The 56,078-nt window shown below is 62.3% G+C and carries 49 protein-coding genes (2 of these 49 running past the window's edge); 24 read left to right on the top strand and 25 right to left on the bottom strand.

Annotated features, from left to right (window positions below):
• From ACYVRZ_RS04445 to ACYVRZ_RS04470, 6 genes are all read left to right on the top strand, one after another.
• Positions 1-908 carry the 3' portion of an enolase C-terminal domain-like protein gene (locus ACYVRZ_RS04445; protein ID WP_461225171.1) on the top strand. Its footprint begins 433 nt before the window's first position, so 908 of the gene's 1,341 nt are visible here — the last part of the coding sequence; the start codon falls outside the window, past its left edge; its stop codon occupies positions 906-908.
• Positions 909-1,146: 238 nt separating this feature from the next.
• Positions 1,147-2,109 carry an NAD(P)-dependent oxidoreductase gene (locus ACYVRZ_RS04450; RefSeq protein WP_461225172.1) on the top strand — a complete coding sequence of 321 codons (963 nt, stop codon included), beginning with the start codon at positions 1,147-1,149 and terminating at the stop codon, positions 2,107-2,109.
• Between the two features lie 95 nt (positions 2,110-2,204).
• Entirely contained in the window at positions 2,205-3,152 is a 948-nt protein-coding gene (locus ACYVRZ_RS04455; RefSeq protein ID WP_461225174.1) for an NAD(P)-dependent oxidoreductase, read from the top strand.
• Positions 3,153-3,165: 13 nt separating this feature from the next.
• On the top strand, positions 3,166-4,452 hold the full coding sequence (locus ACYVRZ_RS04460; RefSeq protein ID WP_461225175.1) for an Nramp family divalent metal transporter: 1,287 nt from the start codon (positions 3,166-3,168) through the stop codon (positions 4,450-4,452).
• A 99-nt stretch (positions 4,453-4,551) separates the two neighbouring features.
• Positions 4,552-5,454, top strand: a complete 903-nt coding sequence (locus ACYVRZ_RS04465) for a dihydrodipicolinate synthase family protein (protein ID WP_461225177.1) — start codon at positions 4,552-4,554, stop codon at positions 5,452-5,454.
• 27 nt (positions 5,455-5,481) lie between these two features.
• Complete coding sequence (locus ACYVRZ_RS04470) at positions 5,482-6,672, top strand: glycerate kinase (RefSeq protein WP_461225179.1); 1,191 nt, start codon at positions 5,482-5,484, stop codon at positions 6,670-6,672.
• A gap of 70 nt (positions 6,673-6,742) precedes the next feature.
• Here the strand turns inward: ACYVRZ_RS04470 and ACYVRZ_RS04475 are convergent, their stop codons facing one another.
• Complete coding sequence (locus tag ACYVRZ_RS04475; protein WP_461225181.1) at positions 6,743-9,070, bottom strand: HAD-IC family P-type ATPase; 2,328 nt, start codon at positions 9,068-9,070, stop codon at positions 6,743-6,745.
• Between the two features lie 127 nt (positions 9,071-9,197).
• On the opposite strand from ACYVRZ_RS04475, the gene ACYVRZ_RS04480 reads away from it, so the two are divergent.
• The 8 genes from ACYVRZ_RS04480 to ACYVRZ_RS04515 all read left to right on the top strand — a co-directional run bounded on the left by ACYVRZ_RS04480 (position 9,198) and on the right by ACYVRZ_RS04515 (position 14,953).
• On the top strand, positions 9,198-10,100 hold the full coding sequence (locus ACYVRZ_RS04480) for a proline iminopeptidase-family hydrolase (RefSeq protein ID WP_461225183.1): 903 nt from the start codon (positions 9,198-9,200) through the stop codon (positions 10,098-10,100).
• 135 nt (positions 10,101-10,235) lie between these two features.
• Complete coding sequence (locus ACYVRZ_RS04485) at positions 10,236-10,595, top strand: hypothetical protein (protein ID WP_461225185.1); 360 nt, start codon at positions 10,236-10,238, stop codon at positions 10,593-10,595.
• A 138-nt stretch (positions 10,596-10,733) separates the two neighbouring features.
• Positions 10,734-11,252, top strand: a complete 519-nt coding sequence (locus tag ACYVRZ_RS04490) for a GNAT family N-acetyltransferase (protein WP_461225187.1) — start codon at positions 10,734-10,736, stop codon at positions 11,250-11,252.
• A 50-nt stretch (positions 11,253-11,302) separates the two neighbouring features.
• A complete protein-coding gene (locus tag ACYVRZ_RS04495) occupies positions 11,303-11,731 on the top strand; it encodes a GNAT family N-acetyltransferase (RefSeq protein WP_461225278.1) in 429 nt (142 codons plus the stop codon).
• A gap of 10 nt (positions 11,732-11,741) precedes the next feature.
• Positions 11,742-12,911 (top strand): cation:proton antiporter, encoded by a 1,170-nt coding sequence (locus ACYVRZ_RS04500; protein ID WP_461225189.1) that lies wholly within the window; start codon positions 11,742-11,744, stop codon positions 12,909-12,911.
• On the top strand, positions 12,908-13,564 hold the full coding sequence (locus tag ACYVRZ_RS04505) for an HAD hydrolase-like protein (protein ID WP_461225191.1): 657 nt from the start codon (positions 12,908-12,910) through the stop codon (positions 13,562-13,564). Before ACYVRZ_RS04500 ends, ACYVRZ_RS04505 begins: the two co-directional genes overlap by 4 nt.
• A gap of 107 nt (positions 13,565-13,671) precedes the next feature.
• Positions 13,672-14,127 (top strand): NUDIX hydrolase, encoded by a 456-nt coding sequence (locus ACYVRZ_RS04510; RefSeq protein WP_461225193.1) that lies wholly within the window; start codon positions 13,672-13,674, stop codon positions 14,125-14,127.
• The gene (locus ACYVRZ_RS04515) at positions 14,114-14,953 is read left to right on the top strand and encodes an aminoglycoside adenylyltransferase domain-containing protein (RefSeq protein ID WP_461225195.1); all 840 of its coding nucleotides are present in this window, start codon (positions 14,114-14,116) and stop codon (positions 14,951-14,953) included. The genes ACYVRZ_RS04510 and ACYVRZ_RS04515 overlap by 14 nt, the downstream gene beginning before the upstream one ends.
• A 135-nt stretch (positions 14,954-15,088) precedes the next feature.
• Here the strand turns inward: ACYVRZ_RS04515 and ACYVRZ_RS04520 are convergent, their stop codons facing one another.
• From ACYVRZ_RS04520 to ACYVRZ_RS04530, 3 genes are all read right to left on the bottom strand, one after another.
• Positions 15,089-17,836, bottom strand: coding sequence for a MucBP domain-containing protein (locus ACYVRZ_RS04520; RefSeq protein WP_461225197.1), 2,748 nt, complete (start codon positions 17,834-17,836; stop codon positions 15,089-15,091).
• 302 nt (positions 17,837-18,138) lie between these two features.
• Positions 18,139-22,497 carry an LPXTG cell wall anchor domain-containing protein gene (locus tag ACYVRZ_RS04525; RefSeq protein WP_461225198.1) on the bottom strand — a complete coding sequence of 1,453 codons (4,359 nt, stop codon included), beginning with the start codon at positions 22,495-22,497 and terminating at the stop codon, positions 18,139-18,141.
• Positions 22,498-22,813: 316 nt separating this feature from the next.
• The gene (locus ACYVRZ_RS04530; protein WP_262316327.1) at positions 22,814-23,248 is read right to left on the bottom strand and encodes a MarR family winged helix-turn-helix transcriptional regulator; all 435 of its coding nucleotides are present in this window, start codon (positions 23,246-23,248) and stop codon (positions 22,814-22,816) included.
• Between the two features lie 149 nt (positions 23,249-23,397).
• On the opposite strand from ACYVRZ_RS04530, the gene ACYVRZ_RS04535 reads away from it, so the two are divergent.
• Together ACYVRZ_RS04535 and ACYVRZ_RS04540 are read left to right on the top strand one after the other, a co-directional pair.
• Entirely contained in the window at positions 23,398-24,321 is a 924-nt protein-coding gene (locus ACYVRZ_RS04535) for an alpha/beta hydrolase (protein WP_461225201.1), read from the top strand.
• Between the two features lie 114 nt (positions 24,322-24,435).
• Positions 24,436-25,578 (top strand): hypothetical protein, encoded by a 1,143-nt coding sequence (locus ACYVRZ_RS04540; RefSeq protein ID WP_461225203.1) that lies wholly within the window; start codon positions 24,436-24,438, stop codon positions 25,576-25,578.
• 76 nt (positions 25,579-25,654) lie between these two features.
• On the opposite strand, the gene ACYVRZ_RS04545 is transcribed toward ACYVRZ_RS04540, so the two are convergent.
• Positions 25,655-25,957 carry a hypothetical protein gene (locus ACYVRZ_RS04545; protein WP_461225205.1) on the bottom strand — a complete coding sequence of 101 codons (303 nt, stop codon included), beginning with the start codon at positions 25,955-25,957 and terminating at the stop codon, positions 25,655-25,657.
• Positions 25,954-26,463: an NUDIX domain-containing protein gene (locus ACYVRZ_RS04550; protein ID WP_461225207.1), complete on the bottom strand. Its 510-nt coding sequence runs from the start codon at positions 26,461-26,463 to the stop codon at positions 25,954-25,956. Before ACYVRZ_RS04550 ends, ACYVRZ_RS04545 begins: the two co-directional genes overlap by 4 nt.
• Positions 26,464-26,907: 444 nt before the next feature.
• Here ACYVRZ_RS04550 and ACYVRZ_RS04555 point away from each other — a divergent pair, with 444 nt between their 5' ends.
• Both ACYVRZ_RS04555 and ACYVRZ_RS04560 read left to right on the top strand, forming a co-directional pair.
• Entirely contained in the window at positions 26,908-28,032 is a 1,125-nt protein-coding gene (locus ACYVRZ_RS04555; RefSeq protein WP_461225208.1) for a vitamin B12 independent methionine synthase, read from the top strand.
• 216 nt (positions 28,033-28,248) lie between these two features.
• Positions 28,249-28,725 carry an S-ribosylhomocysteine lyase gene (locus ACYVRZ_RS04560; protein WP_262316333.1) on the top strand — a complete coding sequence of 159 codons (477 nt, stop codon included), beginning with the start codon at positions 28,249-28,251 and terminating at the stop codon, positions 28,723-28,725.
• Between the two features lie 100 nt (positions 28,726-28,825).
• On the opposite strand, the gene ACYVRZ_RS04565 is transcribed toward ACYVRZ_RS04560, so the two are convergent.
• From ACYVRZ_RS04565 to ACYVRZ_RS04595, 7 genes are all read right to left on the bottom strand, one after another.
• A complete protein-coding gene (locus ACYVRZ_RS04565; RefSeq protein ID WP_461225211.1) occupies positions 28,826-29,203 on the bottom strand; it encodes a hypothetical protein in 378 nt (125 codons plus the stop codon).
• A gap of 47 nt (positions 29,204-29,250) precedes the next feature.
• Positions 29,251-29,937 (bottom strand): Tim44 domain-containing protein, encoded by a 687-nt coding sequence (locus ACYVRZ_RS04570; protein WP_461225213.1) that lies wholly within the window; start codon positions 29,935-29,937, stop codon positions 29,251-29,253.
• A gap of 326 nt (positions 29,938-30,263) precedes the next feature.
• Positions 30,264-31,394 (bottom strand): hypothetical protein, encoded by a 1,131-nt coding sequence (locus ACYVRZ_RS04575; RefSeq protein WP_461225215.1) that lies wholly within the window; start codon positions 31,392-31,394, stop codon positions 30,264-30,266.
• Positions 31,395-32,134: 740 nt separating this feature from the next.
• On the bottom strand, positions 32,135-32,722 hold the full coding sequence (locus ACYVRZ_RS04580) for a hypothetical protein (protein WP_461225216.1): 588 nt from the start codon (positions 32,720-32,722) through the stop codon (positions 32,135-32,137).
• 67 nt (positions 32,723-32,789) lie between these two features.
• On the bottom strand, positions 32,790-33,596 hold the full coding sequence (locus ACYVRZ_RS04585) for a Cof-type HAD-IIB family hydrolase (protein WP_461225218.1): 807 nt from the start codon (positions 33,594-33,596) through the stop codon (positions 32,790-32,792).
• Positions 33,597-33,716: 120 nt separating this feature from the next.
• Positions 33,717-35,126: a DHA2 family efflux MFS transporter permease subunit gene (locus ACYVRZ_RS04590; protein ID WP_461225220.1), complete on the bottom strand. Its 1,410-nt coding sequence runs from the start codon at positions 35,124-35,126 to the stop codon at positions 33,717-33,719.
• A gap of 297 nt (positions 35,127-35,423) precedes the next feature.
• Positions 35,424-35,765, bottom strand: coding sequence for a nucleotide pyrophosphohydrolase (locus ACYVRZ_RS04595; protein ID WP_461225222.1), 342 nt, complete (start codon positions 35,763-35,765; stop codon positions 35,424-35,426).
• Positions 35,766-36,021: 256 nt separating this feature from the next.
• Between ACYVRZ_RS04595 and ACYVRZ_RS04600 the strand changes: the two genes are divergently transcribed.
• The gene (locus ACYVRZ_RS04600; RefSeq protein ID WP_461225224.1) at positions 36,022-37,041 is read left to right on the top strand and encodes an aldose epimerase family protein; all 1,020 of its coding nucleotides are present in this window, start codon (positions 36,022-36,024) and stop codon (positions 37,039-37,041) included.
• A 325-nt stretch (positions 37,042-37,366) separates the two neighbouring features.
• Here ACYVRZ_RS04600 and ACYVRZ_RS04605 read toward each other — a convergent pair whose 3' ends face one another.
• From ACYVRZ_RS04605 to ACYVRZ_RS04635, 7 genes are all read right to left on the bottom strand, one after another.
• Positions 37,367-39,076, bottom strand: a complete 1,710-nt coding sequence (locus ACYVRZ_RS04605) for an oleate hydratase (RefSeq protein WP_461225280.1) — start codon at positions 39,074-39,076, stop codon at positions 37,367-37,369.
• A 376-nt stretch (positions 39,077-39,452) separates the two neighbouring features.
• The gene (locus ACYVRZ_RS04610; protein WP_262316344.1) at positions 39,453-39,578 is read right to left on the bottom strand and encodes a hypothetical protein; all 126 of its coding nucleotides are present in this window, start codon (positions 39,576-39,578) and stop codon (positions 39,453-39,455) included.
• A gap of 152 nt (positions 39,579-39,730) precedes the next feature.
• Entirely contained in the window at positions 39,731-40,288 is a 558-nt protein-coding gene (locus tag ACYVRZ_RS04615; RefSeq protein ID WP_262316345.1) for a TetR/AcrR family transcriptional regulator C-terminal domain-containing protein, read from the bottom strand.
• The gene (locus ACYVRZ_RS04620; protein ID WP_461225227.1) at positions 40,288-40,950 is read right to left on the bottom strand and encodes a histidine phosphatase family protein; all 663 of its coding nucleotides are present in this window, start codon (positions 40,948-40,950) and stop codon (positions 40,288-40,290) included. The genes ACYVRZ_RS04615 and ACYVRZ_RS04620 overlap by 1 nt, the downstream gene beginning before the upstream one ends.
• A 46-nt stretch (positions 40,951-40,996) precedes the next feature.
• The gene (locus tag ACYVRZ_RS04625; RefSeq protein WP_461225229.1) at positions 40,997-41,830 is read right to left on the bottom strand and encodes an aminoglycoside 6-adenylyltransferase; all 834 of its coding nucleotides are present in this window, start codon (positions 41,828-41,830) and stop codon (positions 40,997-40,999) included.
• 90 nt (positions 41,831-41,920) lie between these two features.
• Positions 41,921-42,826, bottom strand: a complete 906-nt coding sequence (locus ACYVRZ_RS04630) for a proline-specific peptidase family protein (RefSeq protein ID WP_461225230.1) — start codon at positions 42,824-42,826, stop codon at positions 41,921-41,923.
• 440 nt (positions 42,827-43,266) lie between these two features.
• The gene (locus ACYVRZ_RS04635; RefSeq protein ID WP_461225232.1) at positions 43,267-43,407 is read right to left on the bottom strand and encodes a type I toxin-antitoxin system Fst family toxin; all 141 of its coding nucleotides are present in this window, start codon (positions 43,405-43,407) and stop codon (positions 43,267-43,269) included.
• Positions 43,408-43,854: 447 nt separating this feature from the next.
• Between ACYVRZ_RS04635 and ACYVRZ_RS04640 the strand changes: the two genes are divergently transcribed.
• Together ACYVRZ_RS04640 and ACYVRZ_RS04645 are read left to right on the top strand one after the other, a co-directional pair.
• Positions 43,855-45,027 carry a DNA cytosine methyltransferase gene (locus ACYVRZ_RS04640; protein ID WP_461225234.1) on the top strand — a complete coding sequence of 391 codons (1,173 nt, stop codon included), beginning with the start codon at positions 43,855-43,857 and terminating at the stop codon, positions 45,025-45,027.
• Between the two features lie 13 nt (positions 45,028-45,040).
• Positions 45,041-46,084, top strand: a complete 1,044-nt coding sequence (locus ACYVRZ_RS04645) for a hypothetical protein (RefSeq protein WP_461225236.1) — start codon at positions 45,041-45,043, stop codon at positions 46,082-46,084.
• Positions 46,085-46,132: 48 nt separating this feature from the next.
• Here ACYVRZ_RS04645 and ACYVRZ_RS04650 read toward each other — a convergent pair whose 3' ends face one another.
• The 4 genes from ACYVRZ_RS04650 to ACYVRZ_RS04665 form a co-directional block, all read right to left on the bottom strand.
• Entirely contained in the window at positions 46,133-46,846 is a 714-nt protein-coding gene (locus tag ACYVRZ_RS04650) for a class I SAM-dependent methyltransferase (protein ID WP_461225238.1), read from the bottom strand.
• A 19-nt stretch (positions 46,847-46,865) separates the two neighbouring features.
• Positions 46,866-47,732, bottom strand: a complete 867-nt coding sequence (locus ACYVRZ_RS04655) for an AAA family ATPase (RefSeq protein WP_461225240.1) — start codon at positions 47,730-47,732, stop codon at positions 46,866-46,868.
• Between the two features lie 1,223 nt (positions 47,733-48,955).
• Positions 48,956-49,858, bottom strand: coding sequence for a sigma factor regulator N-terminal domain-containing protein (locus tag ACYVRZ_RS04660; RefSeq protein ID WP_461225242.1), 903 nt, complete (start codon positions 49,856-49,858; stop codon positions 48,956-48,958).
• The gene (locus tag ACYVRZ_RS04665) at positions 49,848-50,312 is read right to left on the bottom strand and encodes an RNA polymerase sigma factor (RefSeq protein WP_461225244.1); all 465 of its coding nucleotides are present in this window, start codon (positions 50,310-50,312) and stop codon (positions 49,848-49,850) included. The genes ACYVRZ_RS04660 and ACYVRZ_RS04665 overlap by 11 nt, the downstream gene beginning before the upstream one ends.
• A gap of 252 nt (positions 50,313-50,564) precedes the next feature.
• Here ACYVRZ_RS04665 and ACYVRZ_RS04670 point away from each other — a divergent pair, with 252 nt between their 5' ends.
• On the top strand, positions 50,565-51,392 hold the full coding sequence (locus ACYVRZ_RS04670) for a nucleoside/nucleotide kinase family protein (RefSeq protein WP_461225246.1): 828 nt from the start codon (positions 50,565-50,567) through the stop codon (positions 51,390-51,392).
• Between the two features lie 286 nt (positions 51,393-51,678).
• Here ACYVRZ_RS04670 and ACYVRZ_RS04675 read toward each other — a convergent pair whose 3' ends face one another.
• Positions 51,679-53,499, bottom strand: coding sequence for a monovalent cation:proton antiporter family protein (locus ACYVRZ_RS04675; protein ID WP_461225247.1), 1,821 nt, complete (start codon positions 53,497-53,499; stop codon positions 51,679-51,681).
• A 77-nt stretch (positions 53,500-53,576) separates the two neighbouring features.
• Between ACYVRZ_RS04675 and ACYVRZ_RS04680 the strand changes: the two genes are divergently transcribed.
• Both ACYVRZ_RS04680 and helD read left to right on the top strand, forming a co-directional pair.
• Positions 53,577-53,729, top strand: coding sequence for a Tat pathway signal protein (locus tag ACYVRZ_RS04680; RefSeq protein WP_461225249.1), 153 nt, complete (start codon positions 53,577-53,579; stop codon positions 53,727-53,729).
• A 170-nt stretch (positions 53,730-53,899) separates the two neighbouring features.
• Positions 53,900-56,078, top strand: partial view of an RNA polymerase recycling motor HelD gene (helD, locus tag ACYVRZ_RS04685; protein WP_461225251.1) — the 5' portion only. 113 nt of this gene lie beyond the right edge of the window; only the first 2,179 of its 2,292 coding nucleotides appear in the window; it begins with the start codon at positions 53,900-53,902; the stop codon falls past the right edge of the window.

Here is a 56,078-nt window from a genome sequence, read left to right on the forward strand (position 1 = left end):
AGTTTTTGGGCTACATGTTTTACGTCCAAGACGCGGCCCGGACCGGGTTGCCCTACGTGACCGGCGACCCGACCGGAGACGACTGGGAACGGGTGCGGCGGCTGCCGGCGATGACGCCGGAGGCCGTGGTGGAAAAGGCCAAGGCCGCCTACGCGCGTTACGGCTTCAAGAACTTCAAGCTCAAGGGCGGGGTGCTGGCGCCAGAGGTTGAAATGGCGACGGTCCAGGCGCTGCACGAGGCCTTCCCCAAGGCCCACATCAACCTCGATCCCAATGGCTCCTGGCCGCTGGCCACGGCGATTCGCCTGACCAACCAGTACCGCGACGCGATCACCTACATGGAGGATCCTTGCGGGGCCGAGCGCGGGTTCTCCGGCCGCGAGACCATGGCGGCCTTCCGCCAGGCCACCGGGTGCCCAGTGGCCACGAACATGATTGCCACCAACTGGCCGCAGTTCCATCACGCGGTGGTGCAACACGCCGTCGACATCGTACTGGCCGATCCGCACTTCTGGGGCCTCGCCGGCTCGATTCGCATGGCCCAGGTGCTGAACGACTGGGGTCTGACCTGGGGCTCCCACTCCAACAACCACTTTGACATCACGCTGATGACCTACGCCCAGGTCGCGGCGGCCGCACCGGGCCACATCACCCCGGTCGATACCCACTTCATCTGGCAGGATGGCCAGCAGCTGTGTGACGACATGCCAAGCATTCAAAATGGTGAAATTGTGCTGCCGAACCGGCCGGGCCTTGGCATCACGCTGAACATGGCTAAACTGCAGGCGGCTCACGCGCGGTACCTGGCGCTGCCGGCTAACATGCGCGACCGCCACGACGAGGTCGCGATGCAGCCGATCATTCCGGGCTGGCAGTTCGATCCCAAGCGGCCGGTGATGTGCCACTAACTGAACTTTGATAGCAGGACGCCTGGCCGTTGGCCGGGCGTTTTTGCTTGCCTCACACAATCAGGCCTGGCGAACACGAAATCGGCCAAAATTAATGGTGAACTTGGTCTGCGTAACATGGGCAATGTGAATGTTCTCACGTATACTCTTTTCTTGTAAGCGGTTGACGGCCATTCGCACCATGGTGGCCGTGGCCGCCGGTAATTGTGATTAATTGCACGTCTAAGGGGTGACACACGTGACCAAAAAAGTTATTTATATTATTCAGCCCTTGAAGCCGGAGAACGTCGCGGCCATCGCGGCGCTGGCACCGGACTACGAGGTGATCTGCGCCTGGGAGACGGACATCGCGGCTGAACGGCTGAAGGACATTGAAATCATCATCGGTGGCAACGGCCCGTTCACCAATCGGGTGCTGGACACGCCGGGGCATTGCCTCAAGTGGGTGCAGGTTCACTCCGCCGGGATCGATTACCTCGACCTGCCGCGGCTGCAGGCCGAAGGCATTCTGCTCAGCAACACCTCGGGCCTTCACGGGCGGCCAATCGCCGAACACGTGATTGCGGTGCTGCTGGCCAAGACCCGCGCGATTCGCGAGTCGATTCTCAACCAAGGGACCAAGACTTGGAACCGGGTGGTCGATTACGACGATCTGGATGCCAAGTCGATGCTGATTCTCGGCGCCGGCCGCGTCGGCTCGGAAATCGCCAAGCTGGCCTCGGCCTTTGGCATCAAGGTCACAGGCGTCAACCTGGAAGGCAAGCCGATTCCGTACTTCGACTCGGTGGTCTTGATGGACCAGCTGGATCAGGTGCTGCCGGGCAAGGACATCGTGGTCAACATTTTGCCACTGACCGCGGCGACCAAGCACTTCTGCAATGCCGACTTCTTCGCCAAACTGGAGCCCGGTGCGACCTTCATCAGCTGCGGCCGCGGCCCGACCGTTGTGACCGCCGACCTGATTGAGGCCATCAGCTCCGGGCAGATCGGCTACGCCTGCCTCGACGTTTTCGAAACCGAGCCGCTGCCGGCCGACAGTCCGCTGTGGACGTTGAAGAACACCTTGATCACCGCTCACATCGCCGGGCAGGTGCCGCACTTCAAGACCAAGGCCACGGCGATTTACACCGAGAACCTCGCCGCGTTCTTGAAGGATGGGACCCTGGCTCGCAATCAGATCAATTACGCCAACGGCTTTTAGCTGCTGAAGCCGCGCAGGTGTGGCTTGTTGAACCGCCCAACATTTGGGCGGTTGCCCAAGCTGCGCCTACGAGATTGAGTGAAAAGGAGAAGCGTATGAAACCAGTTCTTTACGTCATCCAGCCGCTGCACGAGGATCAGGTTCAGGCACTGGCCGTTGATTACCCGCAGTACGATGTTTACACCGCGTGGGAAGGCTTGCCGGATGAGCGCAAGGCCGACGTCGAGATTATTCTCGGTGGCAAGGGCAACGACTCCGATGCCATCATGGCCGTGCCGAACAACCGGTTGAAGTGGATTCAAGGACGCTCGGCAGGGGTCGATTTCTGGGACCTGGCCAAGCTCAAGGCAGCCGGGGTGATGCTGAGCAATGCCGCTGGGTTGCACGGTGACGCCATTGCCGAGCACGTGATGGGAATGCTGTTACTCGACGTTCGCGACCTGCGTCAGATCTTGACCCTGCAGGCCAAGCACGAGTGGGGCCGCGACACCGTCGTGCAGCGGCCGCTCGCCGGCCAGACCATGTTGATTCTCGGCGCCGGTCGTGTCGGCGCCCGGGTCGGACAGCTCGCCGCCGCCTTCAAGCTCAACGTGGTGGGGGTCGACAAGTTCCCCAAGCCCCATGATGGCTTCAGCGACGTTGTCTCGCTTGAGCGGTTGCCAGAGGTTCTGCCAACGGCGGATTTCATCGTCAACACGCTGCCGCTGACCCCCGAGACCACGCACTTTTACGACGACGCGTTCTTCGCCCAGGTTCGCCAGGGGGCCAAGTTCGTCAACGTCGGTCGCGGCGCCTCGATGGATACCCAGGCCGTGATTCGGGCCTTGAAGGCCGGTCGGTTGAGCAATGTGTATCTGGATGTTTACGAAACCGAACCGCTGCCGGCGGATGACCCGCTATGGCAGTTGCCAAACGTCGTGTTGAGTCCGCATGTGGCCGGCATGACACCTAAGTTCAAGACGCACTTATTGAATGAAATTTTTTTACCCAATCTTGCTCAATTCGTAACAAATGGCGACTTGCTGATCAACCGTATTGTCTAGAAAGGATGTGTGCATGATGCAAAGCACAATGACCCCAACTGAAAACAAACCAATCACCACCGGTACCAAGATCAAAACCTTCCTGCGTAACCTGGGTCCTGCCGTCATCACCGTGTTCTCTTGGCTCGGTGCCGGCGATATTATCAATTCCGCCGTGTCAGGTGCCAACTATGGCTACGCCTTGATGTGGGTGCTGATCCTCTCCAACCTGATTCGCTTCGTCATTGTTAATACGATGACGCGCTTTGAACTGATGAACAAGCAGGGCAAATCGATGGTCGCGACCTTCGCTGAAATCACGAAAATTTTCCCGCTGTTCCTGTTCGTTGCCGCGCTGGTCATGGGTAACCTGACCGTTGGGTACATCTTGAAAGGGGCGGCCCAGTCGTTCGGTTGGCTGATCAACGTCCCGCAAGAAACAGTCTGGGCAGCAGTTCTGGCGGTTATCACCTTCCTGCTTCTCGGTCGTAGCTTGTTCTCCAAACTGGAATCTATTTTTAAAGTGTTCCTGGCCGTCTTGGTTTCCATCTTCATCATCTTAGCCATCTACTGCCAGCCTGATGTTGGTCAGATTGCGCAAGGTGCGTTCCTGTTCCAGATTCCAAAGTCCGAAGGTGCTTACGGTGTCATGTTGGTCATCCTCGGTTTGGTCGGCGCAACCGCTGGCTCCCTGGCTAACTTGTTCCACGGCATCAACATGTCTGAAGGTGGGGTGCGTGATCCTAAGGCCATGAAGGGCCAGACCAAGAGCCTGTTATTCTCCGTCATCATGGGTGCGGTATTGGTGCTGTGTGTCTGGATTATTGGTGCCGACATTCTCCGGCCAAATGGGATTCAGGTCAACTCGCTTCAAGACATTGGTAAGGCGCTTGAGATGTACCTGGGCACCGCCGGCTCCAAGATTTTCTACCTCGGGGTCTTTGGGGCGTTGTTCTCAGCCTCTGCCAGCTGTGCCATTGGCTTCACCAAGCTGTCTATTGCCAACCTCAACGAGCTGATGCCTAGCCGCAAAGGCAAGTATGACAAGATTCAAAACGACAAAATTTACCCAATTTTCCTCGCTGCGATGCTTGGGACCGCGTTCATCTGGTCTCTGCCAAGCATGCCAAGCCAGGTTTATCTGACCATCTTCGTTAACGCACTGAACGTCGTTATCGTTCCGGCCATTGCGCTTGGGGTGTTGTTCGTCACCAACAGCAAAAAGTACATGGGGACGCACCGTAACAACTGGTTCGAAAACATTGTGCTGGTTGCCACCACTGTGCTGGCAATTGTCAGCGTGGTTAAGACATTCCTGTAATCACCGCTTCATTCAGAGTAAACGGGCGGCGCGGCGGTCAAATGGCTGTCGCGCCGTGTCGGTTAGCCGCCAGTAGGACGACTGGAAAGGATGACTACCATGACTTTAGATCCAAGTGATATCAAGGGCATCATTGTCCCACTTTTGACGCCGGTCGACGCCGATGAGAACATCGACGACGAGAAGCTGGCCAAGCAGGTCAACCACGTGATCGACCACGGTGTCGACGGTATTTTGGCCTTCGGCAGCAACAGCGAGTTTTATATGTTCGACGACGACGAGCTGCTTCACGCGGCCGACGTGATTGTCAAAACCGCGGCCGGGCGGGTGCCGGTGTTCTTCGGCATCGGCCAGATTCGGACCAAGCACGTGATTCGCCTGGCCCAGGCCGCGGTTAAGCTCGGCGTCGACGCGATTTCCGTGCTGCAGCCGATGTTCATCCACCCGACCGACGAGGCGCTGTACCACCACTACAAGGCCATCGCCGACTCGATTCCCGACACCCGCGTCTTGATCTACAACAACCCGGGGCTGACCGGCTACACGGTGAAGGCCGACACGATTGTGGACTTGGCTCACAACGTCGACAACATCGTCGGCATCAAGGACTCAAGCGGCGACATCACCTTTGATTCCGAACTGCTGCGCCGGACGCAAGACATCGCGTTCCAGGTGCTGGTCGGCAAGGACACCGTGATTTTCCCGGCGCTGTGCCTGGGTGCGGTTGGCGCGGTCTGCTCCACGGCCAAGATTTTCCCAGACCTGGTCACGTCCATCTACGACCTGTACGAGGCCGGCGACGTCGCCGGGTCACGGGCGGCGCAGTTCCGCCTGAACCCGGTGCGGCTGTCGCAAAACCCGGCCAGCTTCCCGGCGGCCACCAAGGACATGGCCAACTTGATGGGGCTGAACGTCGGCGCTTCGGTGCTGCCGACCGAGGCCGCCAACCCGAAGATTCTGGCCGACATGAAGGCGGCGATGATCGAGGCCGGCCTGCTCTAAAGTCTGGGAAGAAAGAAGGTGTTGACAATGACGATGAAACGCGTGGTGATCGCGATTGATTCGCTCAAAGGGAGTGCGACCAGTCGCGAAATCGGAACGTGGGTCCAAGAAGGCATTGCCGGCGCTGACGCAACGCTTGAAACCACGGTGGTCCCAATCGCAGACGGCGGGGAAGGAACCTTGGCCGCACTGCTGGCGGCGCGACCGGGTCAGCTGATTGTTCGCCAGGTCACCGGACCGCTCGGAACGCCGGTGGCCGCAAGGTTTGCCATGCTTGACGCGACCACGGCCGTGATTGAGATGGCAGAGGCCGCTGGCTTGGGCCTGACGCACCAAACCGCGGCCGACGCGCTGGCCGCCTCGACTTACGGGGTGGGTCAGCTGCTGCTGGCGGCCGCCCAGCTCGGTGCTCGCACCGTGTACATGGGGTTGGGCGGCAGCGCGACCACTGATGGGGGGGCCGGGCTGGCCCAGGCCATCGGGGTGCGGCTCGAAGACGAAGCCGGCCACCAGATTCCCCGCGGCGCCCAGGGGCTTTCGCAGCTGGCGCGAATCGACGCGGCCGGCATCGATCCGCAGGTGGCGGCGCTGACCATTCGCATTCTGTCCGATGTGCAAAATCCGCTGTGCGGCCCGACCGGGGCGGCCGCCGTGTTCGGGCCGCAAAAGGGCCTGACCCCGGCGCTGGTTCAGGAGGTCGACGGCTGGCTAGCGCATTACAATCGGCTGCTTGAGGCGGCGCTGGGCGAAGGCATCGCCAACCGCGCCGGGGCCGGGGCGGCCGGTGGTTTGGGGGCAGGACTTTTGGCCTTCACCCGGGCGACGGTCACCTCCGGCATCGATGAAATTTTGCGGCTGGTGGGCTTTGAGGCCAAGCTGCGCCCTGGGACCTTGGTGGTGACCGGCGAGGGTCGGCTGGACAACCAGTCGGCGGCCGGCAAGGCGCCGGTCGGCATCGCCCGGCTGGCCAAGGCCCACGGGCTGCCGGTGGTCGCTGTGGTTGGCAGCCGCGCCGTCAAGCTGGCTGCGAACTACGCGGCCGGCATCGACCTGGTGCTGCCGTTGCCGGCGGGACCACAGACGCTGGCAGAAGCGCTGGACGAAACTCGGGCCAACGCCCACATGGTCGGCGAAACCATCGCGCGGTTGTGCGGCCTGCTGAATCGGCAGGCGGCCAGCGCCTACGTCGATCGCCCTCAGGCCCAACAGGCGCAATAGCGTCAAGACAGCAAAAGACGGTCCCACCATCGCGGCAACGCGGAGGTGGGACCGTCCTTTTATGATTGGCTCAGCGCCAGTTGATGCGCGACAGCAGCCGTCGTCCCAGGAACTCCTGAAGCAAGAAGTAGACCGGAACGCTGGAGGCCAGCGCCGGTAGGTAAACCAGGGCGAGGTCGAGCCGCCACAGGTTGGCCAGTGAGAACACCGAGTTGGCGACGAAGAAGGTGCCGAAGAACGCGGCGGCGATCAGCACCAGCATCAGCAGCTTGTAGCGGTTGAACGGCCGGCAAACCAGAATCAGCACGTGGTACTCGATGACGCCGATCATGAAGACGACCAAGGTAGAGGTGGTGGCAAAAGACCAGCCGAACGCCGCTTCAAACCAGGTCAAAACTAAGGTGTAGGCGACCACCGCCAAGGCGGCCGGGGCGGCCAGGGTCATCACCTTTTGCATGAACTGGCCGGTGACCCGCGCGAAGTTGGGCTCGAGGGTCAAGAAGAACGAGGGAATCGCCACGGCAATCGCCGACACCGGCGTCAGGTTGATCGGCGTAATCGGGTAGTCCAGCGGCAGGAAGACGAAGATGGCGGTGAGAATCACCGAGAAAATCGTTTTGACCAGGTACATCGAGGCGACGCGCTCGATGTTGTTGATGACGCGGCGGCCTTCGTTCAAGACGCCGGTCATCGCGTCAAAGTTGGAGTCCAGCAGCACGAAGTCGGCAATCGACTTGGCGGCCTCGGCCCCGCTGGCCATGGCGATGCCGCAGTCGGACTGGCGTAGCGCCAGCACGTCGTTGACGCCGTCGCCGGTCATCGCCACGGTATGGCCGGCCTGCTGCATGGCGGCGATCAGCTGCTTCTTCTGGGTAGGGGTGACGCGGCCAAAGACGGTGTAGGCCGCGGCCAACGCGCCAAAATCCGCGTCCTCGCCAACGGTCGCCATGTCTAGGTAGTGCTCGGCGCCGGCCAACTCGGCCTGCTTGGCCACGTTGGCGACGGTCACCGGGTTGTCGCCTGAAATCACCTTCAGCGCCACGCCTTGGCTGGCGAAGAACTGGAAGGTTGCCGGGGCGGTGTCTCGCACCTCATCGGCGATGGTCAGGTAGCCCAACAGGCGCGGCTTGGTCAAGGGCGTCAGGGCCTGCACCTCCGCCACCGCGATGACGCGAAAGCCAGACTGGGTCGCCTCGGCGATTGCGGCGGCTTCCGGAACGGGCCCTTGGAAAATGAACTCGGGGGCCCCCATCACCAGGTGCCGCTCGCCGAAGCTGGCCCCGGACCACTTGCGGGAGCTGGAGAAGGGCACGGTGGCGCTAGCGGAACCGGCCGGCCGCGGGTAAGCGGCCTTGATCGCCAGGGCGGTTTCGTTGTCGTCGTTCAGCGCGTAGGTGATGGCGGCCGCCGCCGTGGTCAGCGCCTGGCTGGTGGTCCCGGCCACCGGGTGGGCCGCGGCCACCCGGAGCTTGCCCGAGGTGATCGTGCCGGTTTTGTCCAGGCAGATGATGTCGACTCGGGCCAGCGCCTCAATGGCCGGCAGGGCCCGGACCAGGACTCGCCGGTTGGCGAGGTTGCGTGCCGACACCGCTAAGGCGACGTTGGTCAACAGCACCAGCCCCTCGGGAATCATGCCGATCATCGCGGCGCTGGTGCTGAGAATCGCGCGGTCGTAGTTGCCCCGCCGAATCATCGATACGGTGAACAGTGCGACGCCCAGCGGAATCAGAACGTAGGTCAGCACCCGAATGATGCGGTTGATCGTGTCCAGCAGCTGGCTTTGGCTCTTCTTTTCGGCCTTGGCCTCCAGGGCCAGCTTGGCCGCGAAGGTGTCAGCGCCGACCGCGGTCACCTGCATGGTGGCCTGACCGGCGACGATGAACGAGCCGGACAGCAACGCATCGCCCACCTGCTTGGTGATCGGGTGTGATTCGCCGGTCAGGGGGCTTTCGTCGGCCTCCACGCCGTTGGTGGCGATGACCTGGCCGTCGACCGGCACCTGGGCGCCGCGTCGCAGCAATAGCAGGTCGCCAATCACGAGGTCCTCCTGGCGAATCTCGACCTCCTGACCGGCGCGGCGAACCGTCACCGGGGTCTCGGCCAGGATGCTCATCGCGTCGATACGCCGCTTGCTGCGAATTTCCTGGAAGGTGCCGATCGCGGTGTTGATGATGGCAACGCCCAGGAAAAGCAGGTTCTTGTAGCTGCCGGTGGTGAAGATGAATGCCCCGAGCACGACGTTCACCAGGTTGAACAAGGTGAGCGTGTTTTGGGCGACGATGGTGCCAACGCTTCGCGTCAGCGGTTTGAGGGGCAGATTATGGGCACCGGCCGCCACCTGCGCTTGAACCTGCGCGGCGGTCAGGCCCGTGGCTGGGTCCGTGGGTTGAAGTGACACGACAACACCTCCGATATTGATAATCTTATTGTAAGCGATGGTGGTGAGAATGGGAAAAAACAGCTTCGGTGTTAAGCAAACTTTATAAGCGGTATGATAAAGGCAAGACAACAAAGGAAGTGTTGAGATGAAAACAGCGCCAAACGGCACCCACTTCGTCACCCTGGACAACGGCTACCACCTCTGGACCCAAACCACCGGCAGCGGTCCAATTCACTTGATGACCTTGCACGGCGGCCCCGGTGGCAACAACCAGGTGTTCGAGAACTTCGGGGAGAAGCTGGCCCCGTACCACGTCCGGGTCACCCGCTACGACCAGCTGGGCTCTTGGTTCTCCGATCAACCGGACTGGACCGACCCCGCCAACCGCGAGCGGTTTTTGACCATCGATTACTACGTGCAGGAGGTCGAGGAGGTGCGGCAAAAGCTGGGCCTGGACCACTTCTTCCTGCTGGGGCAAAGCTGGGGCGGCGTCTTGGCCATCGAATACGCCCTGCGCTACGGCCAGCACCTGCGCGGCTTGATTCTGAGCTCGATGATCGACAACCTCGATGAGTACTTGGTCAACGTCAACGCGATTCGCGAGGCGATGTTCGCACCGGCCGATGTCGCCTACATGAAGGACGTCGAGGCCCGTCACGCCTTCGCTGAACCGCGCTACGAGGCACTGGTGGCTGAGCTGGGCGAGCACTACTTGCACCACCAGGCCGATCCGCAGCCGCGCCACCTGATTAGCACCATGGGGACGCCGGTTTACAATCATTTTCAAGGCGACAACGAGTTCGTGATGGTCGGCGCCTTGAAGGACTGGGACCGCCGCGCGGACATTCACCAAATCGCGGTGCCGACCTACCTGACCTTCGGCGGCCACGAAACGATGCCGCTGGCGGCCGCCCGGCGCATGGCCGCGACCATCCCGGATGCCGAGCTGCACGTGACGCCGGGGGCCGGGCACGGCCAGATGCTGGACAACCCGGCGGATTACTTCCAGCACCTAGGCGAGTGGCTGGCCAAAACGGCCGAAAAGTAAGCGGTTGCCGCCGAAAGCTGGTATGATGGAAGGGTAAGCGGCGGTTGGTTGGAAGGTGCCGCCGCACTTGTCTCAGGTAATCAATACGAAAGGAAAAGTGACGCGCCACCTTCCCGCGTGACGCAGGTATTCGCCATGTTCAAAACCTCTAAGGAATTCGTCAAGTCGGCCGCCCAGGCGGCGACGGCTTTCAACGACACGATTAAGGACGACCCGGAGATTCTGATTCCGCTGGCCTTGGTGCATGTGATTCCGATCGCCTTGACCATCGTCGGTGGCACCCAGATCTGCTTGATGCACCAGCGCCTCAAGATTGAGCGCGAGCACACCAAGCAGGTGCGGCTTCGCGCCGAACTGCACCGCGGCCACTGCGAGGCTGGTCAGGGTGACCACTGCAAGCACCACGAGCAGCCGGTTGCGCCGCAGGGTCAGGCCGGCGTTGACTTGCCGACCAAGCCGCACAAGCACCACCACGGCAATCACCACGAGGGCTGAATTGCGACAGCGCGTTTTCTCCAAGCGAGAGGACGCGCTTTTTTGTGCCGTGGCGCCGTGCGATGGCCGGGCCCCACGTTGCCTTTTGGCGGGTTTTGCGCGAAAATGGTGTATGACAATTTTCATGGAGGTGGCAGTATGCCAGCAATTTACACCCGTCCCGGGACGACGGCCGATATTCCCGCAATCATGGGCATCATCGCGGATGCCCGGGCCTTTTTGAAGGCGCAGGGCATCAACCAGTGGCAGGGGACTTACCCGGATCAGCCGGCCGTGGCCACGGACATCGCCCAAGGTACCAACCGCGTCTTGGTGATGGCCGGCACCGTGGTCGGCACCGCCAGCCTGATTGTCGGCCCGGATCCGTTCTACGGGCGGATCGACGGGGCCGGCTGGATCGGGGATGCGGATTACATGATGATTCACCGCTTCGCCGCCTCCGCCAAGGTGCGAGGCCAAAGGCTCTCCAAGCTGTTCATGACCAGCCTGCTGTCCGAGGCTTACCGCCGTGGCTTCCGCGACGTTCGCATCGACACCCACGCGCAAAACCAGATTATGCAACACGTCATTTTGGGCAACGGCTTTGCCTTCCGCGGCATCGTTTACCTCGACGAGCCGGTGCCGGAACGCAACGCCTACCAGCTGGTGATGCCGTGACCCCGGTCATCCGGCGCTTTGAGGCGGGGGATGCCGCGGCGGTGGCGGCGATGGTCGCAAAGACGTTGCGCATCAGCAACGCCGCCGATTACTCAACCGCCTACCTGGAGGCCGACATCGCGCGGCTGACGCCTGGCTTCTTCATTCGCTCGGCCGCGGTGCGGCACCTGTACGTGGCGGCCAGCGCGGTCGGGGCCATCGTGGGGTGTGCCGCCATCGGTCCGTTTTGGGATGTGCCGCACGAGTACTCACTGTTCAACGTGTTCGTCGACCCGGCGACGCAGGGGCAAGGCATCGGCCGCCGGTTGATGGCGGCGGTGGAAGCGGACCCGTTCTTTCAAGACGCCACGCGCGTCGAGATTCCCGCGTCGCTCACCGCCGTGCCGTTTTACCGCAAGTTCGGCTACGACTTCAAGAACGGCATTAGCGAGCCGGATGCCGAACGCCTGATTCGCTTGGAAAAATTCCCGCACCGCTAAGGAGGACGACATGGCAGACATAGGCACGTTGGCGCTGATTCTCTTGGTCACGCTGGCCCTCAGTCAGCTGAGCCTGAAGCTCGGTGTCCCGGCGGTGATTGGCCAGCTCGCCGCCGGGCTGATTCTCGGTCCGGCGGCGTTGGGCTGGGTGACTTCAACACCAAGCGTCGCCACCTTCGCCGAAATCGGCGTGATTGTTCTGATGTTCATCGCTGGGCTTGAATCCGACCTGTCGATGCTGCGCCGCTACCTGCGCCCCGGCATTTTGGTGGCGGTGATCGGGGTGGTGGTGCCGGTGGCCGTCATCTACTTGTTCGCGACGCTGTGGGGCTTCTCGCTGGTGGCTGCGACCTTCCTTGGCATCACCTTCGCCGCCACGTCGGTTTCAATTTCCGTGGAGGTGCTCAAGGAGCTCGGTGCCTTGGACGGCCGCAGCGGCGCCACCATTCTCGGGGCCGCGGTGGTCGATGACATCCTGACCGTGATCGTCTTGAGCGTCGCCGTGGCGATGTTCGGCGAGGGGGAGACGGTCAGCGCCTGGCCGCTGTGGGTGACCCTGATGCTGCAGGTCGCGTACTTCGGCGTGATCTACTTGGTAGTGCGGTGGCTGGCGCCTTACGCCATGCACCTAGGCGAGCGGCTGTTGCCGACCGCCAGCGTGACTATCACCAGCCTGCTGTTGTGCCTGGGGCTGTCGTATCTGGCCGACTGGTTCGGGCTGTCGGCGGTGATCGGCGCCTTTTTCGCCGGCATCGCGGTCGGGCAGACGCCGTACCGGCAGACCGTGGATCGCAGCCTGGAGGCGATCGGCTACGCGGTGTTCATCCCGGTGTTCTTCGTGTCCATCGGGCTGAACATGCGCCTGGCCGGCCTCGGGCAAGACGTCTGGTTCATTCTGGCGCTGACGCTGCTGGCGCTGCTGACCAAGTGGCTGGGCTGCGGCGCCGGCGCGAGGCTTGCCGGGCTTGACTGGACCGACGCCAACGTGGTCGGCGCCGGCATGGTGTCGCGCGGCGAGATGGCGCTGATTGTCGCCCAGATTGGCTTTGACGCCCATTTGCTGCACCGCGACTTTTACTCCGCGGTCATTTTGGTCATCATCTTGACCACGCTGATTGCCCCATTCATGTTGAAAACCGCGCTGCAAACCGGGCAGCGGCCAAAGGAGAACGCATCTTGAAACAGCTATTTTTTGATTTTGACGGCACCATCGCCGATTCGCAAAAAGGCATCGTGGACGGCATCGTCTACATGCTGGACAAGTCTGGGCTGCCGGCGCTCGATCAGGAGACCTACCTGAAGTTCATCGGGCCGTCTTTGACCCAAAGCCTGCACCACTACTACCCAATGCTTGCGCCGGCCGACGTCCAGGCGGCGATTCGCCACTATCAGGACTTCTACCTCGCCCAAGGCCTGTACGAGCTTGAGGTCTACCCCGGCGTCGAGGAGGCCCTGGCGACCCTTCAAGAAGCCGGCTACCAGCTGAACATCGCCTCGGCCAAGCCCGAGGTGATGCTGGCCAAAATCCTGCCGCACTTCGGGCTGCGCGACTATTTTGCCGGGGTCTACGGGGCGACCATTGACGAAAGCGTCCGGAGCACCAAGGCCGCGGTGCTGGCCTACGCGCTGGAAAATGCGGAGGCCTTGCCCGAGGCCAGCCTGATGATCGGTGACCGTGACAACGACATGCAAGGCGGGGTGCAAAACGGCATCAAGACCCTTGGCGTCTTGTACGGCTTCGGCGATGAAACCGAGCTGCTGGATGCCGGCGCCAACGCCGTGATCGCCCGGCCCGACGAGCTGCCGGCGGCGGTGCGTGAGCTGCTGGGCTGACGGCCGCGTTGCGCGACACAAGCGCCGGTGCATTACCCTTTGGGGGTCTTGCACCGGCGCTTTTTGGCCAGAAATGGGTTACACTGGCAGAGACAGGAGGTGGCAACATGGGTTATGTTGAGGACTTGCGCGGCCTAGTCGGCCCCCGACCGGTGATTCTGTGCGGCAGCTGCGGGGTGCTGGTGGCGCCGGACGGCCGGATTCTGCTGCAGCAGCGCAACGAACCGGCCGCGCGTTGGGGGCTGATCGGTGGGTTGATGGAGCTTGGTGAAAGCAGCGAGCAGGTGTTGATTCGTGAGGCACAAGAGGAATGCGGCCTGGTGCTTGAGACCCAAGCGCTGCGGCTGCTCGGCGTCTACTCCGGCGACCACCTGAGCGTCGCGCCCAACGGCGATCAGTTCTACGCGGTCAGTGTCGCCTACGTGGTGACAGGGGTGGCCGCAAAGCCGCGGGTGGCAGACGGCGAAAGCCTGCGCCTGGCCTGGTATGAGCCGACCGCGCTGCCGGCCAACATGGTGCCGCGCTACGCCCAGGTCGTGGCGGATTACCTTGAGCGGCGCTGAAGAGCGGTCGCCTGCAGCGGCAAAGCAATCGTCTGACGCCTTCAACGGTCCGGCGCTGTTGAAGGCGGTGCTGAAGGCGGCCCAGGCCGTGGCTGGCCGCGAGCTCGTCGGCGTTTACCTGCATGGCTCTTGGTGCCTCGGCGGCTTCGACCCGCGCGTGTCCGATCTCGATTACGTCGTCGTGGTTCGGCACGGGCTGAGTCAGGCCGCCAAGCAGGCGCTGATGCAGGCGACGATGACGCTGGCCTGGCCGCTGGCACCAGCTAAGGGGCTGGAGTTTCATGTTCTGACGCTGGCTGCGACCCGCCACTTCACGCATCCCTGCGCGTTTGATCTGCATTTTTCGCCGCTGCACTTGGCCGCTTACCGGCGCGATCCCGCGGCCTATGTCGCCGGAATGCACGGCTTTGATCCGGATTTGGCCGCTCACCTGACCGTGCTGCGAGCGAGCGGTCAGGCGCTTTGCGGCCCGGCTATTGCGGCTACCTTTGGCCTCGTGCCGGTGGCGGCCTACTGGGCCAGTGTGATGGCCGATGTCGAGGACGCCTCGGCGGCCATCGGCACCGACCCGATTTACGTGACGCTCAACCTGTGCCGCACCCTGGCCTTTCAGGCGACCGGACGGGTGACGGGCAAGGCCGCCGGCGGCGAGTGGGGATTGGCCGCGCTGCCCGAATGGGGCGATGTGATTGGCGCTGCCTTGGCTGGCTACCGCAGCCAAGGTGGCGTCAGGCCGCCGGTTGCCCGGCTTGAGGGCTTCGCCAAGGCCGCCTTGCATGGCCTGCAACAAGGCCCCCGACTGGCAGCCAGGCCGTGGCAAGCGTGACGTGATTGGCGCCGCTGTCGTTCGCCGGTCTCGTCCAAAGACGCCACAATGCAAGCGCCCAAAGGGCTGAACACCTCAAAAACGACCGTGTCATCGTCGCAGCGCTGCGGCGAGGCACGGTCGTTTTGGGTGTGATTACAGGCGCTTGCGGCGAGTGGTGGTGATACCGAGGGCAAAGAGGCTGCACAAGGCCATGGCGCCAAGCGCTACCAGGCCACGTTCCTGAGCGTCACCGGTTTGCGGCAGTACCGCCGCTGTCTTGGCCGGTTGGCCGGCCGTCAGACCTGCAGCGGGTTGCGCGGTCGCAGGTTGTGCCAACGGTTGAGTGGTCGGCGTCGCGGCGCCTGGTTGCGTCAGCGGCACGGTGGTTGGCTTGCGGTGATCGTAGAAGTCGGCAGGCGAGACGGAGACGGCGCCTGGGACCTGGGTGCGAACGCGTGGTCCGTCGTCGAGCTGGGACTTCGTGAGGTCGTAGAAGTCGGCAGGTGAGACGGAGACGGCGCCTGGGACCTGGGTGCGAACGCGCGGTCCGTCGTCGAGTTGGGACTTCGTGAGGTCGTAGAAGTCGGCATGGGCGACGGAAACGGCGCCTGGGACCTGGGTGCGAACGCGCGGTCCGTCGTCGAGCTGGGACTTCGTGAAGTCGTAGAAGTCGGCAGGTGAGACGGAGACGGCGCCTGGGACCTGGGTGCGAACGCGTGGTCCGTCGTCGAGCTGGGACTTCGTGAGGTCGTAGAAATCGGCCTGGGCGACGGAGACCGCGCCTGGAACCTGGGTGCGGGTTTTGGGTAGGTCCTTCGTGTAGGTCACCGTCACGTGCTGAATCGTGTGATCGGCGGCGGTCAGAGTGACGGCCAGCGGCCCGTGGTTTTGGGTGTAGCCATCAATCAGTGGCGCCGGCAGGGTGACGGTCTGGCCGGTGACCCCGTTGATGACTTGATCGGTTGCCAGCTGGTTGCCGGCATTGTCCTCGAAGCTGACAACCAGCGTCTGTTCGCTCGGGCGGTAGTCGATGGTGGAGCTAAAAGCGGTTTGGTTCAAGTCGGTCCAGATGTCTGCGGCCGGCAGGAAGTTCAGGTGCTGGGTGCCAGCAACTGTCGGCAGCGTCACATCCGGGGTCCACAGGGTGAGCGGGGTGGCCTCGCGCGTTTTCGTAAAAGTCTTGGTGATGGTCATTGGGGCGTGGTCGATGCCGGTGAAGTTCACGGTGTAGGTGACCGTTTTGGTCATTACGCCGGTCGGCTCGGCCACCTGGTGTGGCACGGCCTTGTAGACGTAGTGCGTGATTACCTCAACTTCGGCTGCGTGGGCCTCACCCACCCCCATGTCTGCGGTCAGGCCCAACGCCTTGTAATAAAGGAGGCCGAGGTTGTAGAAGTTGCCTGCGGTGCGGTTCCAGTGGAAGCGAGTCGCTGCGGCCTTCAGCTGGTTCAGCAGCCGCGAATCGGTGGTTGGCTCGAGCTCGGCAATGCGCTCGTGTTGCAAGACGTAGCTCGGCATGGTCATCAACAGCGTGACGACAGGACTGTTCGGGGCGACCAACCAATCCTGAATGGCAGGAAAAAGTGCCCCCAAGTAAGCCGGCTTGTCGGTCGCCTTAGCCGGGTAGAATTCCTTGCCGCCGGCGAGAATTTGGATGGTCGACTTGAACGGGTCCAGCTCGTAGCCGTTGATGCCCGGTGCCACCGGTAGCGCCTCGGGTTCGGCGGTGCTTGGTAAAATGGTCTTGCCGTCCTCGTCCGTGTAGGTGTGAATACCGGTCACGTGCTGAGCTTGATAGACAAAGGTCGGCGTGTGGGTCCCCCAAGATAACATGGCGGCGCCTTGCTCGGTGGTCGTATTGACGGGATAGCTGGCGTCGAGGTTGTTCGTGATGAGGTACTCGGTGGTCGTGCTCAGCTTCTGGTAGGACTTGACCGCCGCGTAGCCATCGATAATCGGCGCCTCAATCTCGGTTTGATAGGCGAATGGCGTGATGCCATGGTTGTTGTACTGATCACGAACCCAAGACAACGGCGGCATGTAGTTTTTGGCAGTCACGAAAGCGCGTTTGATGAAGTGGCCGTCCGTGTCGACCAGACGTACTGGAACTTGCCGCGTCGATTTGAAGTAATGCACCGTGATGCCCAAGGCACTGGGATCTGTGGGATCCAGACTGATTCGGTGAGCAGGGATGTCTTGTGAGTAGTGGTAGACCTGATCTTCGCTTTTGCCCGAGCGGAGGTCTTGGTTGTAATACCAAATAACATCGTAACCCTGCTTGTATGGTAGCTGAACGGCGCCGATGGTCACGTGATCGGATTCATCGGCGGCAATTGAACCATCGATGCTGTTGTAACGCACGATGTGAAGCGACGCGTTGCTGTTGTAGCCCGCTTCCTTCAGGACCTGCGCCAAGGCGGTGTCTGGCGTGAAGTCGAAGGTGATGCTGGTCATCGCGGTCGCAGTCGTGGTGTTGCCTTTGGGACCACTGACGCCTGGCGTGATTGAAATCACCGGCTGGCTGTCCTCAGCCGCCGGCGCAGGGTCAGCGGCAGTCGAGATCGTGGCGGCGGTTGTCGCCTCGGTGGTCATCGGCGCTGGCGTTGTCGCCTGTTGCATTTCATCGGCTTGGTCGGTGGCGGTCGGGTCAATCGGGGTACTTGGCGCTGTGGTTGCAGTCGCCGGAGTATCGGTGTCAGTTGTTGATATTGACGTGTCGGTGGTGGTTGACGCGGCAGTGGACGTGACACGCGTCATCACTGGGGTAGCGGTCGTATCGCTTGCCGAAACCGCGGTAGGTGCGACCGCCAGTAGGCCGACCGCACCGGTGGCGAGGCCGAAGGCGACCCAGTTCTTTTTAGCCTTGTACAGTTTCTTGGCGCCTGAACGTTGTGTTCCCATGTCATTCTCCTCCAGATATGATGTGAGTTTGCGCAAAAAGCCGCTGGTTGCGGTCAGCGGTCATGATAAGCGGCGCGACACGTCAACTTTACTTTCGTTCCCCTGCTCAAAAGAATACCACGTAAAATGATAGCGTCAACATTTTATTTATCATATTTATTTCTATGAATAAATAATTGGTTAAATATCTAAATGTGCGACGCGTTAGATGGAACAACTGACATCAAAAAAGCCCTTTCCGCCAGCGCAGGGCTGGTAGAAAGAGCTGATAGTGGCCTTTAGCTCGACCGTTGTTTCAAAGCTTACCGAGTGCGGCGCCGGCGCGAACTTGTGCCTAAGGCCAGCAGACCACTCAGGAGAATGACGCCCAGTGCTGCCAAAGCCCCGTTGCGATGTTCGCCGGTTTGCGGCAGCGACGTGGCAGCCGTTCGTGTGGCTCTCACAGCTCGGCTGAGCGGTTGGGTAACTGCCCGTGGGGTCGTTTTGCTGCCAGTCAGTGGGAGTGAGGTGATGGTCGGCTCTGGATTCTGGTTCTGTTCGGTGGTTGGGTCGACATGATCCGAATCCGGGTTCTCCGGCTGCAACTTGGTGTTGTCGTAGAAGTCTTCAGGGGTGACGTAGATGCCACCGGTGACTTGGGTGCGAACACGTGGCCCGTCGTCGAGCTGTGGTTGCGGCTTGGTGTTGTCGTAGAAGTCTTCAGGGGTGACATAGATGCCACCGGTCATTTGGGTGCGAACACGCGGCCCGTTGTCGAGCTGCGGCTGCGGCTTGGTGTTGTCGTAGAAGTCCTCGGGGGTAACGTAGATGCCACCGGTCACTTGGGTGCGAACGCGTGGCCCGTCGTCGAGCTGCGGTTGCGGCTTGGTGTTGTCGTAGAATTCCTCCGGCGTGACGTAGATACCACCGGTGACCTGGGTGCGAACGCGTGGCCCGTCGTCGAGCTGCGGTTGTGGTTTGGTGTTGTCGTAGAAGTCTTCAGGGGTGACATAGATGCCACCGGTGACCTGAGTGCGAACGCGTGGCCCACCGTCGAGCTGCGGTTGTGGTTTGGTGTTGTCGTAGAAGTCCTCGGGGGTAACGTAGATGCCACCGGTGACCTGGGTGCGAACGCGTGGCCCGTCGTCGAGCTGCGGCTGTGGCTTGGTGTTGTCGTAGAAGTCTTCCGGGGTGACGTAGATGCCACCGGTCATTTGGGTGCGAACGCGCGGCCCGTCGTCGAGCTGCGGCTGTGGCTTGGTGTTGTCATAGAAGTCTTCCGGTGTGACGTAGATGCCACCGGTGACCTGAGTGCGAACGCGAGGCCCATCGTCGAGCTGCGGTTGCGGCTTGGTGTTGTCGTAGAAGTCTTCCAGTGTGACATAGATGCCACCGGTCATTTGGGTGCGAACGCGCGGCCCGTCGTCGAGCTGTGGTTGCGGCTTGGTGTTGTCGTAGAAGTCTTCCAGTGTGACATAGATGCCACCGGTCATTTGGGTGCGAACGCGCGGCCCGTCGTCGAGCTGTGGTTGCGGCTTGGTGTTGTCGTAGAAGCCTTCAGGGGTAACGTAGATGCCACCGGTGACTTGGGTGCGAACGCGCGGCCCGTCGTCGAGCTGCGGTTGCGGCTTGGTGTTGTCGTAGAAGTCTTCCGGGGTGACGTAGATGCCACCGGTGACTTGGGTGCGAACGCGTGGCCCGTCGTCGAGCTGGGTGTTCGGCCGGTAGGTGATGACCTCGTGTTGAATGGTGAGGTCGTTGGCGGCCAGGGTCACGTCGTATTGGTACTCGCTGCGGCTGGCGGTGTAGCCAGCAATTTTAGGGACGTCGAGGTGAACAACTTGGCCGGTGACCCCGTTAATCAGGCGGTCGGCCTGAAGCTTGCGGCCGGCCTCGTCGACGTAGCTGACCAGTAGTGTTTGCTCGCTCGGGCGGTAGTCGACGGTGTAGTCAAAATCAAGCCGGGTCGGATCGGCCCAGATGTTGGCCGCCGGCAGGTAGTTCAGGTGCTGTGTTCCTGGAACATCGGGCAGCGTGACATCCGGTGTCCAAAGCACCAGGCTTTGATCATCGGCCCGGCGGGTGAAGGTCTGGGTCACCACCAGCGGCGCGTGGTCGGTGCCGGCGAGATTGATGGTGTAGGTTACGGTTTTGGTCTGATCGTGAATGCCGGTGTCGACCTGCGGCATCGTCACTTTGTCGTAGACGTAATGGGTGGCGACCTGGACGTCTGCGGCGGGAATGCCTGAGATAACCGCATCAAAGTTTGGCAGCCCGGCGATGCTGTAATAGCCGATGGCGAGGTTGAAGAGGGTGGCCGGTGACGGATTGGCCAGCCAGGCGTTCGCCGCGTTTTTGATGCCGTTGAGCTTGGCGATTTCCGCGGCGTTGGCCGGGTCACTGGCGTCGAGTTCCGCCAGACTATAGTCGGCCGCGTCCACAATTAGCTGAGCTTGGTCGGGATCTGCCGTCATCATTTCCTGGAAGTCAACCGCGATGGCGCCAAGCGTTTCGGGCTTGCCGCTCGGGTTGGCCGGGTAGTAGTCGGTGCCGTCACCGGTGATGGTGAGGGTGGATTTGAACGGATTCAGCTCGTAGCCGGAAATGCGTGGGGCCATCGGTAAGACCGTGCTCTCATGCGTCGCGTCCAAAATGGTGTTGCCGGCCGCGTCGGTGTAGGTGTGCGTCGTGGTTACGCGCCGCTGGTTAAGCTGGTACACGTACTTGGTGGTAATCGTGATGGCTGAGGCATCGGCGTTGGCCAGCGCATCGAGCAGCGGCTGATCGGTGAAGCCAAAGTAGGTCAGGGCCATGGTCAGCACGTTTTCGGCCGTCGGGTTGGCCAAGACGGCCTGGGCGGTGCTGATCAAGTCGTTGACTTGCTGATTGTAGGCGTCGTCATCAGAGGCGGTGCCGTGCTCGGCCAGCGCAGTTTGGCCCTCGGCAATCAGCTGAGTGGCGAATTCCGCTGCGTCTTGATCGCCGATGATCGGTTCAAGGCCGGCCAGCACCGTCATCAGGTCGGTCGGTGGCACGATGGTCTGGCCGTCGCCTTCGATGGTGATGGTCGACAGGGTCGGATTGATGCCGTAGTCGGTAATGGCCGTGACCGGGGCAAAAAGGCGCTGATCCGTCGTCGCCGGCAGCAGTTCCTTGCCGTTTTGGTCCACATAGGTGTGCTTGGCCGTGATGGTCTGTTCGGCGTAGGTGAACGCCGGCTTGTTGGCGCCGAACGCGAGGTCGGCGTACAGCTGTGGGTTGTTGGTGACGATGCTCGAATCGGCGACCTTCAGGTAGTCGGTAGAAAGCGTCAGCGTCTGGCTGGTCGGGCCGACGATGCGATAGCCGGCCAGCGCCGGGGCGGCCAGGGTGACGGTGAAGGTGTCGACTGTGGTTTGGGTCACGGTCACGCCGTTGGGACTCGGACTGTGGACTGTCAGCGATTCGGGATGCGCGGTCAGCTGGTTTGCGACCGTGACGTACACCGTCTTGATGATGTTACCAGCCGCGTCCTTCAGCTCAACCGGCACCAACTGATTGTCTTTGATGTAGCGAACCTGAATCCGCCCGTTGGCCGGGTTCAGCGTGTTGATCGTCGCATCATGGGCCGGGATGATGTTGGTCTGGTGGTAAAACTCTGTGCTGGCGCTATCGAAATCATCGTAGTCTTCTTGGTAGTACCACACCGGATGATAACCCGCCTTGGTCGGCAGGGTGATCTCGGCCAGGTGCAGCTTTTGCGACTTGGCCAAATCCACGTTGCCGTCGTCGTCGCGAACAATCGCGATGTCCTTGGTGCTGTAATAACCGGCGGCAGCGAAGGCCGCGCGGTCCTCGGCGCTGATGTCAAAATCAAACAGCAGGTCGGTGGCCGAGTTGGTCGCGGCCGCCAAACCGGTTTTTTGACCAGGGACGTAATCCGGCGAGGCGTCGTAGTGGTGAATTTCACCGACGCCGAGGGTGACCGTGATGCTGCCGGCTGCAGCGGCAGTCGGGGTGGTCTGGGTCGTCGCGATGACGGTCCAGCCGCTGCCGGCGGTCAGCCCGTCGAGGGTGGCGGCGTCGGTCGTCGGGTCGTAGCTGGTGGCCTGGTCCTGCGTGCCCGCGTAGGAACTGGTGCCGAGCAGCTGCCCGTTTTGGTCGTAGTAATTGATTGGCACCGCGACAGCGGCCGCCGGGGCCTCGGCCGACAGCGTTGCGGTCGCCGGTTCGCGCTCGGGTGGTGTCGCCGCAGCGGCCTCGGGGGCCTGAACCGCGGGTGTTGCGGTTTCGGTCGCTGGCGTTTCAGGTGTGGTGTTCGCGACCACCGGGGCCTCGGTGCTGGCCGCCGCAGTCGGTGCGGCAGCTTCTGCGGCCGCAGTCGGTGCGGCCGCGGCCGGTTCGCCGCTGGTTGCCCGCTCGCCGGTGGCCGAAGCGGTGGTCGCCGCCACCGGGCTGGTCGTGGCCGTGGCAGCCGCTGGCTGAGCCTGACTGCCCGTCGTCAGGCGAACGGTGTTGCTAAGCGGCGCCACCGCTGCCGTGGCCGTCGGTGCCGTCTCGATGCCCTCGGTGCCGGTGGCCGCCTGCGGATGAACCGCTGGTGCTAGGGCCAAGAGGCTCAAGGCGCCGGTCGCCAAGCCCATGGTGACCCACTGCTTCTTTGCTTTGTAGAGTTTTTTGGCGCCAGAACGTTGTGCTTTCATACCTATCCCTCCAAATGGGTACGGTTTCTTGCCCCCACGCAAAAAGCCGCTGATGCAAAACAGCGGCAAGGAAACGGCATTGCAGATACATTAACGTACGATCAAAAGCTCCCCAAGGTCAGAATACCAGAATATTCTGAGGAATCAAGATTTATTATAAATAAATAGTTTATTTAATCGCATGAATATGCTGCCTTGATGGCGCGGCGTCTGGAAGGGCGGGACGCCAAAAAAGTCACAGATAGAAATCGAATAATGGCACGGTCACGTCATCGAGCGCATAAAAAAAGTGCAGTCCCCACACCGCACACTTCGATCATGATACGAATAACTTGGCGCTGGCCTCCTCAAGCATCCTGAGAAGGGCTTCCAGCTTTTCCTCGCCGAGCACGGCCACCCAGCGGTCGAACTCCGCAATCGAGGCGGCTTCCGCCTCTTTCTCGGTTCGTCGACCGCTCGGGGTCAAGGCGAGGATGTGGCGGCGGTGATCGTCCGGTGCGACCTTTTGCGTGACGTACCCCAATTCACGCAGGACGCTTAGTTGACGGGCGATGGCGGGTTTGGTCACCCCGCGTCGCTGCACGATTTCGGTCAGGCTCGTCACCTGATTGTGGGCGAGATCGTGCATAATCTGGTACTGCTCGAACGAGAGCCGGTATTCCGCAACCGGGCGCGAGATCAAGGTCTCGACGTTCTTGATCGAGCCGAAGTACACATCGATGAAGCCTGCTAACAGGCTGTCTTTGTCCATTTTCTAACCTCCTCCAATCAGCCTTGTGATTATTTTATCAGGATTTGCAGGCGGCAACAAACTTTAACCGAAATAAAGTGTGAAAGGTTACGGCGTTGACGAATTGGCCGGGATTCGCTAACATGGAGGACACCGGAGGGGGAATGTGCATGAAACACCGGAAGCTCTGGCTTGTGGCTGGCGCGTTGGGGATGCTGGCGGTCGCCGGGATGCTCGGCGCCAGCCTGTATTTCTACGATTATGCATTCGTACCTAAACGCAAAACCTTCTTGAACAACACGGTCAGCGTGGCGCAGCGCAAGGCCTTCGCCTGGTACGATGCGGTTGCTAAGGAGACCTGGCACGAGCAGGCGGCCGGCGCCGACCTGCGCCTGGCCGCGACCTACGTGCCGGCCAAGCGGCCAACCACCAAGGCGGTGGTCGTCGCCCACGGTTACATGGGCTCGGCCCGGGACATGGCGGCCAAAATCCGCCTGTTTCACGACGCCGGCTACAACGTGCTGGCCCCGGACGACCGCGGCCACGGCCGCTCGCAAGGCGACTACATCGGCTACGGCTGGGCCGACCGCGGCGATTACCTGAAGTGGCTGGACCGGCTGGTGGCGCGGCTCGGCTCAACCGGCCGCATCGCGCTGTACGGCGAGTCGATGGGTGGGGCGACGGTGATGTACCTGAGCGGCGAGACGCTGCCGCGCCAGGTTCGCGCGATTGTCGAAGACTGCGGCTACACCAGCATTGAAGACGAGCTTGCGGCCCAAGCGCAAAGCCAATTCGGCATTCCCCGCTACCCGCTGGTGCCGCTGGTGGCGGCAACCGCCAGCGTTCGGGCCGGCTACAACGTCGCGGCGGCGACCGCGATTCCGGCGCTGCGGCGCAACACGCGGCCCATTCTCTTCATCCACGGCGCCGAGGACAAGTTCGTGCCGACCAGCATGGCCTACCGCAACTACGCCGCCGCGACGGCCAAAAAGTCACTGTGGATCGTCCCCAAGGCTGGTCATGCGCAGAGCTTCACCAAGCACCCGGCCGAGTACCGCAAGCGCGTTCTCGCCTGGCTGAAGGCTGCGATGTAGCGCCGCCGTATCGCTAAGCTGCCGCGGCCCCACGTTGCAAGCGGCGCATCGCGTTGCGGCCGACCGCTGACCCCCGGGCGAGCGGATGGTATAATCGTGATGGAGGCGCCTGTCATGAAGGAATCGAAATACACGCCGATCAGCCGCGGCTGGCTCGGATTCTGGAGTTTAATGTACAGCATTGTGCTGATTGTGGCCGCGGTCGGCCTGGGCTTTGCCATGACCTTCGGCAGTCCGCAGGCGGTGGCCAAGGTGCTGACCGGCCCCCGCGCCTTTCCCGCCATCGCGGCCAAGGTTGACCGGGCCGTTTTGGCCGTGGCACAAGGCGAAGGCGTCGAGCTGCCGGCCGGCACTGCCGTCACGCCGCGAGCCGAGCTGAAGGCCGCGCTTAAAACAGGGTTGGCCATCAGCGCCAACTTCAATGCGGTGCCGGCCAATTCGTCGCTGGTCGATGCGCGGTACGTGACCCACGCGGCCGGGGCCAAGACCCCGCTGCGCCTGACGCCGCTGACCGCGGCGATCGACGCCACGCTTGAGGCCAAGACCACCGCGGCCAAGCTGGCCTACAATGGCAAGCCGCGGACGCGAACCGAGGCCAAGGTGAAAAAGCTCATGGCCTCGCGCGTCATCGAGCTGGTGATGCTTCAGGGCTGGGGACTCGTCTACCCGATGCTGATTCTGACGGTGCAAACCGCCGCCATCGTCGGCCTGGTGTTGATGGTGATCACCTGGGCGTTGATGCTGTACTGCAGCCACAGCTGGCAGCGCTTCTTCAAGGTGGCCGGGCGGGTGACCTACGTGACGGGTTTTCTCGGCGGTATCGGGGCCTTGATCATCGGCACCCGCACCTTTACCGACGCGATGGGCACCAGTTTTCAAAGCATCGACCCGATCGTCTTTCACGAGCTGTTCTACCGCTTCTCCCCGACCTGGCAGCACCTGGCCGGCTGGGTGGCCGTGGCGGGGCTCGCCATCGCGCTGCTCGCGCAGGCGATGCGGCTGACCCGCTGGTTCTTCTGGCGCCGGCGGCTGGCGACGCGGCCGGGCGAGACGACCACCGACGTCGGTGCGGTTGCGGCGCCTGACGATGCGCCAGCGGCGCCGGCGCCCGAACCGAATCCGGCACCCGAACCGACTCCGGCAGCGGATTCAAAGCCGGGGCCGAGGCCGGATCCGCAATCGAATCCAAGGCCAGACCCCAAGCCAAACCCGACACCGAATTCTGACCCAACACCGCACCCGGGGCATCGCAACTAACCCAACCCACGCAAACACGCCTCAGCCCGCAAGCTTTGGCACCGCGGGGTGGGGCGTGTTTGCGTAGGTCCGGGGCTCAACCGGCCAGCTGCTCGCCGACCAAAAGGGCCATCAGCGCGACCTCCGCCGCCAGTGGAAGCCAGTCGCGCCTCAGGTTCGGGGTGGCCGCGGGGTCTTTTTGCAAGTCGTGCAGCGACCACAGATTGATTAGGATAATGAAAACCGGAATCAGCACCAGCCACTTGTGCGGGGCCACCGTGTTGCCGTTGCGCAGCCGCAGCACCATGTGCAGCTGGGCAGTCGGAATGGCGAGGATGAAGGCGGCCAAGGCCACGGCCAGAGCGTCGATCACCCACTGGCACCACCGCAGCGCCTTCATAAGGCGTCACCGCCGCCGGTCACCTCGCGGCGGTCGACCGCGTGAGCGGGGGCCGGCGCGGTGAGGTAGCGACCCAGTGCCTGGGGCCGCAGCCGCGCCGCCGCGGTGGTGTTAGGCACCCAGCCCAGCACGGTGTCTGCCGGCAGGTCCAGTCCGGTGCGGTCCAGGTGAGCGAGACGTTCGGCCTGGGCGGCGGTCAGCGTCGCGGTGGTCACCAAAAGCAACTGGTGGTACTGGCCGCCGTTCATGGCGACGAAGGCCTCGACGAGCCCGGCAAACCACGGCGCAAGCGTCAGGCCAAGCTCCTCTTGGGCCTCGCGGGTGGCGGCCTCAACGCCGGTTTCGTTGAACTTCACCGCGCCGCCCGGGGCGATGAACAGCGCCTGGCCGCCTTCTTGGACGTGCTTGAGAAACACCCGGTCGCCATGTTGCAGCAACAGCACGGCCCGCACCCCGAACTGCTGGTTGGCGCCGACTTGATAGCGCAGATCCTGATCTTCTTGCATGAGTCCTCCCTCGGCCAGTGCCGTAGTCGTCTGTTCTTGTCACCTGATGATAGCGCAGCGCGACGCCACTGCCCAGTCCCAAATGAGACAGAATTAAAATTTACTGTTGACATCATGAGGAACGGCCACTAGTATGGAGTCAACATATCGTTCGTGCTACGAGGAGAAGAGTAACTCCGGCGGCGCCGCAAAGAGAACCCGGTTGGTGAGAAAGGGACGGCAAGGCTTGAGTGAAGATGAGCTCCGATCAGCAGCCAGGGGGTTCACGCCGCCCGGCCGGTCGCAACCGTTATCAATGCGCGGTATCTTAGGTACCGTTGAGGTGGGCTTGGCCCACGAACACAGGGTGGTAACGCGACAAGTCGTCCCTTGACCGAAGAGGTCGAGGGGCGATTTTTGCGTCTCACAGGTCTTTGCGGCACGAACGCACAGGAGGAAAAAAACATGACACAATCAACCACGATTCCCTTTCGCGCCGACCTGGTCGGCAGCCTGCTGCGGCCGGCGGATCTGAAACAGGCCAACGCCCAGCTCAAGGCCGGCACCAGCACTGCGGCCGCCGAGGAAGCGGTGCAGCACCGAGAAGTCGCCCGCATCGTGGCGGCCCAGGCCAAGCTCGGCTTTCGGGCGGTGACCGACGGCGAGTTTTCCCGCGAATACTGGCACCTGGACTTTTTGTGGGGGCTCAACGGCGTGGCCGAGGTCCGGCACGCCCAGTACGACAAGAACTTCGAAGGCGACATCGCCCCGGCCGACAACGTGCGGTTGAACGGCCGGGTCGCCTACAACCCGGACCACCCGTTCTTTGCGGCCTTCAGCTACCTGAACAGCGTCGTGCCGGCCGGGGTGCTGGCCAAGCAGACCATTCCGACGCCGGCCTTGCTGTTCCGCGATCACCGCAGCGACAACTGGGCCGACTACTACGACTCGCTTGAGGCCCTCGAGCAGGACGTGATCAAGGCCTACGTGCAGACCATCCAGCACTTTTACGACCTGGGTTGCCGCTACCTGCAGATCGACGACACCAACTGGGCGTTTTTGATTCACAACCTGCGCCGCACCGAGGGTGACGCAGCGGCGGCCAAGCCTTACGTCGAACTGGCCGAGCGGTCGCACCGCCTGCTGGCCGGCATTTTGAGCCAGCTGCCCGAAGACTTGGCCGTGACCTCGCACATCTGCCGCGGCAACTTCCAGTCGACCTACCTGTTCACCGGCGGCTACGAGTACGTCGCCGACTACATCAAGGACCTGCCTTATTCCGGGTTGTTCCTCGAGTACGACAACGCCCGGTCCGGCTCCTTCGCACCGCTGGCGACGCTGTGGAACGGCGATGCGAACAAGACGCTGGTGCTGGGGCTGATCACGTCCAAGTTCCCGGAACTGGAGGACCCAGCCGCCATCAAGGCTCGGCTGCAGGAGGCGGCCCAAACCGTGCCGCTGGCCAACCTCGCGCTGTCGACCCAGTGCGGCTTCGCCTCGACCGAGGAAGGCAACAAGCTGACCGAGGACCAGCAGTGGGCCAAGCTGCAGCTGGTACAAGACATCGCCCGAGACGTCTGGGGCAAGTAGCACGGCCGGCCAGCGCTGCATGGATCGGCGCGGCACCGGGTCGCCGGCAAGCACCGGAACGGCCGCGTGGCAGCGGGTTGCTGGACAGCGTGGTGGCCCGTTTGCCGGCGGCCGATTGCGGCCGCGGCCTTGCCAGGTGGCCCGGCGACGCGGTAGCATGAAGGCGACGGCAGTTTTTGATTCAGGTTACAAGGCATTTAATAGGAGGAATTCAGCATGGCTAAAGTAGAAAGTTTTGAACTCGATCACACCAAGGTGCTGGCACCTTACGTTCGGCTGATCACGGTGGAGGAAGGGCCCAAGGGCGACAAGATCTCGAACTTCGACCTGCGGCTGGTGCAGCCCAACCAAGACGCGATTCCAACCGGCGGCCTGCACACGATTGAACACCTGCTGGCCAGCTTGCTGCGCGACCGCATGGACGGCGTGATCGACTGCTCGCCGTTCGGCTGCCGCACCGGTTTTCACCTGATCACCTGGGGCGAGCACAGCACCACCGAGGTCGCCAAGGCCTTGAAGGGCAGCCTCGAGGCGATCGCCAACGACATCACCTGGGCCGATGTACCGGGCACGACCATCGAGTCCTGCGGGAACTACAAGGACCACAGCCTGTTTTCCGCCAAGGAGTGGAGCAAGCTGATCTTGAGTCAAGGCATCTCGGTTGACCCGTTTGACCGCAGCGTCCTCGCGTAAGCTGATTGCACCAAAAAAGCACCGCACCCGCACTTCGGGATGGCGCCTGTTAGCCGTGATGGCCGACACGCGGATTCCGGAGGCAGGGGCGGTGCTTTTGTTACCAGCGATTCTGCTCGCGCTTGGCCAGCTGGGCCTCAAGCCGGCGCGTCATGGCGGCGACCACCTTGGGGGCCGGTAGAAACTGCAGGTAGTCCGGCGCGGACATCGCCCACTGGGTCGCGTCGTACTGCGGGGCAAGACCGGTCAAGGCGTCGGCGGAAAAGCCTAGCTCAGCCGCCTTTTGCCACATGAGCCGCAGGTCGCGCTTGCGCCGGCGCAGGTACCAGTTGAACGCCTGCTGGCAGCCCAAAAGCCACACCACCAAGGCAATCCAGGCCGCGACGTGGTAACCTGGGGCGAATAGCACCAGGTAACCCAGCAACACGCCGATCGCCTCAATGGCCAGCAAAATGGAATTCAGGGAACTGATTTTCATCACACACACCTCAGGCTTAGTCTACCTGTTTCAAGCGCAAATCGCCACTACTGGCGGATGCGCTTGACGCGCCAGACCTGATCGATTGCGACCAGCTCCCAGACCTCGGTGAAGCGGCTGATCATCGCATCATCGTGTTGCTGCTGGTTGAACGCTGGACTTTCGGCCGGGTACTCGAACCAATCGCGGCCCTGGGCGGTGACCACCACGTGCAGGCCGGAGCGGCTCGGCTCCTGGGCCAGCGCGATGATGGTCATGCCTTCCAGGCGGTTGCACTTGCCAGCCTTGGCCCAGCGGTCCAGCAGACGCTTTTGGCTGCGGAAGTAGCGCGGTGTCATCAAGGTCGCAAGCGTCGCCTGGTCGTTGGCACTCCAGGCAGCCTCCATGGCGTCAAACAGGGCCGGGAAGGTCGCCTCAACCTCAGGATCAAGCGCGGTGGTGGCCCGGACGCGAGCGGTGCCGGTGCTTGGGTGGTTGCGCTTGTAGGTGATGACGCCCAGGCCGCCGGTCAAGACGATGAAGGAGGCGAACACCGTGATGGGGCTGGTGTTCGCGTTGTTGTAACCGCGGGTGTTGGTGCGATCGGTGGTCGTGCCACCGGTTGTGGTGCCGCCACCAGTGGTCCCGCCACCAGTCGTGCCGCCGGTGGCCCCGCCGGCCCGGGCCAGCGTCGGCGTCAGCGGCAGCGCCGCAAGCGCGAGCAGCACGATCAGAAGAATGTAGATTTTTTTCATGACAAAACCTTTCGTCTCGGACCTGTGATACACTGAGCGTGTTAATTGGAGGGGATAAGATGACAGAACAACAATGCCCGTGGTGCGGCGGCCGGGATTTCGTCGAGGCCAAGCACATGCCTTACAAAACGTGGCCGCTAAAAGCGCGGTGGTCGGCATTACCGGCCGGGCCAACCTGTGCTACACGGTGTGTCGCGATTGCGGCACCGTGGTCCGCACCTATGTCGATGACCTGAGCAAGGTGAGACGCTGGCGCTAGATTCAATGCGCCTGCCGGCCGGGTCCCGTTGCGCATCGGCGATTGTGGTTGCGCCAGGGCGGCGAGCTCACTGCCGGTCGCGCAGGGTGGCGCGGCCGCCTTCGACCGTCGCGAAGCGGTAGCGGTTCAGCGAGCGGTTGTAGACGTTGGTCAGCCGGTTGGGGTCGTTGTAGGTGATTTCGTACTGATGGGCGGCGATCGGCGACACCGCCAGGGCCCGATTCACGCCTTCTTGACGGTCGCAGGCGGCAAACACCGCGGCGAATTCCGCCGGGACGCGGCTGGTATCGTGGCCCTTGGCGGTTTTGGTGAAGGGTGTCACCTGGCCCTGGCTGAGCTTGACCATCGTGTTCTCGGTCAAAAACAGGTAGGTGGCCTGCCCGTCGCTGGCGGCGCGGGTGGTCGTCTTGGGCATTCCGTAGTGCAACACCGCAGCGGCCAGCTGTGCGGCCTGGAACGTACCGGTGTAAGTGGTGTTGACGCCTTGGCGCCTCAGGTCCTGGATGGTGAAGCGTTCGACGCTGGTGTAGGTGCCGGTGACCTGAACGTGGTAGAGTTGGTCACCGGTCACGCGCAACTGCTGGGTTTTGTCTTCTGAGACCCAGCGGCCGGCCAGCTGGCGGTTGCTTAGGTGCGTCTTTGGCACCTTCAGCTGGCCGCTGACGTAGACAGTGGCAACTGGCAGGTCCGTAATCGCCGGGTCGTAGCCCAGGCTCAGCGCATACAAGGTGTCGCCGGCCGCGACGTAGCCGATTCCCAACGCGGTTTGGGTGCCGGTGGTTTTGTAGGTGGTCAGCTGGTTGTAGCCGGTCAGCTTGAACTTGGCCTTGGCTTCGGTCAGCGCCCGGTTCAAGGCGGCCAAGCTGGCCAGGCGCATGGTCTGGTGCTGCTGCTTGGCCGTTGCGGTCATCAGACGCTTGGCCGTGGCGTAGCTGATCTTGGTGGTGCCGGCACCGAGCAGGCCGCGGCGGGTGGTGACGACGTTGGGACTGGCCGTCGTCTGCGTGACGCGAACCTGCGTCAGCTGGTCGCCCTTGAGTGCGGCGGTCACCGTGGCGTCTTCGACCCACAGCGTTTCGGCGCGGTTCAAAATCTTGGCCGAGTTGCGTCGCACGGTCTGGGCGTCTTGGCCGCGTTGGCAGCCGGCAAGCGCGAGGACGAGCACGGTGAGGCCGGTGATGCGAAGCCATTTTATCATAGTTTGCCCCCCAAGTTTTCTCCATTGTCGCACAATGGTCGGCGCCAGGGGCGGCCTTGACCAAAGCTTAAGCAAAAACGGTGCAGCGTTCGTGATACGCCCTCGGCGCGGCACTGCCAGAGGCCGGCGTCCGGCAGATGCGCCGGTGTTGTCTGCGGCCGGGCCAGTTTGCGAAAAGACCCCCGGTCGCAGTGCTTCGACCGGGGGTCTTGCGGTGTTGCCCGCGCCGAAGCCACCGGGCGGCGTAACGCTCGGTGGCCTTGGCCTGATGCTTGCTGGTTGCAATTCTTCGGTGGTCGCGAGTCGACACGAGGCCGAATCGCGGCCGCTTGGAACAAGCCACGCGCCGAGCCCCTCCGCAGCTACCTCGCAAGCGAGTAGGAGAGACAGTGAGACTGCGCGTGGGTGGTGGCGTACACCCTGGTATTCGGTCCCATCGAGGGGAGCCGTAACGCGAAAACACGTGTGTTGAAAGCCAGAATCGGCTTGGTATGGGCGGGGGTACTGGGAATGCTTATCTCCCGGCCATTCCCCCTGGGGCAGTGGCATTGCAACGGCTAAGGCCTTTAGCCGCCGCCCTGTCCTAGAATAATCATCCAAAGCCAGTGTAAGCCCTACTATTTTGGCCGTCAATTTTTAAGCTCGCGTGGCGGTTGAACAAACGTGGCGTCGCGCGGCAACACGCAAAAGGCCCAGCCGGCGTCTCGCGTTGGCTGGGCCCTAGTTTGGTTCGGTGGTGCTCACTCGGCCTCCGGGAAGGTCACCTTGTGCTGGGTGATGCTCCAGGTCTGCTTGTTGGTCGCGGTCACGCCGACGGCCGCGACGTCGGCCTTGATCTCGGCCGGCGTCAGGTTGAAGCGCGGGAAGCTCGGGATATCGTTGTAGGTCATGCCCGTCCAGCCGGACTGCTCGTGGTCGCGCTTGATGCCGCTGCTGTCTCTGGTGTCGTAGACCTGGCCGTAGCGAACCGCCTTGCCGGTTTGGTCGTTGGTGATCTCCAGGTAGGCGACCAGCCGCTTTTTTTCACCCTTGCTGGCCTTGCTTTCGGTCACCTTGGGCTCGGGCTTTTCACCCGGGGCCAGGCTCGCGGCGTCGGCGCTTGCGTCCTTGGTGCTGTCGGCGTCCTTGGTGCCGCTGGTGCTGGTGGCTGCGGCGCCTTGGCTGCTCGCCTTGGCGTCACTGCCTGAGTCGGCCTCGCTGCTGGCCTTTTGGCTGCTGCTGGTTTTGGCCGCGTCGCTTGAGTCGGCGGCGGTGGTGGTTTGCACCGCGGCGGCGCCCAGCAGGACGACGAAGGCGGCGACGGCGATCAGTTTTTTGGTGAGTTTCATGGGTTGGCTCCTTAGTCAGGATTTGGTTTCAGTGTACCAATTCCTTGGGCGAAACGCAAAAGTGCCGCTACTTGAAGAAGGCGTTCAGGTAATGCGCGACGCCGTCGTGGTTGATGTCGAGCGTCTTGTAGTGGGTGGCTGCCAGCACCTCGGCGTTGGCGTTGCCCATCGCCACGCCGTACTGGACCGTGGTCAACATCTGCAGGTCGTTGCTGCCGTCGCCGAAGGCCATCGTGCGGCGCAACGGGATGTCGAGCTGGGCGCAGACCTGACGAATCGCGCTGGCCTTGTTGATGCCGTGCTTGGTGATCTCGATGTTGTCGAAGTTCGACGAGCTGAGGTCGAGGCCGGGGTAGGCGCCAAGCGCCTGCTTGGCCTGGGCTAGGGTGCTTGGATCCGGGTGAAAAATGATGCCGTTGGTGATGTCCGGCGCCAAGGCGCAAAGTTCTTGGATCGAATGCACGGTGCGGTTGCGCCGCGGGTCCTCGCCGGCCATGCGGTGGGCGGCGTCGCGGCTGACGGCGATCGGCGTATCCTCAAGCGACACCACGCCGGTTTCGGTGAACAAGGTCGCCCGGGCCCCGAAGCGCTTGGCGACCTGGTAGATGCCGGCGAGCTCCGGCGCCCCGAGGTGAATGCCGCTGGTCTCGCCTGCGACCTGGGTGACCGAGCCGTTGGCGCAGATGACGTTCAGGCCGGGCCCGATGCGGTCGGCCATCGCCCGGGCCGAAAACAACGCGCGGCCGGTGGCGATGAAGAACTGGTGGCCGGCTGCTCGGTACTTGGCGATGGCGGCCTTGGTGGCGGGGCTTGGCACCTGGCTGCGGCCGACCAGGGTGCCGTCGATATCCATGAAAATTGCGTATGGTGACATAATGACGTCCTTTGCAGTTAGTTTGCTTCACTGGCCAGTCTAAGCGTTTTCAGCTGAGGCGGCAAGTCTTTCCCGTTGGGCAACAAAAAGGGACCGCCGTGGCGGTCCCTGTCCAACGCGTTACTTGGTGGCCTGGTCCTTGCCCCGGATGCCGAGAGACACGGCGAAGGCGACCACCGCCAGTGCCAGCACGAAGGCGAATCCGGCATGGGCCCCGGCGGTTTGGCCGGCCACGCCTGGCTGGCTGCGCATGCCCGCGGCCAAGGCGCTGGTGGCAATCGCGGTGGCGACGGCGCCGACAATCTGCTGCAGCGTGTTCAAAATCGCGCTGCCATCCGCCGAGGTCGCGCCGTCCAGGCTGTTCAGTCCGTATGTCTGCGCCGGTGACATCGCAAGCGGGGCCCCGATCATCAGCACGATGTGGCCGGCGATCACCTGGGCCAGGCTGCTGTGGGCGTTGGTGGTCATCAAGATGATCACCCCGATTGCCGCGATTGCAAAGCCGAGCTTGGTCAGCCACTTGGCGCCGTAGCGGTCAAAGAGCCGCCCGGCCAAGGCCGACACCAGCGCGTTGACCACGCCGCCCGGCAGCATGACCAGACCGGTCATCGCGACCGGCAGGCCCATCGTTTTTTGCAGGTAGGTCGGCAGCAGGTACATCGCCGCCAAGATGACGCCGAAGTCGAGCATCACCAGCAGGGTGCCGAAGGTGAAGGCGCGGCTGTCAAACACGCGCAGGTTCAGCATCGGCGCGTCTTGGTGCAGCTCGCGCCGAGCAAAAATCACTAGGGCCACAATCCCGATGACCAGGGCAATCAGCACCGGGGCGGCCAGCCAGCCGTGGTCCGAGGCGCTGGAGACGCCGATCACGATGCCACCGAAGCCGACGGTGGACAACACGATGGCTAGCCAGTCGAAGGCGACGGCTTGGCGCTCAAAGGCGTCGCCCAGCGTGGCGGCGACCAGCACGAAGGCGATGGCCAAAACCGGCACCAGCACCCAGAAAATCGCGTGCCAGGAGAACTTGGCGAGCAGTAGCCCGGCCAAGGTCGGGCCGATCGCCGGGGCGAACATGATGACCAAGGCCGCCATGCCCATCACCGCGCCGAGCTTGTACGGCGGGAAAATCTGCAAGGCGATGCTGAACATCAAGGGTAGCACCAGCCCGGTGCCGATGCCTTGAATCATGCGGCCGATGAGGACCACCGGGAAGGTGCTGGCGACCGCGGCGATCACGGCGCCGAGCATGAAGGCGCCAAGCGCGGTCAACACGACGGCCTTGGTGGCAAAGCGCCGCGACAGCAGGCTCGACAGCGGCATGCAGATGCCGATCACCAGCATGTAGCCGGTGACCAGCCACTGAATGGTGCCTTGCGTGACGTGAAGCGCGGCCATCATCGACGGCAGCGCGATGTTCAGCGCCGTTTCGGAGAACATGCCGACGAAGGCCCCGATCATCAGGCCGAGAATTGCCAGCGCCGGATGGGCGAGCTGGACGCGAGCCTTGGGCAGTGTTGAATCATTTTGCATAAGATTAGACCATCCTTACTGTAAAGTGGCGAGCCGCACCTGGAACGCAAAAACACCCCTCCGGTCTGGGCCGGAAGGGTGTTGTCGCAACGCATAGGCATAGCGCTGGGCTGTGTGGGCATTTCGCCGAATGAAAAGCAACGGTCATTATCTTAATGACCGCGCCGCCAAAAGTCAACCGCCAACTCGCGGCGACCGTGCGGCCGGCCGGCACATGCGGCGGCGACGCGGCCGGGACCCACTGGCGACCACGTGCGGCACGAGCGGCTTCGCCGGGCCGAACCGCGGCCCCGCGGCTCACCACTCGCGGTGGTCGTTGATGGCGTTTTTGGCGGCGACCAGCTTCAGCGGGTCGAGCTTGTAGCGGTCGCAAAGATAAAAGCTGTAGGTCAGCACATCCGCCAGCTCCTCGGCCAGGTGCGGAACGTCTTCTTCCGGTAGGGTTTCGGCCCATTGGAAGCACTGCAGGACCTCGCTGGCCTCGATGCTCAAGGACTTGGCCAGGTTGACCGGCGACTGGGCGTCGTCCCAGCCCCGGGCGTTGCGAAAGGCGACAATCTGTTGGATCAGGGTGCGGTAAGCGGCGGCGCTGTCTTGGTCGACGGCGACCTTGGCTGGGGCGATGGGATGAACGGTCATAACGTTACCTTCTTTGATTGAATAATGGGGACTGGTCCTATGGTAGCACTGCGAATCGGCCAGGAGAAGGGCGATTTGCCGCCCGGCGCCGGCAAGCGGCCGCACTGCGGTGCCGGCGCGTCCCGGCAGCGACGGGTCAAGTCGAGGTCCAATTGACGACGCCAACCTGGGAAATTGGCGGCCGCGTTTTGCCCATTGACTTGGCGCGAGGCGGCGGTATGCTGAAGGTGACAACGCTTACTGAGGAGGACTGACAATGAATCGAATCACCGTCGAAGCCTACGATCGTCGCGCCGGCCGGGACCTGTGCGAGCTCACGCTCATCAACCGCAACGGGGTGGTGGTGAAGCTGCTGAGCCACGGGGCGACGCTTAAGCGGGTGCTTTTGCCAACGCCGGAAGGGGGCCTGCACGACGCCATCATGCACCTTAACACCCGTGAAGATTACGCCAAGGACCGCAATTTCTTGGGCGGCACGGTCGGGCGCGTCATCGGCCGCATGCGACACGGCGAGTGGCAGGAAGGCGACACGCTGCACCGCTTTGAACTGAACGACGGGCCCAACCACGCCCATGGGGGACCGCACGGCTACGATACTCGGGTCTTTGATTTTCGGCTGCAACAAGGCGACCACGCCGCGACCGTCACCTTCAGCCTGTTCGACGCGGCCAACACCGCCGGCTACCCCGGCAACGTGCGGCTCGAGGCGGCTTATACGCTGGACGACGCCGACTGCTTGACCTACCGCCTTCACGCGGTGAGCGACGCGCCGACGCCGTTCAACCCGGCCAACCACGTGTACTTCAACCTGGGTGACGGTACGGTGGAAAACCACGTGCTGCGGCTGGCCGCCGACCGCTACCTGCCGCTGGACGCCGAAAGCATCCCGACCATGGGTCAGCGCAGCGTGGCCGGCTCGGTCTTTGACTTTCGCGAGGGCCAGCCGCTGGCAACGGCGCTGAACAGTGCCGACCCCCAGATTGTGGCGCAAAATGGGCTCAACCACCCGTTTTTGCTGACCGGCCAAGTTCCAGCCGCCGAGCTGACGCTGCCAGGCAGCGGCCGCAGCGTGACGATGGCCACGACGCAGCCGGCGATTGTCGTCTACACGGCCAATCACTTCGATCACACCGGCGTGGCCGCTAACCTCGGCCGCTACTCGGGCGTGGCGCTTGAGGCGCAGTTCCCACCGACCGCCGACCCAACGCTCAACGCCATCGTGCTGGTGCCGGGGGCGGCCTTTGACGCGACGACCAGCTGGACCTTCGGCTACTGATGACCAGTTGGCGCGAACGGTGTGGGGCCCCAACGACTTTGTAGAATCACGCAGTTGAGGTTTTGTTGACCCAGGACGCGGCCGAGATGGCGCGTCTGGGTAATCACGTGTTAAAGGAAAACTTTGCCTGGGACTGGGATAGTCACGTCGGTCAGAAATCGAGTGACTGGGTTCTGCGATATCGGATTATTGATCAGGACACACTGTTACTGCTACTGGCGACCGGAACGCATCACGACACGCTGAAAAGATAGTATCGTTATCTTTTGTAATCAAAAATAGCCTTCCCGGCGTCCGTCGGGAAGGCTATTTGCGTGTGGAACCTTTATTCGAACATCTTCTTGGTCGCGCGAAGCAGCGTCGGCAGGTCCTTGTCGTAGCGCGGCGTCTTGACCAAGTGGCTCATCGGAATGCCGGCGAAGTGGTAGGCGGCGATTTCCCCTGACCGCACGGCGCTTTGCTCGGTGAAAATCATCTGGTAAGGCTGCTCGACGAACTCGCCGGTGAAGGCCAGGTTGGTCGAGTGAGCGGGGATGACTTCCGGCCGGTCCGTCTTGGCGCGGTTGTTGAACAGCGCCGAGGCGTATGGCATGTAGCACGGGATGCAGTTGATAACCGAGTCCATGATCGCCGCGGTGTGCTCGCGGATGTTGATCGGACCCGGGTCGACCATGCTGAGCTGGCCGATCAGCTCTTGCAGCATTTCCTTACCGGTCATTTCGATGTAAGGCTTGTTGACGAACTCACCGGTGCGGCGTGGGTACAGGAAGTAACCCCAGATGACCGCCTCGTTGGGCTTTTGGGTCGTGAAGTGCGGCTGGTGATGCACGACGATGGACATGTTGACGTCGGGCTTGCCGAGGTCGGTGATCGGCGCCGTCGAGAGAAAACTGTTCAGCGCGTTGCCCGGCACCTGGGTGGTGATGCGCGTGATCTCGTTGAGCAGCACGTGGTCCTTGGTGGTCAGCGTGAAGCTGACCCACTCGGAGGCGGCGCGGTCGGCGAAGAACTTGTCCGGGTTGCCCAGGTTGTAGAACCGGGCCGCGGCCTTTTTCCACAGTGCGGCCGACAAGCCGTAGTCCATGTTCTCCGGCGCCGGGGTGTCGTAGTCGCCAAGCGTCGCGGAGTCGGTGATGCTGCCGTTGGTGAAAATCACGGCGGTGTCGTCGTCGACTGCGACCTGCTCGACGTCACCGGTGTGGGCGTCTTGAATCGTCAGGCCGGTGACGGTGATCTCGTCTTGCATCGGGCTGTCGGCGAAGGTCCAGTCCGTGACGATTTTGCCCAGCGCAAAGGTCACGCCTTGCGCCTTCAGGTAATTGATCAAAGGCAGCATGATAGATTCGAACTGGTTGTAGCGGGTGCGGTTGACGCCGACCAGGTGCTCGATCTGCGTGAACTCGTAAAGCATCATGTGCATGTAGCGGCGCAGCTCCTGGGCCGAGCTTTGGGTGCGGAAGGCGAACGTGGTCTCCCACATGTACCAGAAGTTGGTGGTGAACATGTGCGGGTCGTCCTTGAAGTACTCGGCGATCGAGACGTTGTCCAGCAGCGTCTCGTCCTTGTCGGGCATCATCACCAGCTTCGTCAAAAGGGCGCGGTCCAGGTTGTTCAGCCCGAGCTTGCCGGCCTGCAAAATGCCGTCGCCGCGGCGCATCAGCCGGGCCTTGTCGAAGGTGCGGTGCTTGGCGTCGAAGTCGCGGGTGTCCTCGGCCGCCGTCATCCCCGGCTCCGTGGCGGAGTCGACGCGCGACAGCAGGTCCATCAGGTCGACGTAGGTGCGGTAGTTCAGCATCCGGCCGCCCCGGGCGATGTAGCCCGTGCTGTTGTCCAGCGGGTGTTCGGCGTTCCAGTAGTCGGCCGCCTGCTCGGAGGCGGCGCTGCCGTCGTTGGAGCCGTGGTCGTCGATGCCGTACAGGGTGATGGCGTCGCCGTTCCAGTGGCCTTCTTGGATCAGGTAGACGGCGCTGGCCATGTTGGCCAGCCCGGCCCCGATCATGATCGCTTTGTGTTTGATCATACTATTCCTCCTAATCTGTCTGTGCTGATGAAGCCGCGTGGCGTTGCAGGCGCGTTTGGAAGCGGGTGTCAGATGCGCATGCGACCCCGCTATGGGCGAGATCACACGTTAAACGCATGATCCCGAGCAACGCGTTCCTCCGAGCAACGCGTTCCTCCGAGCAACGCGTTCCCCGCCGCAACGCGAACGTGATTAGCTACGCCGCGTCGTCTGGGCCAAGGGCGGGCCCAATCGCCACGGCTAGGCTAATCAGTTGGCTAAATGCGCGGCGGCTCACGCTCTAAACGCGTTCCTCCGCGCAACGCGGGAGCGTCTAGCTACGCCGCACAATTGGGGCGAAACCCGCCCCAATCGCACGGCTAGGCTAGCCGTCCCGCTAAAACGCTCGGGCTCACGCTCTGTTCGATTCGTACTTCGCGTAGTCCTTGGCATCGTCGTGGAACCAGTCCAACTTGTACAGGGTGTAGGCCGTGGCGGCAGCGAGGCCGACTGCGGTCAGTAATAACGCTTTCTTCATAACCTTTCACCTCACTTTTTGATTACGCTTTCAGTATAGGCCGGTGAAACAAGGCCGTTCAATGGACAAGCACTGGGGTTTGTCCAATCGCATTGGGCCGGATAATCAAAAAGCCGAGCGGGTCAGCCCCACTCGGCGATTAAATCATTATGTTAATACATGGTCCGGGAGTTGCGAACCGCCAGTGCCAAGGCGCCGGTCATCATGACCTCGGCGCGTTTGACCATCGCGTCCTTGTCCTCGATCAGGCCGCGCATCAGCCACTGGATGACCTGGGCGACCAGGGCCAGGCCGTAGAAGTTGCAGATGTCGTCTTGGAGGTGTCGCGGCAGCTTGGCGTCGGTGCCTTCCACCACGCCGCGAACGAACTGCTCGGCGACGGTCGCCAGAAGTTGCTCCAAGAGGTCGCGGCCGACGGAGTTGAAGCTCGCGAGGCAAAAGGCGCGGTTGTCCTCGATGTAGGTCAACAGCATGCGGTAGGCGGTGGTCCACTCGGTGATCTGCGCGTATTTTTCCATCTGCGTGATAATTTCCTGCTGGTAGACCCACGCAAGCAGCGAGTAGATGTCCTCGAAGTGGTAGTAAAACGTGTTGCGGGTGACGCCGGCCTTGGCGGTCAGGGCGTTGATCGTGATGTGATCCAGCGCCGTGGTGGCCATCATGTCGCGCAGCGTGGCAGCCAGGAGCTGCTTGGTGTCCGGCCGGCTCATCACATCACCGCCAGCTGGTTGTAGCTCAGCACCTTGACGCCTTCGTCGGTCAAGGCGATTTTGGAAATCGAGCCGTTGCGGGGGCTGTCGGTGACCACGAAGCCGTCATCCTTGCCGAACTTGTCGATGATGCTGCGAATCGTGGTACCGTGGGTGACCAAGAGCACGTTGTCGCCGTTTTGGTTCTCGTCGCGCAGCATCTTGAAGCCTTTTTGCAGGCGGGTCCAGTAGGTCAAGGCGTCCTCGGCGTCGTGGAAGGGGTCGGCCTCATGCATGAAGTCCTTGGTCGCGTCGACGCCGAACTGCGCGATCAGGTCTTTGAAGGTGCGAGCCCCGTGCGGCGCCCCGACGGCGTACCAGGCCTTGGCGGAGTCTTCGCCTTCGTAGTAGCCGTAGAACTGCTCGCGAAACAGCGGCGTGGTGGTCAGGGTGACGTGCGTGTTGAAGTTGTTGGCCAAAACCAGCTTGGCGGTGTTGCTGGCCCGCATGGTGTCGCTGGAGTAGGCGTGGGTGAAGGTGATGTGCTTCAGCGCCTCACCGGCCCGGCGGCCATCGGCCAGGCCGGACTCGGTCAGCGGGGAGTCGGACCAGCCTTGCATCTTGTTGAACTTGTTGAACCAGGTTTGACCGTGACGGACCAGGTAGACGGTGACTGTTTTCATGACGACCTCCAATGTGTTTGCTTGGGACTATTTTACCACAGGCAGGCTAGGCCAGCTCGGCCAGCCAGTCGCGAAACTGCGCCTGGGCCGTCTCAAGGTATGGCATCGAGGCGAGCCCCGTCAGCGCCATCACGTCTTCATAAACCGGGGCGAACAGGTCAAGGCTTGCCCGTATGCTGGCGGTGACACCGGTTAGGTCGGCCTGGTTGTAAGTGGCGGCCAGCGCCTGCTGCTCGGCGGTGGAGAGCGTCTCCCAGGTGTACTTGCCGCAGACGCCGGCGTCGAACTGGCCGTGGCGCTGCGCGGTGGCCCGAAAGCCCAGCATGTCGATCAGCATCGGGCGGGTGTAGCGGTTCAGCATCTCGTTGGCGTAAACCAGGTTGCGCCGAGCCACGCCCTTGACCGCGTTGCCCAGGCACCAGTAAAACTCGTTGGCACAGGCGTCAAGCGCCGTCTGGTCGGGTACGGCGACCCAGTGGCTCGACGCGTTCGTGGTCGGCGCCAGGCGGCCGCAGCCTTGGCGCCAGACGATGCCGTTGAGCGAATCTGACGCCAGGTAGCCTTCGATATCGGCGGCCGGGGCGACTTTGAGGTCGATGCGGCGCGAGCCGGGGTAGCGGGTCAGGTAGGTGTCCCAGATGCTGCTGGACGCCCCGAACAGCGCCTCATTGGCGAGGTGCTGCACCAAGGTCGGCTCACCGACCTGGTGAATCCACCAGTTGCCGTCGGTCACCGCGGGATCGGCGACAAAAAGCGTGACGTCTAAGTCGACCCAGGCGTCCGGATGGGTCGCAGGGTTGTTGCTTGAGCCTTCCGTGCCGATCGCCAAGACGTTGGCGTCGGCCTCGGCGAGGGTGATGAAGCGGTCTAAGTCTGTCATGTTGGCCTCCTGTGGGTGATGATGCAATCGTTTTTATTATACCGTTTTGACCGCACGAAAAAAGACCGGCGGCGGCCGGTCTCAATCGGGTTAGTCGTTGAACGTGCCGTTCTCGACATCGGAGATGAAGTCCTTGAGGTGCTTGAAGTACACCGGGGCGTTGTCGATCATGTGGTGGTGACCGCCGTTGGGGGTGGTGACCAGCCGCGCGTGGGGGATGTCTTCGGCCATGCGCTGGGCGGAGCGAACCGGCATGGTTTCGTGCTCGCCGAAGGTCAAAAGCGTCGGCACCGTGATGTTGTGAATCTGGTCGCGAATGTCCCAGTCCTTGAGCTTGCCGGTGACCACGAACTCGTTGTCGCCTTGAAAGGCGTTGTAGACGGCGGTGCCGGTGGTGTCGATCAGGTGAGAGATGGCAGGCGGCTGCTTGCGGTCCACGTAGCCGGCGTTGAGGATGTCGACGTACTTTTGGTACTGTGCGTCCTTCCAGTTACCCGCCGCCTCGATTTTTTGCATGTACTTGACGGCCGATGGCGGCAGGGCCTCCTCGCGAACGCGGTTGATGTTGACCACGTACTCGTCGATGTTGTCGATCATGCTGGAGATGATTGCGCCCTTGAGGTGCTCACCGTACTTCAAGGCGTAAAGCTGCGTCAAGGCGCCGCCCCAGCTTTGGCCGATCAGGTAGAAGTGATCCAGGCCGAGCTTTTGGCGAACCTCTTCGACTTCACCGAGGAAGTAGTCGGTGGTCAGGTACTTGGCCGCGATTTCCGGGTCCGAGTAGTCCGGCTGGTCGGAGTAAAACGAGCCCAGCTGATCGTACATGTGAACCTGAACGCCGAGGTCGGCGAGTTCTTCGCCGAAGTTTTCCCAGTACTCATGGTTGCCGCCGGGGCCGCCGTGCAGGCAAAGCAGGTGGATGTCGCCTTGCCCTTGCGTGTTGGTCCACAGGTGGTAGCCGTTATCAAGCGTTAAGATGGTGGTTCCTTGCTTCATTACAGTCACCGCTTTTCTAAGAGATACCTCATTTTAGCACTATAACTCTGAAATGGCACTTAATCGTTGCTGTGACGGGCTTGGCCATGCTTGATGCCTAATCAACACGACCGCTAGTAATCCCAAAAAGTAATCTCTTATTGAGTCTTGTTGACGTCGATTGTGCTGTGCTCGAAGTCAACGTCACTAGGTCAAGGCGCAGCTTCGCCGTGCCGGATGCCGCTGCATGCTAGCGCCGAAAGTAGGCACGGCGCTGCGGGTACTTGTCGCCTTCGCGCACCCATCTTAGAGACGGCATTAGGACGCACGTCGAATCCTGGGATAGCGCTATCCATCTTGCCAGTCATCCCCCGGACGAATTAGAAAGAACAAAAACGCCACCCCCGCAAGAAGGTGACGCCCTGATACCAAACTGCTAGACGGTGCCGCCGCTTGTTAAGCTACTTGCGGCCGTCTAGCCAGTGATCCATAATGAGCAGAATCACACCTACCAGTAGCGGCGCGATAATCGCTTGGTCAAACTGGGACAAACTAACCACCACTTTTTGGCGCGGTATCGCGTTCGCAAGGCGCAGCGGCATTGCTTATTATATCTGATAGAAACCGGACTGAACAGTCGTACACGAATTGCCACCAAACGGGCAACGTGCTATAGTTGTCGTAGGTCAAACAGGGGCGACTAGCCCGTTCCGCACAGTCCGCAAGCTGTGCGGTTTTTTTGTCTCATAATCGAGAACGCCTCCGCCAGCCAGCCGGTGACGCTACTAATCTGAGTGATGTGACCTAATTCAAGGCGCGATGGGCGCTGAAAACGTCTCATAAATGCCGATGTGTCACGGTGTGTGATCTCAAAGATCAAGCGCCTTCTTTTTAGCACAATGACGGCGGTCGCGGGGCAGTTGCCACCGCGCTTCATATGACAAAATGAGTTCTGATTCGGACTCGTATTTGTTACCTTTTGTAAGTGTAGTATAATGAGACGTATTCAGCTCGGCAACGGGCGTTGTTCAGAAGGGGGAGCGTGGCGGATGAAGGCCGTGAGCATTTTTTCAGGCGCAGGGGGGCTAGACCTGGGCTTCCAGCAAGCCGGCGTCGAGATTCTAGCGGCGTACGACAGCATGGCGCCGATGGTCCAGACGTACCGGCGCAATGTTGGCCCGGCGCAGCAGGCTGACTTGGCCAGCTACGACTTCGCTCGGATGAGCGACGACCTGGCACTTGGTGGGGACCTCGACCTCGTCATCGGGGGCCCGCCCTGTCAGGGGTTCACTTCCGCCGGGGCGCGGTTTTGGGCCGATCCGCGCAATGCGCTAATTCGCAATTACGCCGAGGCCTTGCGTATTCTTCATCCCCGGTGGTTCGTGATGGAGAACGTCGAGGGGCTCTTGACCGCGGCCAAGGGACGCTACCTGGAGGAGACCCTCAAGGCGATGATCGCGCTGGGCTACGCCGTGGCGCTCAAGAAGGTGTACATGCAGGAGTACGGCATCCCGCAACGGCGCAAGCGCGTCATTCTGGTGGGCAATCGCGAGGGCAAGCGTTACGCGTTCCCGCAACCCATCCAAAAAGCCTCCGGTGCCATCTATCGCAACGGGTCTTGCACCTTGCGCGACGCCATCGGCGACTTAGAAGGGGTCGAAGACGAGGCCATCGATCAGCTGCCGGTTGCGCCGAGCGGCCTGCAGGCGGCGCGGATTCAGGCGCTTTTGCCGGGCCAGTCGATGAAGGATCTGCCCGCCGAGTTGCAGCACGACTCCTTCAGCCGCCGGGCCCACCGGCGGGTACAAGACGGCACCGCAAGCGCCAGGCGCGGCGGTGCCCCGAGCGGCCTCAAGCGCCTGCAGTACGACGAGCCGGCCTTGACCATCACCAGTGCGGCCAGCCGCGAGTTCGTGCATCCGGTCTTGGACCGGACGCTGACGCTGCGCGAATGCGCCCGGGTCCAGACCTTCCCCGACAGCTTCGCGTTCTTCGGCACGAAAAGCGAGAAGCTGCTGCAGATCGGCAACGCGGTGCCGCCGCGGTTCGCGCGTCAGCTGGCCGACTCGATTCTGCAGGCGGATCAAACGGCGGCGGCGGTCGTTCCCCAGGGCTTGGTGGCGGCGCAGCTGACCAAGTCGACCGGGCTCAGCCCCGCCTTGCAACGCACACTGGCACTGCTTCAGCCGCTGATGGTTCAGCAGCCGAACCTGGATATCTAAAAGGAGACACAAGATGCTTCGAGGCTCAAAGCTCAAATTTTACCGCCAGTTCGCGTCGCATGGCGCCGGTGACACGCTGGTTTTGATTGAACCCAAGGAAGTGGTGTTGCTGGCGACCATCACCCGGCTCGACCTGCACGACGGGCGGCGCGAGGCTTGGATGGACGACGCCACCTTCGCCCTGGCCAAACGCGGCCTGTACGCGGTCGACGCGGCCCAGCTTGCGGCGCTGCCGGCGGTGTCTGAGGAACAGGCCTACGAGATTTTGCACCTGGCCGCCGTTGACGACAACGACGAACCGGAGTACCTCTACTTGAGTACCCTGGCGATGCTCTACCGCCGGCGCGTGAAGTACGCCAGAATCCTTCAGACGCAGCCTTTTCCCACCGCCAATCAGATCGCGCCCCGCGCGATTTTGGAGTACGGCCTGGCCGATGCCGACCTGCTGTTCGCCTGGATGAGCTGGCGCAAGCTGGCCTATGACTTGGACAACCGCAGCGCCCAGGAGACGGGCTACAGCTTCGAGCCACTTTTGGTCGGCTGCCTCGGCGGCACCAGCCTGGGGGCCAAGGTCTCCGTCGTTCACCGGCTGAACGCGCAAGGTGAGCCGACGCCGGAAGGCCGCCAAGTGGACTGCTACGTCGCGGCCACCCAGACCGTCTACGAGCTCAAGATGCGCATGACCATCGCCGCCTCCGGGCAGGGGCGCTTCAGCGAGGAGCTGTCTTTTCCCAAGGAGGCGGCCGCGGCGGGGCTGACGCCGGTGTTAGTCGTGTTGGACCCGACGCCGTCGCCGCGGCTAGCGGAGCTGCGCCAGGCCTATCTGGACGCCGGCGGCAGCTGCGCGGTCGGGGAGGCGGCCTGGCAGCTGCTGGCGGCCAGTGCGGAGGCGGGCATGAACACGTTCATCGAGACGTACATTCACCCGGTGTTTGCGGCGGCCGCGGCCGGCATCACGCCACAGCCGACCGCCATCACCTTGCGCAACCAAGGCGGCGCCATCGAGATCAGCGATGACACCGGGCGGCGCTACACCATTCACAGAACGCCGCAGTGAGACGCTAAAAGCCGTCCGGGACAAACCCAGGCGGCTTTTTTAGGTGGGCTATTGTGCTGCCGTCACCACGTGCTGGAAAAAGGCGGTCTCTCGCGCCACCGGATCGACGGCCAACCGCTGCTCCAGCGCAAACATCTGGGTCTGCCAGGCCGCCGTCGCCTTGATGGCGCTGTTGGCAGACAGGCCGAACACGGTGCGAAGCCCCCAGGTCGTCGCGATGCGCTGCGTTGGCGCCAGCCAGGCGGCCAGCTGCGCGTTGTCGTACAAGTTCATGGCGCCGAACGACTGCGACGCCAGCGGCGCCTGCGCGTAGGCGGCCAGCGCCTGGGCCGGGTCGTCTTGCAGCACCGCGGCGGCAAAGACGTGGCCCAGCCGGTTGTGCCGCACAATCGAGAAGCGGCCACCGGCGGTCAGGTGAGCGGCCAGCTGGTGAAGCAGGGCGGCCGGGTCGGCCACGTACTCCAAGACGTTGTGCAGCACGATCCAATCGAAGCGCTGGGTCCCAAGTGCCGTTTGCCAGTCGCCGGTGGTTTGGGTGAAGCCGGTTTCGGCCAGCGCCAGCAACCGGGCGTCGGGCTCGTAGGCGGTGACCTGCGCCTTGCCGGCCAGGTGCTTGGCGGTGTGGCCGAAGCCGCTGCCAAAATCCAGCACCCGTACCCCCGGTTCAATCAAGGGGTCCAGCTGATCCCACAGCAGGCGGTAAAACATCGCGCCCCACGGGGTTTCATACACGTACTGGTGGTACTGTTCGATTGTGGACATTTTGACCTCCGTGTTGTGGTTAGTCTTCCTTGAATTCCCGTGCGTGAGCCTTGAAGAAGTCGGCGAACACACGCACCTCCGGTAACTCGGACCACGGCCGCACGACCACCGGCGCGTGGTCGAGGTCGTAGACTTTCGCCCCCGGCAGCGCGAGGACGAAGGGCGAGTGGGTGGCGATGATGAACTGGCAGCCAAAGAACCGAGCGCTTTGGCCGATCGTCTCGACCAGCGCCTGCTGGTGGGACGGCGACAGCGAGTTTTCCGGCTCGTCCAACAAGTAGAGATGGTTGTCTTGGAGCTTCTGGTCAAAATAGGCCAGCGCCGACTCGCCGTTGGAGCGTTCGGTGACGTTCTTGTGCAGGTGCTCCCGCACGTAGCGCGATTGCGTTTTGCGCCGCGTCTCCAGCGTCTTTTTGAGCTCGTCGTAATCACTCAAGTCGTGGTACTGGAACGTGCCGAACTTGTGATCCAAGTAATCCTCGAACATCTCATCGCGCTTGGCGTCGATGCCCTGGTTCAGCGCCCGGGTGTCCAGCATGAAGTTGAAGATCTCGTCGCTTGAGATGATGGCCGAACCCTCGGGCATCGGGCTGGCCAGCTGGTAGTCGCACCGTGCGAGGTACGACTCGAAAAAGGCCGAGCGGTTGTACAGGACGTTGCGAGCCAGCCCGAGTTTTTCCGCCATCACGTTGAGCAGGGTGGACTTGCCGGCGCCGTTGTTGCCGTACAAAATGGTGACGTCGGCGAAGCGCAGCGTCGGGACGTCTTTATTAGGAAATAGTTGGAACGGGTAGTAGTCCGTGTAGGCGCGGCTTTTGGCCTCCTTGACGAAGAACTCCCATTCCTGATCCTCGCTTGCCAGCGTGAAGCTTTCCAGGTACTGCATGGCGACCTCCTTGCGTGACGTTACTTACATTCTACGCAAGTTCCCCGCCAGCGTCGAGGCCGGACGTGCAAGTGGCCAGCTACGCCAGGACGCTTGGGACCAAGTGCGAGTCCCCAACGTCCCGGCTAGGCTACCCGTCCCGCTAAGTTCGCTCGGTTTCGCCCTGGATCGTCGGGCTGCACCGAGCAGCGCGAGAGCGGCTAGCGACGCCAGGACGCTTGGGACCAGGTGCGAGTCCCCAACGTCCCGGCTAGGCTAGCCGTCTCGCTAAGTTCGCTCGGTTTCGCCCTGGATCGTCGGGCTCCGAAGCGCAACGCGAGCGTGTCCAGCTAGGACCGGTGCCTGAGGCCAAGGTCGGGCCTCAAGCCCCAGCCCTGCGCTGGCCGGCTCGCGTTCCCGCGCTTCTCCGCCCTGGATACCAAAAAAGCCGCCCTTAGGCGACTTTCCTGGTAAGACTAGTGTTGCGGCTGAAGACTGTCAGGGGTTTGAACATCATCAATCCTCTGGTCACTAGCAACGACAACCAATCCTAAAACAACAATACCGAACGCAGCCAAAATCATGATTCGTTTTCCTCCTACTTGTGAGATGTCTTGCGACTTCCTTATTTACAAGTCTATCTTAACCAGCAGGAGGCCCGGCAGCAAGAAGAGGGCGCTAAGCATTGCCTAAGAAATCGAACAGCTTTTCTCCCCTTATTTGCTGAAAATTTGGAGCGAGTCTAAGCGTTCGATGGGCAGGTTTTCGCAAATCGGTCATGTTGTTTTAATCAAGTCAATTGTGAGCAACTGGCCGCCACTCTCATTATGCGGCCATTATGAGAAGGCTCATCGCCCCGCCACACAGCCGCAATCGCAGGGGACTGTAAGGACAACCTGCCGGACAACGGTGGCTGGACCGTGATCGAGGATGGTGCGTGTCTGCGAATCAAGAACACGAGTCCGACTGGCACGGTCAATTACACCGCTTTCTAAATGAGAGCGACCCCACAGGCGCGACCGATAAAAATGGCGGCCCAACCGGCTGCTTTTAATGTTTGTCACAGAATACTGATGAAAACTTTTTTGGCTTACCGCCGCAATCTTTGCTGTGACAGGGACCGCGACGCTCGCGGCCGCTGAAAACCACCCGCATTCAAAATGAGAGGGAAATGGCAGCGGCCGCCGTCTCGCCATGCAAATTGCCAGATTGCGCCGCCTCGGCGGTGTCTGCGCAGCCTGAACTCACCAGGCGTTCTGGTAGGGTGCGGGGTGAACGCTGACGCCGACGCTGGAGCCGGCGACAGCCGTTCGCTTGGCCACCGCGGCCAGGGCCTTGGCGCTGCCGGTGATCGTCACGCCCTTGAAGCGGACGGTTTTGGCCGTTGCGGCCATGGCGGTCCGGTAGGGCTGAATGTTGGCGTAGCGCGGATCCAGGCCGCGCCAGTACCGGCGCAGGTAGCCGCGCCAATCCTTGTAGTCAAGCGGCACGGTGAGGTCGACGCCCAGCGGATCGGCGATGTTGTCCAGGCCGTTGGCGTCGGTGCTGGGGTCGTCTAGGATGTAGCCCCAGCGCAGCCTGACATTGGCCGGCAGCCACGTCTTGACCGCCACCAGGGTCTTGGGCGACTTGAAGGTGACCGCAAGCTCCGCGTAGGTGTCGGCCATTCCCGCAAGCTTCAGGCCCTCGTTGCTGGTCAGCGCCTTGGGGTCGCTGTAGAAGTTGGCGACTTTTTCCATCGTGTTGGTGGTGTAAGACTGCATTGGCGTCGCGTTGCCGGCGCCGAAGTTCAGCGCGTGTCGCTCGCTTAGGGTGTCGTCGAGCTGGTACGATAAGGGGGTGAAGCGGCTGGTCAGGGTTCGCCACGGCACAGGGATGCCGGCGACTTCCTTGTACTCGACGGTCACCACGTTGCCTGAGGCCAGGCCGCCATTCGAAAGCATCTCCGAGCCGACCGTGACGTTGGGCTCGGCGACTTGGTGGTAGACCTGCAGCGCATCGAAGGTTCGCTGCATCTGAAGGGCGGCCGCCCGGTTGACGGCGAGGCCGGCCAAAATGCCGATCACGACGACGGCGGCCAGGGCCTGACCCAGTGTTTTGAAGAATTGGCGCCGCTTGGCCCGGCGCAGGGCTTGCTCAAGATCCATGGTCTTCCTCCTTCAGGGTCGCGCCGAGGCGCGACCGCGAGCGTTGCAGGCGCTTTTTGACGGTTTCCGGCGGCAGGGCCAGGGCCGCGGCAATCTCCGCCACCGAAAACCCGTAGTAATACTTGAGGGCCAACAGTTCGCGGTCGGCCGGCGCAGCCGCCTCGACCAGCGCGGAAAAATGATCGGGATCGCTCGCGACAGGCTCTGGCACCCTGGCCGTCAGCTGCTCGCGGCGGCGGTGGCGCAGCGCGTCGAGGTAGGCGTTCAGGGCGACGCGGTAGAACCAACCGTCCAGATTCTGGACGTCAAGCGTCGGCAGCAGCACGTAAATCCGCTCGAACGCGGTGCCCACCGCGTCCTCGGCATCGGCGTGCGGCACCCCGCGAGCGGCCAGCAGCCCGATTACGCGCTTGCCCAAAGCCAGCAGGTGGTCGTCAAACCCGTTGCGCGCCATCCCCATCCCTCCTTTCCCGGTCCTCACCCATAAGACGCACGCCACCGGGCAAAGGGGACAGCCCGGCGGCCCAAATTTTTCGCCGTCACTTTCGCCTTCAGCATGCCACGCCAGGCGGCCGAGGGCAAGCGGCGCGATTGCGGCGCGGGTCGTGCCGCGGTCGAATGCGTTGCCAAACCCCCAAAAGTCGGCCATAATGCGGTTGGCACAGGGTGCGATGGCGCCTAAGAAATGGCGCAAGGAGTGTGGATGATGAACGAAGCGCGAGAACATGCGACAATTAAGCGGGAGCAGGCCTTGGCCCCGCGGGTCGAGGACCAGGACGGAACGCAGCCCGGAGGCGATGGTGCAAGGCAGCGCCAGCAACAGCCCGAGGCCGCCGGCGCGGCGTCGGCCTTGGCGTTGAGCGCAAGCCGCCAGGCGGTCTTGGCCGCCTTGGCGGCGCGATTGGTGACGGCGGCCGACTCGAAGGCGGGTCCGTTGATAGTCGGCCTCAGCGGCGCCTACGCCTCGGGCAAAACGCGGCTGGCCACGGACCTGGCGACGGTGCTGCGGCGGCTTGGTCACCGGGTGGTCGTGTTGCACTACGATGATTTTCACCGGCCGCTTCAGACGCTGACCTGGGACGCGCAGGAGCCAGGCAGCGAGGTCGACACCTTCTACGCGCATGCCTTTGACGGCGAGCGGTTGTGCGAGCTGGTGCTGGCGCCGCTGGCCGCGGCCGGCAGCCTTCACGCCGACTTGCGGGTGCTGGACTGGGCGCAAGGGGCCAACGTCAAGGCGCTGCGGCTGGACATCGAGCCGGACACCATTGTGCTTTTGGAGGGGATGCTGCTGTTTCGGCCGCCGGTGGTCGGGTACCTGGACCTGCGCATTTTTCTGACGGTTGAGGAAGGCACCATCCTGGCCCGGGGGCGCTTGCGCGATGCTCCGCTGTACGGTCCCGGCATCATGGCGCTGTACGAAAGGCGCTACCTGCCGGTGTATCGCCGCTACCTGGCGGCGGATCGGCCCGAGCGTGGCGCCATCGTGATCGCCAACGACGACCCGGACGCGCCGGTCATGCAGGCCGATGACTAACGAGGCGACCGAATCAAAGGGTGGTGGCCAGTGACACGAACCCGAGCCACCCCCACACCAAAAAAACAGGCGCGGCTTCCCGATGACGGGAGGTCGCGCCTGCTTGGCGACGGCGAAGCTTACTTGCTTTCCTTCGCGTCGTTCATTGCCTTCATGATGGACGGGTTCTTGGAGTGGCAGTCCTTGATCATGTTCAAGTCTTCCTCACTCAGTTCGACGGTGTATTTGGCCATAATATCCCTCTTTTCTATAGTCACATGATAGCATGCTCACGCGATTTCACAAGTCAGTTCGCAAGCTCCAGCTGGCGGCGAATGTCGGCGATTGCGGCCTTGTCGCCGGAGAAAATGATGTGGTCGCCCAGGTGAATCTGGGTGTCGCCGTGCGGCGCGATGAAGGCGTGGTCGCGGTAGATCTGCGAAATCGTGATCGCGTCGATGAACGGCAGGTTCTTGACCTCCAGGCCGGTGAAGCGGCGGTTGCGAACCGTGATTTCGAAGATGCCGGCGGTGGTGTCCTCCAGAATCTTCAGGGTGGAAGGCGACTCGATCAGGCTGCGCAGCATCGAGATGTTGGCCTCGAAGGTGTTGTAGACCTCGACGCCGGCCGCGGCGAGCTCGTCGTACTGCGCGTTTTCGACGTTTTTGGCCTCGAACCGCGCGATGATGCGCGGCACCTTGGCGGCGATGGCGGTCTGGGCCAGCTGGTAGTTCTTGTCGTGGTCAAAATAGGCTAACAGCAAAATGTCGCAGTCGAAGGCCTGAGCCGCGGCGAGGTCGGCCTGCGTCAGCCCGGCCAGCTTTTTGACGTTGGCCTCGGAGTTGTAGGTCGCGTACTTCTCGGCGTCGTCGGTGAACATCGTGATGTCGTACAGGCCGCGCGACAGCTGCTGGGCGATCGGCACCGTCAGCAGGTTGGTGCCGATGATGTGCAGCCGCGTCTTCTTGAAGTCTTCTTTCTCCTCTTGGTAGAAGCGGTTGAAGAGAATCGGGCAGGTGATGCAGGTGATGATCGCCGCTAGCGTGAAGGCGCCGCTTTGCTGGGTGGTGACGATGCCGAGGTTGCGGCCGACGGTCAAGGTTGGGATGACCAGCGTGATGGTGGTCGAGATCAAGAAGGTCCCGGCCAGCGCGTTGGTCTGGCGAAAGCGCAGGCGCAGAATCGGCAACAGCAGGATTTTGGCCAGCAGGAAACCGACCAAAAGCACCGGAATCAGCGCCAGGCTCTGCGGGTCCTTCAACAGCGCCTTGAGGTCGATGTTAGCGCCGGTCATGATGAAGAAGATGGGGATGAAAAAGCCGTAGCCCAGCGAGGTCAGCTTGTCTTGCGTCTCCTCGCGCGGCCGCAAGAGCTTCATCACCATGCCGGCGAGAAAGGCGCCGAGGATGTTTTCGGCCCCGACGCTTTCGGCGATGGTGACCAGCGTGATGATTAGGAAGAAGGCGAGGCGAATGTCCAGCTGCGTCGTGCTTTTGTCAATCTTGGCGAAGAACTGGTACGGCCGGCGAAAGCGCAGCAAGAGCACGATGGCGGCCAGGAAAATCAGCAGCAGCCACCACACCGACCGCGTCGTCGAGCCGTTCAGGCTGGCGTAGACGGTCAAGGCAATCAAGGGCACCACCTCACCGAGTGCCGCCAGCAGCAGCATCGTCTGGCCGAAGGGCTTGCTCAGCAGCTCCTTTTCCTTCAGTGCCGCGATTACGACCCCCAGCGCGACGGTCGAAAACAGGATGGTGGCAAAGCCGATGTGGTGGAACAGCCCCAGCCGGTCCAGCCCCCAGCTGAAGGCGGCGCTGGCCGCGACGACGCCGGTGAAGCCCAGGATGGCGAGCTTCGCCGGGCCGATCGCGCCGTCTTTTTGCGTCGGCTTGAACAGCGAGAAGTCGATTTCCATCCCGGACAGGAAAATCAGCACGATCACCCCGAGCTGGCGCAGCTGCGTCAGCGTGGCGGTCGGCGTGACCCAGCCCAGCAGGCTTTGGCCCAGCACGATGCCGACCACGATTTCGGCCACCGCGGTCGGGGTGCTGGTGATGCGCAGCTTGGCCATGGCCAGCGGGATCACCAAGGCGGCAAACAGGACGATTTCAAGTGAAATGCTTTCCATTTTGGGGCTCATCTCCGGTATAATAGTTAGTCAAAAGATAAGGCCATTATACCCGAATAATAAGGAAGTGTTCGCCTGTGACAAGAAAATCTCTGATTGTCGGCACCTGCGTCTTGCTCGGCCTGCTGATCAGCCTCCCGTTCAAAAAAATCCTGCTGGGCGTCGCGATCGGCCTGGCCGTCGGTTACGTCCTGGAGGCCTACACGCCGCTGTTCAAGAAGAAGGGCTGACCGCCTTGTGTTGCCTTGTGCGGTAAGGCGGCCGCAGCCCAAGCCGCCCGGGACCCGGAGACCGCGCCCTTTTCGCGAGAGACGACCTCGCCCTCAGGCCCGTTGTTTTGGCGGCCCTTTAATGGTAAGATAGTACAACGCTTTTATTAAGATAAGGGGGGACCTCTTCCATGGCAGATCAGGAAAAAGCACTGGAGCAGACCCATCTCAACGGGATTATGAAGCAGCTGGGAGCCGCGGACAAGCGGCTGACGGCCGAAATCGCGCGAACCAAGGCCGAGGAGAAGAACCTGAACCAGAACTTCTTCAGCGACTTTTCGATTAACCTCAGCAACGACGCGGAGACCATTGAGACGGCGGCGTCCATTCAACAGCAACAACAGATGCTGGATGAACGCCAAAACGCGTGGCGCCAATCCACGCAGCTGTTGGCGACGGTGCGACGGTTGACGGTCAACCCGTTCTTTGCCCGGATCGATTTTCAGGAGGGCCAGGAACGCCCCGAGACCATCTACATCGGCCTGGGCTCGTTCACCGACGAGCGCGGGAAGTTCCTGATCTACGACTGGCGAGCACCGATCAGCTCGATTTACTACGACGGCGGCCTCGGCGCGGTGACTTACCAGACGCCGGACGGGCCGCAGACGGTCAACGTCGACTTGAAGCGCCAGTTCGTGATCAAGGACGGCCAGATTCAGACGATGTTTGACACCACCGAGACCATCGGCGACCAGATGCTGCTCGAGGTGCTGGGCGAAAAGTCCGACACCCAGATGAAAAGCATTGTCACCACGATTCAGCGCGAGCAAAACCAGATCATCCGAGACACCACGGCCGACCTGCTGTTCGTGCAAGGGGCGGCGGGGTCCGGCAAGACCTCGGCGGTGCTTCAGCGCGTCGCCTACCTGCTGTATCGCTACCGCGGCAACCTGACGTCCAGCCAGGTGATCATGTTCAGCCCCAACCAGCTGTTCTCCGATTACATCGGCAACGTGCTGCCGGAGCTTGGCGAGCAGAACATGGTGCAGTTCACGTTCTACCAGTACGTGACGCGGCGGGTGCCGAACATCGAGGTCCAAAACCTGTTCGCCCAGTTCGAGCAGCGCCTGACCCCGGCGGCCAAAAAGGTGGCGCGGCTCAAGGGCAGCCTGGCCTTTTTCGCGGCGACCAAGGCCTACGCCGCGACGCTTGAGCAGGCCGGCATGAAGTTTCGCGACATCAAGTTCCAAGGCCGCGTGTTCTTCTCCAAGCGCCGCATCGCCGAGATTTTCTACAGCTACAACGAGAACTACCACCTGGGCAACCGCCTGAGCGCGACCAAGGAGCGGCTGATCAACGCGTTGAACCACCGCGTCGACGCCGAGATGCGAGCCGACTGGGTCCAACAGGCCGTCGAGTCGCTGTCCGACGAGCAGATTCGCGAGCTGCAAAGCAACGGCCCGGCCGAGTTCAAGGACTCGGACGCCGAGTACAAGTTCTTCGCCAAGAAAATCGTGCTGGACGCGTTCAAGCAGATTCAGACCGCGATTGTCCGCAACCACTTCCTGAACGTGCGGGGCCAGTACGTCGCCTTCCTCAAAAACGCCGGCAGCGTGGTCGACCTCGCCGCGTTCGGCCTGAGCCAAGCCGAGTGGGACCAAGACGTCTCGGCCTTCCTGGACGCCTTCAAGGACCGCCGGCTGGCGATGGCCGACGCCACGCCGTACCTGCACCTGTACGATTTGATGACCGGCCGCCACGGCGAGCGCAACATGCGCTACGTCTTCATCGACGAGATTCAAGACTACACGCCGTACCAGCTGGCCTACCTCAAGACCAGCTTCCCCAAGGCCAAGTTCACGCTTTTGGGCGACCTGAACCAGGCGATTTTCACCAAGGCCGACTCCCACACCCTGATTCAAGACGTCGCCAAGCTCTTCGACCCGGACAAGACCCGCGTGGTGCAGCTGACCCAGTCGTACCGCTCGACGCGCCAGGTGACCGAGTTCACCAAGGCGATCCTGCGTTCCGGTCAGCAGATCGAGGCGTTCAACCGCCAGGGACCGCTGCCGGTGGTCTACCTGCGCGACTCGCAAGAAGCCCTGGTCGCCGCGATGCTCAAGCAGATCGACATCGACGACGCGGCCAAGCAGACCACGGCGGTGATCGCCAAGACCCTCGAGGCCGCCAACGCGGTTTATGAGGCGCTACGTGACGCCGGGGTGCCGGTGACCCTGATTCAAAGCGAGAACCAGCGCCTGGCCGCCGGGGTGATCGTGGTGCCGTCTTACCTGGCCAAGGGGCTGGAGTTCGACGCCGTGATCCTGTGGCAGGCCAACGCCGCCACCTTCCACGACGAGGACGAGCGGG

It is taken from the genome of Lacticaseibacillus suihuaensis, from assembly GCF_054785075.1.

What these genes read in the sequence shown, in the direction of transcription:
- ACYVRZ_RS04535 (WP_461225201.1), top strand. Translation starts at nt 23,398, where the DNA reads ATGAAACACCGGAAGCTCTGGCTTGTGGCTGGCGCGTTGGGGATGCTG.
- ACYVRZ_RS04630 (WP_461225230.1), bottom strand. Translation starts at nt 42,826, where the DNA reads ATGAAGCAAGGAACCACCATCTTAACGCTTGATAACGGCTACCACCTG.
- ACYVRZ_RS04625 (WP_461225229.1), bottom strand. Translation starts at nt 41,830, where the DNA reads ATGACAGACTTAGACCGCTTCATCACCCTCGCCGAGGCCGACGCCAAC.
- ACYVRZ_RS04590 (WP_461225220.1), bottom strand. Translation starts at nt 35,126, where the DNA reads ATGCAAAATGATTCAACACTGCCCAAGGCTCGCGTCCAGCTCGCCCAT.
- ACYVRZ_RS04585 (WP_461225218.1), bottom strand. Translation starts at nt 33,596, where the DNA reads ATGTCACCATACGCAATTTTCATGGATATCGACGGCACCCTGGTCGGC.
- ACYVRZ_RS04555 (WP_461225208.1), top strand. Translation starts at nt 26,908, where the DNA reads ATGACACAATCAACCACGATTCCCTTTCGCGCCGACCTGGTCGGCAGC.
- ACYVRZ_RS04540 (WP_461225203.1), top strand. Translation starts at nt 24,436, where the DNA reads ATGAAGGAATCGAAATACACGCCGATCAGCCGCGGCTGGCTCGGATTC.
- ACYVRZ_RS04565 (WP_461225211.1), bottom strand. Translation starts at nt 29,203, where the DNA reads ATGAAAATCAGTTCCCTGAATTCCATTTTGCTGGCCATTGAGGCGATC.
- ACYVRZ_RS04570 (WP_461225213.1), bottom strand. Translation starts at nt 29,937, where the DNA reads ATGAAAAAAATCTACATTCTTCTGATCGTGCTGCTCGCGCTTGCGGCG.
- ACYVRZ_RS04615 (WP_262316345.1), bottom strand. Translation starts at nt 40,288, where the DNA reads ATGAGCCGGCCGGACACCAAGCAGCTCCTGGCTGCCACGCTGCGCGAC.
- ACYVRZ_RS04550 (WP_461225207.1), bottom strand. Translation starts at nt 26,463, where the DNA reads ATGCAAGAAGATCAGGATCTGCGCTATCAAGTCGGCGCCAACCAGCAG.
- ACYVRZ_RS04645 (WP_461225236.1), top strand. Translation starts at nt 45,041, where the DNA reads ATGCTTCGAGGCTCAAAGCTCAAATTTTACCGCCAGTTCGCGTCGCAT.
- ACYVRZ_RS04610 (WP_262316344.1), bottom strand. Translation starts at nt 39,578, where the DNA reads ATGAAGAAAGCGTTATTACTGACCGCAGTCGGCCTCGCTGCCGCCACG.
- ACYVRZ_RS04675 (WP_461225247.1), bottom strand. Translation starts at nt 53,499, where the DNA reads ATGGAAAGCATTTCACTTGAAATCGTCCTGTTTGCCGCCTTGGTGATC.
- ACYVRZ_RS04575 (WP_461225215.1), bottom strand. Translation starts at nt 31,394, where the DNA reads ATGATAAAATGGCTTCGCATCACCGGCCTCACCGTGCTCGTCCTCGCG.
- ACYVRZ_RS04660 (WP_461225242.1), bottom strand. Translation starts at nt 49,858, where the DNA reads ATGGATCTTGAGCAAGCCCTGCGCCGGGCCAAGCGGCGCCAATTCTTC.
- ACYVRZ_RS04560 (WP_262316333.1), top strand. Translation starts at nt 28,249, where the DNA reads ATGGCTAAAGTAGAAAGTTTTGAACTCGATCACACCAAGGTGCTGGCA.
- ACYVRZ_RS04460 (WP_461225175.1), top strand. Translation starts at nt 3,166, where the DNA reads ATGATGCAAAGCACAATGACCCCAACTGAAAACAAACCAATCACCACC.
- ACYVRZ_RS04465 (WP_461225177.1), top strand. Translation starts at nt 4,552, where the DNA reads ATGACTTTAGATCCAAGTGATATCAAGGGCATCATTGTCCCACTTTTG.
- ACYVRZ_RS04655 (WP_461225240.1), bottom strand. Translation starts at nt 47,732, where the DNA reads ATGCAGTACCTGGAAAGCTTCACGCTGGCAAGCGAGGATCAGGAATGG.
- ACYVRZ_RS04455 (WP_461225174.1), top strand. Translation starts at nt 2,205, where the DNA reads ATGAAACCAGTTCTTTACGTCATCCAGCCGCTGCACGAGGATCAGGTT.
- ACYVRZ_RS04670 (WP_461225246.1), top strand. Translation starts at nt 50,565, where the DNA reads ATGAACGAAGCGCGAGAACATGCGACAATTAAGCGGGAGCAGGCCTTG.
- ACYVRZ_RS04600 (WP_461225224.1), top strand. Translation starts at nt 36,022, where the DNA reads ATGAATCGAATCACCGTCGAAGCCTACGATCGTCGCGCCGGCCGGGAC.
- ACYVRZ_RS04480 (WP_461225183.1), top strand. Translation starts at nt 9,198, where the DNA reads ATGAAAACAGCGCCAAACGGCACCCACTTCGTCACCCTGGACAACGGC.
- ACYVRZ_RS04470 (WP_461225179.1), top strand. Translation starts at nt 5,482, where the DNA reads ATGACGATGAAACGCGTGGTGATCGCGATTGATTCGCTCAAAGGGAGT.
- ACYVRZ_RS04525 (WP_461225198.1), bottom strand. Translation starts at nt 22,497, where the DNA reads ATGAAAGCACAACGTTCTGGCGCCAAAAAACTCTACAAAGCAAAGAAG.
- ACYVRZ_RS04635 (WP_461225232.1), bottom strand. Translation starts at nt 43,407, where the DNA reads ATGCCGCTGCGCCTTGCGAACGCGATACCGCGCCAAAAAGTGGTGGTT.
- ACYVRZ_RS04665 (WP_461225244.1), bottom strand. Translation starts at nt 50,312, where the DNA reads ATGGCGCGCAACGGGTTTGACGACCACCTGCTGGCTTTGGGCAAGCGC.
- ACYVRZ_RS04485 (WP_461225185.1), top strand. Translation starts at nt 10,236, where the DNA reads ATGTTCAAAACCTCTAAGGAATTCGTCAAGTCGGCCGCCCAGGCGGCG.
- ACYVRZ_RS04545 (WP_461225205.1), bottom strand. Translation starts at nt 25,957, where the DNA reads ATGAAGGCGCTGCGGTGGTGCCAGTGGGTGATCGACGCTCTGGCCGTG.
- ACYVRZ_RS04510 (WP_461225193.1), top strand. Translation starts at nt 13,672, where the DNA reads ATGGGTTATGTTGAGGACTTGCGCGGCCTAGTCGGCCCCCGACCGGTG.
- ACYVRZ_RS04495 (WP_461225278.1), top strand. Translation starts at nt 11,303, where the DNA reads ATGGTCGCAAAGACGTTGCGCATCAGCAACGCCGCCGATTACTCAACC.
- ACYVRZ_RS04530 (WP_262316327.1), bottom strand. Translation starts at nt 23,248, where the DNA reads ATGGACAAAGACAGCCTGTTAGCAGGCTTCATCGATGTGTACTTCGGC.
- ACYVRZ_RS04490 (WP_461225187.1), top strand. Translation starts at nt 10,734, where the DNA reads ATGCCAGCAATTTACACCCGTCCCGGGACGACGGCCGATATTCCCGCA.
- ACYVRZ_RS04520 (WP_461225197.1), bottom strand. Translation starts at nt 17,836, where the DNA reads ATGGGAACACAACGTTCAGGCGCCAAGAAACTGTACAAGGCTAAAAAG.
- ACYVRZ_RS04595 (WP_461225222.1), bottom strand. Translation starts at nt 35,765, where the DNA reads ATGACCGTTCATCCCATCGCCCCAGCCAAGGTCGCCGTCGACCAAGAC.
- ACYVRZ_RS04500 (WP_461225189.1), top strand. Translation starts at nt 11,742, where the DNA reads ATGGCAGACATAGGCACGTTGGCGCTGATTCTCTTGGTCACGCTGGCC.
- ACYVRZ_RS04580 (WP_461225216.1), bottom strand. Translation starts at nt 32,722, where the DNA reads ATGAAACTCACCAAAAAACTGATCGCCGTCGCCGCCTTCGTCGTCCTG.
- ACYVRZ_RS04620 (WP_461225227.1), bottom strand. Translation starts at nt 40,950, where the DNA reads ATGAAAACAGTCACCGTCTACCTGGTCCGTCACGGTCAAACCTGGTTC.
- ACYVRZ_RS04650 (WP_461225238.1), bottom strand. Translation starts at nt 46,846, where the DNA reads ATGTCCACAATCGAACAGTACCACCAGTACGTGTATGAAACCCCGTGG.
- ACYVRZ_RS04640 (WP_461225234.1), top strand. Translation starts at nt 43,855, where the DNA reads ATGAAGGCCGTGAGCATTTTTTCAGGCGCAGGGGGGCTAGACCTGGGC.